Source organism: Providencia sp. wls1914, assembly GCF_009706645.1.
In the GTDB taxonomy this organism is placed as follows: Bacteria; Pseudomonadota; Gammaproteobacteria; order Enterobacterales; family Enterobacteriaceae; genus Providencia; species Providencia zhijiangensis.
Genome location: NZ_WLUN01000002.1, coordinates 1 through 57,671, shown reverse-complemented (window position 1 = coordinate 57,671; position 57,671 = coordinate 1). Strand labels below are relative to the sequence as shown.

At 43.0% G+C, this 57,671-nt stretch carries 34 protein-coding genes, 2 rRNA genes and 12 pseudogenes (1 of these 48 running past the window's edge); 20 read left to right on the top strand and 28 right to left on the bottom strand.

Annotated features, from left to right (window positions below):
• From GKR74_RS00245 to GKR74_RS00220, 6 genes and pseudogenes are all read left to right on the top strand, one after another.
• A protein-coding gene (locus GKR74_RS00245) for a BamA/TamA family outer membrane protein (protein ID WP_154602025.1) crosses the window boundary here: on the top strand, nucleotides 1-7 show its 3' end. Its footprint begins 1,139 nt before the window's first position; only the last 7 of its 1,146 coding nucleotides appear in the window; the start codon falls outside the window, past its left edge; it ends in the stop codon at nucleotides 5-7.
• On the top strand, nucleotides 7-1,158 hold the full coding sequence (locus GKR74_RS00240) for a DUF4056 domain-containing protein (RefSeq protein ID WP_154602024.1): 1,152 nt from the start codon (nucleotides 7-9) through the stop codon (nucleotides 1,156-1,158). Before GKR74_RS00245 ends, GKR74_RS00240 begins: the two co-directional genes overlap by 1 nt.
• Before the next feature lie 471 nt (nucleotides 1,159-1,629).
• Nucleotides 1,630-2,436: a protein bax gene (locus GKR74_RS00235; RefSeq protein WP_154602023.1), complete on the top strand. Its 807-nt coding sequence runs from the start codon at nucleotides 1,630-1,632 to the stop codon at nucleotides 2,434-2,436.
• Nucleotides 2,437-2,865: 429 nt separating this feature from the next.
• A pseudogene (locus GKR74_RS00230) lies at nucleotides 2,866-4,290 on the top strand (MBOAT family O-acyltransferase).
• Entirely contained in the window at nucleotides 4,271-5,455 is a 1,185-nt protein-coding gene (locus GKR74_RS00225; protein ID WP_154602021.1) for an SGNH/GDSL hydrolase family protein, read from the top strand. Before GKR74_RS00230 ends, GKR74_RS00225 begins: the two are co-directional and overlap by 20 nt.
• Nucleotides 5,406-6,632 (top strand): SGNH/GDSL hydrolase family protein, encoded by a 1,227-nt coding sequence (locus GKR74_RS00220; protein ID WP_154602020.1) that lies wholly within the window; start codon nucleotides 5,406-5,408, stop codon nucleotides 6,630-6,632. Before GKR74_RS00225 ends, GKR74_RS00220 begins: the two co-directional genes overlap by 50 nt.
• Nucleotides 6,633-6,724: 92 nt before the next feature.
• Here the strand turns inward: GKR74_RS00220 and gntU are convergent, their stop codons facing one another.
• The 3 genes and pseudogenes from gntU to gntR form a co-directional block, all read right to left on the bottom strand.
• Nucleotides 6,725-8,083, bottom strand: a complete 1,359-nt coding sequence (gene gntU / locus GKR74_RS00215) for a gluconate transporter (RefSeq protein ID WP_154602019.1) — start codon at nucleotides 8,081-8,083, stop codon at nucleotides 6,725-6,727.
• Nucleotides 8,068-8,622, bottom strand: a pseudogene (gene gntK / locus GKR74_RS00210) (gluconokinase). Before gntK ends, gntU begins: the two are co-directional and overlap by 16 nt.
• Nucleotides 8,623-8,837: 215 nt before the next feature.
• Nucleotides 8,838-9,833, bottom strand: a complete 996-nt coding sequence (gene gntR, locus GKR74_RS00205; protein ID WP_154602018.1) for a gluconate operon transcriptional repressor GntR — start codon at nucleotides 9,831-9,833, stop codon at nucleotides 8,838-8,840.
• Nucleotides 9,834-10,027: 194 nt separating this feature from the next.
• On the opposite strand from gntR, the pseudogene GKR74_RS00200 reads away from it, so the two are divergent.
• The 8 genes and pseudogenes from GKR74_RS00200 to GKR74_RS00165 form a co-directional block, all read left to right on the top strand.
• Nucleotides 10,028-11,056: pseudogene (locus tag GKR74_RS00200) on the top strand (ABC transporter substrate-binding protein); the annotation flags it as partial.
• Nucleotides 11,056-12,069, top strand: a pseudogene (locus GKR74_RS00195) (FecCD family ABC transporter permease). The pseudogenes GKR74_RS00200 and GKR74_RS00195, both read left to right, overlap by 1 nt.
• On the top strand, nucleotides 12,057-12,824 hold the full coding sequence (locus GKR74_RS00190; protein WP_154602015.1) for an ABC transporter ATP-binding protein: 768 nt from the start codon (nucleotides 12,057-12,059) through the stop codon (nucleotides 12,822-12,824). Before GKR74_RS00195 ends, GKR74_RS00190 begins: the two are co-directional and overlap by 13 nt.
• 11 nt (nucleotides 12,825-12,835) lie before the next feature.
• Nucleotides 12,836-13,651, top strand: a pseudogene (locus tag GKR74_RS00185) (class I SAM-dependent methyltransferase); the annotation flags it as partial.
• Nucleotides 13,651-14,496, top strand: a complete 846-nt coding sequence (gene modD, locus GKR74_RS00180; RefSeq protein ID WP_154602013.1) for a ModD protein — start codon at nucleotides 13,651-13,653, stop codon at nucleotides 14,494-14,496. The pseudogene GKR74_RS00185 and the gene modD, both read left to right, overlap by 1 nt.
• Nucleotides 14,497-14,637: 141 nt before the next feature.
• A complete protein-coding gene (locus GKR74_RS00175) occupies nucleotides 14,638-16,713 on the top strand; it encodes a TonB-dependent receptor plug domain-containing protein (RefSeq protein ID WP_154602012.1) in 2,076 nt (691 codons plus the stop codon).
• A gap of 452 nt (nucleotides 16,714-17,165) precedes the next feature.
• Nucleotides 17,166-18,125 (top strand): winged helix-turn-helix domain-containing protein, encoded by a 960-nt coding sequence (locus GKR74_RS00170; protein WP_154602011.1) that lies wholly within the window; start codon nucleotides 17,166-17,168, stop codon nucleotides 18,123-18,125.
• Nucleotides 18,126-18,602, top strand: coding sequence for a FidL-like protein (locus GKR74_RS00165; protein ID WP_154602010.1), 477 nt, complete (start codon nucleotides 18,126-18,128; stop codon nucleotides 18,600-18,602).
• Between the two features lie 39 nt (nucleotides 18,603-18,641).
• Here GKR74_RS00165 and GKR74_RS18285 read toward each other — a convergent pair.
• The 7 genes and pseudogenes from GKR74_RS18285 to GKR74_RS00130 all read right to left on the bottom strand — a co-directional run bounded on the left by GKR74_RS18285 (nucleotide 18,642) and on the right by GKR74_RS00130 (nucleotide 25,161).
• Nucleotides 18,642-19,604, bottom strand: a pseudogene (locus tag GKR74_RS18285) (MrpH family fimbial adhesin).
• 65 nt (nucleotides 19,605-19,669) lie between these two features.
• Nucleotides 19,670-20,221 carry a fimbrial protein gene (locus tag GKR74_RS00155; RefSeq protein WP_154602008.1) on the bottom strand — a complete coding sequence of 184 codons (552 nt, stop codon included), beginning with the start codon at nucleotides 20,219-20,221 and terminating at the stop codon, nucleotides 19,670-19,672.
• Complete coding sequence (locus GKR74_RS00150) at nucleotides 20,221-20,715, bottom strand: fimbrial protein (RefSeq protein ID WP_154602007.1); 495 nt, start codon at nucleotides 20,713-20,715, stop codon at nucleotides 20,221-20,223. Before GKR74_RS00150 ends, GKR74_RS00155 begins: the two co-directional genes overlap by 1 nt.
• An 11-nt stretch (nucleotides 20,716-20,726) precedes the next feature.
• Entirely contained in the window at nucleotides 20,727-21,218 is a 492-nt protein-coding gene (locus tag GKR74_RS00145; RefSeq protein ID WP_154602006.1) for a fimbrial protein, read from the bottom strand.
• Nucleotides 21,219-21,229: 11 nt separating this feature from the next.
• Entirely contained in the window at nucleotides 21,230-21,967 is a 738-nt protein-coding gene (locus GKR74_RS00140; protein ID WP_154602005.1) for a fimbria/pilus periplasmic chaperone, read from the bottom strand.
• 33 nt (nucleotides 21,968-22,000) lie between these two features.
• On the bottom strand, nucleotides 22,001-24,481 hold the full coding sequence (locus tag GKR74_RS00135; RefSeq protein ID WP_230086667.1) for a fimbria/pilus outer membrane usher protein: 2,481 nt from the start codon (nucleotides 24,479-24,481) through the stop codon (nucleotides 22,001-22,003).
• A gap of 101 nt (nucleotides 24,482-24,582) precedes the next feature.
• Complete coding sequence (locus GKR74_RS00130; protein WP_154602003.1) at nucleotides 24,583-25,161, bottom strand: fimbrial protein; 579 nt, start codon at nucleotides 25,159-25,161, stop codon at nucleotides 24,583-24,585.
• A 965-nt stretch (nucleotides 25,162-26,126) separates the two neighbouring features.
• On the opposite strand from GKR74_RS00130, the pseudogene zur reads away from it, so the two are divergent.
• Nucleotides 26,127-26,633: pseudogene (zur, locus tag GKR74_RS00125) on the top strand (zinc uptake transcriptional repressor Zur); the annotation flags it as partial.
• A gap of 157 nt (nucleotides 26,634-26,790) precedes the next feature.
• Here the strand turns inward: zur and lexA are convergent.
• Both lexA and GKR74_RS00115 read right to left on the bottom strand, forming a co-directional pair.
• Nucleotides 26,791-27,405, bottom strand: a pseudogene (gene lexA / locus GKR74_RS00120) (transcriptional repressor LexA); the annotation flags it as partial.
• Nucleotides 27,406-27,542: 137 nt separating this feature from the next.
• Nucleotides 27,543-27,917 carry a diacylglycerol kinase gene (locus GKR74_RS00115; RefSeq protein WP_154602001.1) on the bottom strand — a complete coding sequence of 125 codons (375 nt, stop codon included), beginning with the start codon at nucleotides 27,915-27,917 and terminating at the stop codon, nucleotides 27,543-27,545.
• Nucleotides 27,918-28,041: 124 nt separating this feature from the next.
• Here GKR74_RS00115 and plsB point away from each other — a divergent pair, with 124 nt between their 5' ends.
• Entirely contained in the window at nucleotides 28,042-30,546 is a 2,505-nt protein-coding gene (gene plsB / locus GKR74_RS00110; RefSeq protein WP_154602000.1) for a glycerol-3-phosphate 1-O-acyltransferase PlsB, read from the top strand.
• 78 nt (nucleotides 30,547-30,624) lie between these two features.
• Here the strand turns inward: plsB and ubiA are convergent, their stop codons facing one another.
• From ubiA to pgi, 3 genes are all read right to left on the bottom strand, one after another.
• Nucleotides 30,625-31,479, bottom strand: coding sequence for a 4-hydroxybenzoate octaprenyltransferase (gene ubiA / locus GKR74_RS00105; RefSeq protein ID WP_036955408.1), 855 nt, complete (start codon nucleotides 31,477-31,479; stop codon nucleotides 30,625-30,627).
• Nucleotides 31,480-31,553: 74 nt separating this feature from the next.
• Nucleotides 31,554-32,057 (bottom strand): chorismate lyase, encoded by a 504-nt coding sequence (gene ubiC / locus GKR74_RS00100; RefSeq protein ID WP_154601999.1) that lies wholly within the window; start codon nucleotides 32,055-32,057, stop codon nucleotides 31,554-31,556.
• A 305-nt stretch (nucleotides 32,058-32,362) separates the two neighbouring features.
• Nucleotides 32,363-34,009, bottom strand: coding sequence for a glucose-6-phosphate isomerase (gene pgi, locus GKR74_RS00095; protein ID WP_154601998.1), 1,647 nt, complete (start codon nucleotides 34,007-34,009; stop codon nucleotides 32,363-32,365).
• Between the two features lie 374 nt (nucleotides 34,010-34,383).
• Between pgi and lysC the strand changes: the two are divergent.
• Nucleotides 34,384-35,754 (top strand): annotated as a pseudogene (gene lysC / locus GKR74_RS00090) (lysine-sensitive aspartokinase 3).
• 88 nt (nucleotides 35,755-35,842) lie between these two features.
• Here lysC and GKR74_RS00085 read toward each other — a convergent pair.
• The 4 genes and pseudogenes from GKR74_RS00085 to metH form a co-directional block, all read right to left on the bottom strand.
• Nucleotides 35,843-36,088: a hypothetical protein gene (locus tag GKR74_RS00085; protein ID WP_154601996.1), complete on the bottom strand. Its 246-nt coding sequence runs from the start codon at nucleotides 36,086-36,088 to the stop codon at nucleotides 35,843-35,845.
• A gap of 308 nt (nucleotides 36,089-36,396) precedes the next feature.
• A pseudogene (locus GKR74_RS00080) lies at nucleotides 36,397-37,995 on the bottom strand (tetratricopeptide repeat protein).
• A gap of 195 nt (nucleotides 37,996-38,190) precedes the next feature.
• Complete coding sequence (locus GKR74_RS00075) at nucleotides 38,191-38,778, bottom strand: hypothetical protein (RefSeq protein ID WP_154601994.1); 588 nt, start codon at nucleotides 38,776-38,778, stop codon at nucleotides 38,191-38,193.
• Between the two features lie 21 nt (nucleotides 38,779-38,799).
• A pseudogene (gene metH / locus GKR74_RS00070) lies at nucleotides 38,800-42,534 on the bottom strand (methionine synthase).
• Nucleotides 42,535-42,795: 261 nt separating this feature from the next.
• Here metH and iclR point away from each other — a divergent pair.
• A complete protein-coding gene (gene iclR / locus GKR74_RS00065) occupies nucleotides 42,796-43,626 on the top strand; it encodes a glyoxylate bypass operon transcriptional repressor IclR (protein WP_036955435.1) in 831 nt (276 codons plus the stop codon).
• 56 nt (nucleotides 43,627-43,682) lie between these two features.
• On the opposite strand, the gene GKR74_RS00060 is transcribed toward iclR, so the two are convergent.
• The 3 genes from GKR74_RS00060 to GKR74_RS00050 form a co-directional block, all read right to left on the bottom strand.
• Nucleotides 43,683-44,570 carry an N-acetylmuramoyl-L-alanine amidase gene (locus GKR74_RS00060; RefSeq protein WP_154601992.1) on the bottom strand — a complete coding sequence of 296 codons (888 nt, stop codon included), beginning with the start codon at nucleotides 44,568-44,570 and terminating at the stop codon, nucleotides 43,683-43,685.
• A gap of 328 nt (nucleotides 44,571-44,898) precedes the next feature.
• On the bottom strand, nucleotides 44,899-45,177 hold the full coding sequence (locus tag GKR74_RS00055) for a helix-turn-helix domain-containing protein (RefSeq protein ID WP_154601991.1): 279 nt from the start codon (nucleotides 45,175-45,177) through the stop codon (nucleotides 44,899-44,901).
• A gap of 412 nt (nucleotides 45,178-45,589) precedes the next feature.
• Nucleotides 45,590-46,384 (bottom strand): N-acetylmuramoyl-L-alanine amidase-like domain-containing protein, encoded by a 795-nt coding sequence (locus GKR74_RS00050; protein WP_154601990.1) that lies wholly within the window; start codon nucleotides 46,382-46,384, stop codon nucleotides 45,590-45,592.
• Between the two features lie 235 nt (nucleotides 46,385-46,619).
• On the opposite strand from GKR74_RS00050, the pseudogene edd reads away from it, so the two are divergent.
• Together edd and GKR74_RS00040 are read left to right on the top strand one after the other, a co-directional pair.
• A pseudogene (gene edd / locus GKR74_RS00045) lies at nucleotides 46,620-48,461 on the top strand (phosphogluconate dehydratase); the annotation flags it as partial.
• A 50-nt stretch (nucleotides 48,462-48,511) separates the two neighbouring features.
• Nucleotides 48,512-49,150 (top strand): bifunctional 4-hydroxy-2-oxoglutarate aldolase/2-dehydro-3-deoxy-phosphogluconate aldolase, encoded by a 639-nt coding sequence (locus GKR74_RS00040; RefSeq protein ID WP_108479271.1) that lies wholly within the window; start codon nucleotides 48,512-48,514, stop codon nucleotides 49,148-49,150.
• A 62-nt stretch (nucleotides 49,151-49,212) separates the two neighbouring features.
• Here GKR74_RS00040 and aceK read toward each other — a convergent pair whose 3' ends face one another.
• From aceK to GKR74_RS00010, 6 genes are all read right to left on the bottom strand, one after another.
• Nucleotides 49,213-50,955, bottom strand: coding sequence for a bifunctional isocitrate dehydrogenase kinase/phosphatase (gene aceK, locus GKR74_RS00035; protein WP_154601988.1), 1,743 nt, complete (start codon nucleotides 50,953-50,955; stop codon nucleotides 49,213-49,215).
• Nucleotides 50,956-51,064: 109 nt separating this feature from the next.
• Nucleotides 51,065-52,372, bottom strand: a complete 1,308-nt coding sequence (gene aceA, locus GKR74_RS00030) for an isocitrate lyase (protein ID WP_154601987.1) — start codon at nucleotides 52,370-52,372, stop codon at nucleotides 51,065-51,067.
• A gap of 68 nt (nucleotides 52,373-52,440) precedes the next feature.
• Nucleotides 52,441-54,039 (bottom strand): malate synthase A, encoded by a 1,599-nt coding sequence (gene aceB, locus GKR74_RS00025; RefSeq protein ID WP_154601986.1) that lies wholly within the window; start codon nucleotides 54,037-54,039, stop codon nucleotides 52,441-52,443.
• 364 nt (nucleotides 54,040-54,403) lie between these two features.
• On the bottom strand, nucleotides 54,404-55,333 hold the full coding sequence (gene metA, locus GKR74_RS00020) for a homoserine O-acetyltransferase MetA (protein ID WP_154601985.1): 930 nt from the start codon (nucleotides 55,331-55,333) through the stop codon (nucleotides 54,404-54,406).
• A gap of 463 nt (nucleotides 55,334-55,796) precedes the next feature.
• Nucleotides 55,797-55,912 (bottom strand): 5S ribosomal RNA (gene rrf / locus GKR74_RS00015).
• Between the two features lie 141 nt (nucleotides 55,913-56,053).
• A 23S ribosomal RNA gene (locus GKR74_RS00010) occupies nucleotides 56,054-57,671 on the bottom strand; the annotation flags it as partial.

Sequence of the window (57,671 nt, the reverse complement as noted above, 5' to 3'; positions counted from 1 at the left end):
TTTCTAATGTTTAAGCTGCTAATAACTTCATGTTTTTTATTTATGCTCGTCGCCTGCCAAACTCGCGAAGAACTGAACCTACCTGCAGCGAATCTTAATCTAGATACGACTTCTAACGAGGAAGCATCCCAAGCGTGGCCTATTCTACAAGATCTCAAAGCCCCTCAAGGACTTCGAGCCTGCTGCGCTTTTGGCTATGACCTGCAAGCCGAAGTGGCAGGTATCCCCGTTCCTTTTTATACCATCGACAACATTGTGGAAGCCGATAATCTCGGTGAGCACCATTATAATGATAGTTACTTGGCCGCCACCGCAGGTCTAATGGGGATCAGTAACGAAAAAGTGGGGCTTATCTATACCATAGATGGTGGGTTTATTGATATTGCCCATGTTCGAGATACCGCCGACTATACGTTATATCTCTTTAGCCAGATTTACCCAAAGCTGGGTGAAGAGTGGACATTAACTCTCAGCGATGAACTCGCGAGCAGACAAATCCATTTTTCCGCCTTTACACCACCAGTCTCCCCCGCAGAGCGCTACACGTTAAGTACCTATCTAGCGGCCAAACTCGCGTTTCAGTTAGCCGCTTGGCATGAAATTGCACAATGGTATGGTTATCAATCGGTTCCCGGTTTTTCTGAGGGGATATCCGCCTTCTCTCCCGAAGACTTATATTCCAACTTAGTGGGTGCAAGGCTGGCGAGCTCGCTGATTTTACAAGGTCGTGCTGAGTCACTTGCGATATTCTCGCAATCGCTCGAAGCACTGCTTCCTATTGCATTACATCAACTTGGGGCTCAAGAAAAACCCTTAACTCGCCATGCATTTAACAAAATTGATGGGCTTTGGTGGAATAGTTCGAAGCGTGTTCCAGATAAATTTTTAGTGCTCACGCGCGATTATGATACCACCGATAACCGCTATCCATTTTTACCTACTCAGGCTGTAGCAACTTTAGGGCTAAAACTCAGTTTGCCGTCGGAATATGCAGGATTTACGTTATCCTCTCTCGCACAGTTTCGCTTAGTCCCCACCGATCATATGGCACAACTTCCTATTCCAGAAACATATTGGACAGTTGATGATTTCAAACGGCTCGCTGAGAATGCAAAAATTGAAGATCAGAAACAGCAAACTGTGCCATTCAACGACTAAAAAGGTCGTCGATCAATAGTAATATTTAGCTGAAACAAAAGGTCAAAAAACGGTCTTTTTTTTGACCTTTTCACGCATTGAAAGTCGATTTAGATTCTGTATTTTTAACAACCAATACCACTCATAAAATGCGAAACACCCCATTTTGTTTAAAATTTAGACTGCTGATTGGTTATTTTTTAAACATAATACCCCTACAATACACCTGTCAATTGTTTGAAAACCAATCAAATTTAGCTTAAATCAGATGATTACAGAATGAAATCAAAAACAAAAATTGATAAATACAGCATTGAAAATATAAATAATGCAATTATATATAATCTAAAATCATTAAGTTAAAATAAATCAACACTTAATGACATACTAATACAGAAATTTAGTTAATGTGAGTCGGATAAAGGTAGCTCGTGAAAAATTATTCTGCTACCATTCGCTCGATTTTTGTTCAGAGAAACATAGGAGAAGCAAATGCCCTCTCGAACGATGAGGACAAACGCCGTCTTCGCTTTCTTATTTTTACTTTTGTTTTCGGGCCTCAGTTTTGGCTCCACCAGTACCAGTACGATGCTTAAAAAAGACTTCACACTGAAGTCGGCACAAAACTCAAATCAAGCAGAAACACCACTGCCTGATATGCGTAAATACCCGTCTGGTACTCCACGTAAGAAAGCGTTTTTGAAAACGATTGTCCCGGTGATTGAAAAAGTCAATCAACAGATTATGGAAGAGCGTAACTGGCTGCTTTCCGTGCGCACGAACACCAAATGGAGCGCCCAAGAGCTACGTCGCCTAACCCAGATCTGCGATAGTTATGGCATCAGTTGCAGCAACCCAAAACGTATTAATTGGGATAAGCTGTTAAGTCGTGTAGACATCATGCCAACACATTTAGTTGCGACACAAGCGGCTACAGAGTCTGGTTGGGGTACTTCTCAGCTTGCTCTACAAAACGGAAATTTATTTGGTATGCGCTGTGGTAGCGGTTGCCAAGTTAGCAAAGGAAAGATCAAAGGCTACTCAGCTTACGCTTCTGTTGAAGCAACAGTGACTGCCTATATGAAGAACATGAATACCCATAACGCGTATGAGTCTTTACGTCACTCGCGTGCTAAACAGCGTCAATCACAAGATGAGTTAGACTCCGTCAAGCTGATTAACGATATGAAAGGGTACTCAGAGTTAGGTTCATCATATAACCGCTATTTGAAAGAGATGTACGCGAGCAACGAAGAATTGATTACACAAGCTCAAAAAAGAGCAGCGACTCGCAGCTAATTTTAGTATCTACACACCAGGTACACAGTATAAAAATCCACTTTTTCGAAAGTGGATTTTTTTTTGCATATTTTCCCATCCACTCGAAATATGACAACCCACCCCGCCCCAGCTATACTTCTTAGACTTTGAATCTTGAATCTTGAACTTTGAACTTTGAACTTTGAACTTTGAACTTTGAACTTTGAATCTTACATAACTTATTTTCCTTATCCCCTATTTACTCTAAATAATTCGGGTTTTAGGTAGGCGGCAAGAGAAGATATCCCTAGGAGCATACATAAGTATGTGACTAGGGTAGCTGAGCGCAGCCAACACCCCTAAAATTCGAAGTATGACGAGTAAATTGAAATATGACGAAATTCTGATTGCATAGGGAAAAAGAATAAATATTATAACGCTCCATAACAAATAACACCTGAGTCTAATATGAATTTCTTCTCATTTGAGTTTCTTGGCTCTTTTTTAGTTTTTTTTCTTATTTATTGGGGCTGCCAACCCAGCTCTAAATTGCAGAATGGGTTGCTCATCACAGCAAGTTATTTCTTTGTCTACTCATTTAGCCCTGACTTTGCCTATATTCTGTTTGGCTACACGTTATTTATCTATTTGCTCACCAACTGGGCAACGGTTTGGTTATCTAACCGATGGATATATTCATTATTAGCTGTCGGGATCATTGGCTGCTTTACCGCATTTAAATATTATTCTTTCTTCCAAGAAACTATTCAGCAAACCCTCGATAAGTTTGGATTTAGCGTTGGACTGCCTGTTCTGGAACTGCTGGCACCATTGGGGCTCTCTTTCTACGCCTTCCACTCCGTCAGCTATACCGTTTCGGTATGTCGCAAAGAAATTGAAAAAGCCGACTTTTTTGACGTCGTATTATATTTGGCTTTTTTCCCAAGTATCGTGGCGGGTCCAATTAACCGTGCGAAAAACTTTTTACCGCAAATTCAAGCGGAAAGCCGCGTTATTCTCGACTCTCGCCGCGCCATTTTGTTAATTAGCTTAGCACTGGTAAAACTGTTTCTATTCAGCTCTTACCTTGCTGAAAACTACGTTAATCCGGTATTTGATGCTCCCGCAGGCTTTAGTGCAGGGGAAATATTAATTGCCACCTACGCTTACGCGTGGAATATCTATTTTAACTTCTCCGGTTATACCAACTTAGTCACGGGGATTGCATTGCTATTAGGTTTTAGAGTGCCACTTAACTTTAATGCCCCATACTTAGCCACCAACTTGCAAGATTTCTGGAAACGTTGGCATATCAGTTTATCGACCTTCATCATGGACTATATCTATATTCCATTGGGCGGCAGCCGCAAAGGCTTTGTGCGCAAAAATATCAACGTATTAACTGCAATGTTAATTTCAGGTTTGTGGCATGGCGCAGCAATGACGTTTGTTATTTGGGGTGCGATCCATGGCTTAGGAACGGTAATTTTTAATATTAAAACTGAGCTAATGAAAAAACTGGGGAGAACCCACTTAATTCCCAACGCCCACGTTTCAAAATTACTTGCACGAATTCTGACTTTCCATTTTGTCTGCTTTGCATGGATTTTCTTCCGTAGCCCATCGTTTGATGATGCGCTGGTGATGCTCAATCAATTTGTTGAACCTGGATTTATCGCCTCAATTAGCGCGAACCTCGGATTGCTGATTGCATTCTGGTTACTGTTCCTCGCCTACCCTTATTTTGTTCAAGGCTATCAGTATGTAGCCAAGAAATATCAAGATATCGCTTGGTACTATTACCCAATCCCATTAGCCATCGTATTGACGATTATGTTTATGCTTTCACCTTCGGGAATGCCAGGATTTATCTATGCTAACTTCTGAGTTTAAAAATAACCTGAAAAAAACCGGACAAGTGGTGCTGATTGTCATCATCACGGGCTTGCTACTGATTTGGTTAAACCAAAGCTCCTTAGAGCGATTCTGGCAGCAAAAGTATCACCAAGATACCCCATGGGCGAAAATCAGCGGAAACCCTGTCTGGGATTACGGGAGCGCGTTACATGATGGTGTCCAAGAAGCGGGGGCAACTTTTGCCTATCACGCGTCTGGGCAAAAGGCTGCCGAAGATAAACTTGCCGCCCAAATGGCCGCTAACCACAAAACGTTAGTTTTCCCGCAAGATTTCCGTGTCGGGCTACACTTTGTTAATGGTTATATTCATCCTGCAGAGAGCTTATCGGTCACGTTCCCTGAGTTATTAAAACGCCCTCAAGCCCGCGCTAAAATTCCGGGACGAACTTTTGCTGGCGTGACTATTGCGCAACCTGAAGGACCTGTTGTTCAAAAACAGATAGCCAATATTGCTGCGGGGGATCAGGTATTGTTTGCAGGGGACTCCATGATGCAGGGTGTCGCTCCCCATGTTAAAAACATGCTGTTGAAAAAGTATAATATTGAGAGTATTAACTTAAGTAAGCAGAGTACGGGTCTTGCGTACCCTAAATTCTTTAACTGGCCAGATACCATTGCCAAAGCATTAAACGATAACCCGAACATTAAAGTCTTAGTGGTATTTTTAGGGCCTAATGACCCGTGGGATATGCCACCACAATCGGGCTATAAGTATGTGAAATTCAAGAGTGAAGAGTGGGAACAAACCTATCGCTCGCGTATCAGTGAAATTCTCTCCACCGCACGCCAACATCATGTCGATGTGATTTGGGTGGGTCCACCGAATATGCGTAAAAACACCCTTTCCGATGGAATGAAGTTCCTACGCGGTCTCTACCAAACCGAAGTTGCAAAATATGGCGAAATGTACATTTCTGCCAATGACGTCTTTAAATATAAAAATGACGACTATTCCGACTATATTGGGGATGGTAGCAATGCTATAAAATTGCGCAGTGGTGATGGGATCCATTTCAGTGGTAAAGGGCAGCAAATGATTGCCGAAAGCGTATTTTCACTGATCCATTTCGAAGAGGAAAACAAGGAACCTCATGAAACTGAACAACCAGAATCAGGTCAAGAGCAAGCTACTCACAGCTAGTGTTATTACCCTGCTGTCATTAGGCTTAGTCTCTTGTCAAACCCCTGATACTAAACGCGGCAAAACGTCGCAAACTCAGTGGCAAGCGCCTACAGAGCAAGGGCAGTTAGTCAATAACGGTGAACCCAATTTAAGCCAATTGGCATCTAAGCTGCGCCAAGGTGGCCAACAAGTCCATATCGTCCAGATAGGGGATTCACACACGGCTGCCGATTTTTTCACGGGTGAATTAAGAGCATTGTTCCAACAACGCTATGGAGATGCAGGCCCTGGTTTTGTACCGCCAATTTCGGTACCGGGTCAACGCACCGCCACCATTAATCGCGTCAGTGATAAGTCGGATTGGTCACTTTCCAGTAGCCGTAAAGACGAGCGTTTTGACTACCCGTTAGGTGGTTTGATAGCGGAGCCACAAGGCAGCAAGAGCAATGTGTTATTAAAACCGCTGCAGCCTGTCCAAAATAGTTATCGCTTACAAGCACTGTACCAAAGCTCAAATGGTGCCCAGATGCAGGTTTCGCCATCCTCGTCTTCGACGGTTGCCTTACCTGCCACAGGAAATAGCTGGCAATTTTCTGCACCAGTGAGTACTCAATTGCCATCAACCGTGTCAGTTGGTGCGGCAAGTAACCTCAAAGTGGGTGGATGGTTAGTCCGTTCGAATAAACCCGGCGTGATGTTATCCGCCATCGGTTTGAACGGCGCGACCATCAACATGCTGGATAAGTGGCAACCGCAGTGGAGCGCCACGCTGGCACAAATGTCGCCAGATATGGTGATTTTAGCCTTCGGTACCAACGAAGCGTTTAATGACACCCTGAATTTGGCGGCTTACGAGCAAAACCTACGGGATAAAATTCGCCAGATCCGCCAGCAGTCGCCTAATGCGGTGATTATGTTAGTGGGTCCGAGCGACTCAATTAAATTCAGTAATGCTGCGGGTTGTAGCGCACAGATGCCGGTGAATTTGATGGATGTGATCCGCATTCAGAAAAACATTGCAGCTCAGGAACATACGCTGTTTTGGGATTGGCAAGCTAACATGGGCGGGCCTTGTTCTATCCGCGCATGGGCATCACAAGGTTTAGCCCGTCCTGATAATGTGCATTTCTCTGCGGATGGTTATAAGAAAAGCGCACAGGCACTGTATAGCCAGTTTAATCAGATGTTGAAATAAACCTATTTCGTTATCTTCACATACAAAAAAGTCAGCCTACCTAAGTAAGCTGACTTTTGTTTTTTTACAGAAGAGATAGAGAGAAATCAGTTTTACAGGAACGTAAAGAAAATCATCCCAACAATCGCACCCGTGGTGCCTAAAATCGTTTCCATGATAGTCCACGTTTTTAAGGTTTGAGCTTCAGTTGCGCCAGTAAATTTACCGAATAACCAGAAACCAGAGTCATTCACATGGCTCAGAATTAATGAACCACCAGAGATACAAATCGCTAATGCCGCCAATTGAGCACCAGAGTAACCTAGCTCACCGATAACAGGCAGGACTAAACCAACAGTCGTTAAACAAGCAACAGTTGCAGAGCCTTGGATAACACGTACCGCACCCGCTAAAACGAAACACGCAACAGCAATCGGTAAACCTGCACCAATCAGTGAGTCACCTAATGCAGGACCCACACCAGAATCCACCAGCACTTGTTTGAACACGCCACCCGCACCGGTCACTAATAGGATGATACCCGCAGGTTGAATTGCTGCAGAACAGACCGCCATCACGCGCTCTTTGTCCATACCGTAACGGAAGCCTAAGCCGTAGATTGCCAGCAAACATGCCAGTAATAATGCAGTAAATGGATGGCCAATAAATTCTAACCAATTTTCTAAATTTGAGCCTTTTTCCACAAAGTGAGTTCCGATGGTTTTTAAACCGACCAGTAATAGTGGGAACAACACAAGGCTTAAACTGAAACCAAAGCTTGGCATTTTGCCATTTGATGTTTGTGGTGCTTGGTAGTCGGCAGGAATTTCAATGCTAACAAACTTGCTGATAAAGCTACCAAACAGTGGGCCCGCTAAAATCATGCTAGGGATAGCCGCACACAGACCAATTAAGATCATCCAGCCATAATCTGCACCCATTTGTGACGCCACCAGCATGGGTGTTGGCCCCGGTAACAGGAAGGCTGCCGCTGCTGCCACACCCGCAAACAGAGGGATAGCTAAGCGAACCACGTTGTGGCCTGTACGGTTAGCGACGGCAAATACCACGCCGATTAATAGCACGATAGCCACGTCAAAGAACAATGGCAGTGCGCAGATTAAACCGGCGATCCCCACCGCATAGTGCGCGCGTTTTTCACCAAAAAGGTCTAATAACTTATGAGCGACCTGATCCAATGCACCTGTTTCATGCAGGATTTTACCGAACATCGCACCTAAGGCGACGACGATAGCAAGGAATCCAAGGGTTCCCGCCATCCCTTTTTGCATGGTTGCAGTGATATCTTGGATTGGCATACCGGAAAATAGACCCGCACCAATCGATACAATCATTAACGCCACAAAAGCGTGTAAACGCGCGTACATCACTAAAAATAGCAATAATACCACCGAGCCAACGGCGGTCAGTACCAATGTTAAGGTACTTAATGTTTCTACTGGTGCGTTCATGCTTTATCTCCCGTCATGATTTGACGAATGGTTGCACAGGTATTGTCGATAACCTCATTGAGCGCAGGACGGATATCAACCGCATAAGCGTCAGCTTCTTGGGTATCTGGTTCTTGCAGTGTATCGAACTGTGATTTCAACATTTCTGGTTTAAAGAAATGACCACGACGCGCTCTTAAGCGCTCTTCAATGACTGCTGCATCGCCTTTCAGATAGATAAAATAGAGATTTTTATTATCTTCACGAAGAATATCGCGATAACTCTTTTTCAATGCAGAGCACACAACCAGAGAAACTTGATTGGTTCTTTGCATTGCAAAAATGGCACCATTCAGCGCTTCTAACCACGGACGACGATCGTCATCATTCAGTGCATGTCCGGATGCCATTTTCATAATATTGGATTTCGGGTGCAAAAAGTCCCCGTCTAAAAAGGCAGCTTGTAACTGCTGAGCAACGCCACTCGCCACTGCGGATTTGCCGCTACCCGATACCCCCATTAAGACAAATGTGTAGTTTTGATTTTGGGTATCACTCATAGGAAACTCCTCGGGTGTTGAAAAGAGGTTATTTAATTCTAGATTTGAAATTTAATTTAGGTTGTTATTCCGGTGCCCTGGCGGGATGTTACCGGTAACAGGTTACGGGTAACATTATTGCTAGTGGATATTTATTTAGCAATTAGATAGGTGAAGAAAACAGCGGAATTGTGATGGTAATCGCAATAATCTTTTGCTGACTCGATGCAACCTTACTAGATACTTTCACCAGTTAGTAACTTAAAACCAACATCGAATTTTTTCTGCGATAATTTCTCCCCGCGCATCCTTGCCAGCAGCACTTCTGCCGCCTTGCGCCCCATAAGGTCACGGGGGGTTAAGATACTGGCGAGTTTTGGCGTCATCACCTGCCCCACATCATGGCCGTGGAAGCCCGAAATAGCCAAATCGTTGGGGACATTAATCCCTAAACGCTGGCATTCAAAAATCGCGCCGATGGCTAAGTCATCGTTGGTACAAAATAGCCCGTCGGTATCGGGGTATTTTACGCGACATTCTTGAAGTAATTGTGCACCAAGAGAATAAGAGGAGCTCTCTTGAGTCATTAAATTACGTGGAGTCAGTTTGGCATCGAGCATGGCTTTTTCATAACCTTCCAAGCGGATGATTGTCCGCTCATCCTGCCTCGCCCCTAAATAGACGACTTTCTGGCAGCCACGGTCGATCATCGCCTGCGTCATTTGGCGAGATGCTTCAAAGTTATCAATGCCGACTGCGGCATCAAAACAAGGCGAAATACTGTCCATAATTTCGACGACAGGGATCCCCGCCGTTTTTAACATGCGTAGGGTGCGCTCGGTATGGGTACGTTCCGCTAAAATCACGCCGTCGATATTGTAAGAAAGCAGCGAAGTTAGGCGCTCTTCTTCCTTTTCTGCACGATAACCATAGTGCGCCAACATGGTTTGATAACCATGTTTGTCGGTCACGGCTTCAATACCGCGGATCACTTCCGCAAAAACTTGGTTGGTTAATGATGGCAATAGAACGCCGATGGCGTGGCTTGTGGCATTCGACAAAATATCAGGTGCTTTATTTGGGATATAGCCTAGTTCCTCCACTGCACTGGCAATCTTCCCGCGCAAGGATTCTGAAACTTGCTCAGGATTACGCAGAAAACGGCTCACCGTCATTTTTGTGATACCGACTCGGTCGGCTACATCTTGCAAAGAAGGTCTTTTATTCTTCATATATCCCAGATTATCTATAATACGCCGTTATATTTCGCTATGTTCTGCGATCTGCCAGTGGATATCAATCCTTGATATTGCTTTAAATCACAGAAACATCGACTTTTCAGTGCTATCTCGTTTTTACTGTTGACTCTATTGCCTGACTTCGCTAATTTTCGCGCTATATAAATATAAGCATAACGATATTAATTATGGCAATGAACAGAAGACATTTTATCCAATCCTGTGCTGTCCTTGCGGCATTCTACAGTTTACCTGCATTTAGTCGCAGCCCTGTCGCAGAGGCATTATTCGGTACTTTACCTGCAAACGGTAACATTCAAAAAGTGATCACGGCGGGCCCGCCCGCAGACTTGCTGATGCTTGCTCTCGCCCCAGAAAAAATGGTGGGTTTTGCCTCGATTAACTTGAAAAAAGGAAATAGTGAACTGTTTGCGCCACAATGGATGAATTTGCCTGTTTATGGTCGTCTTGCGGGACGAGGTAGCACGTTATCCCTTGAACAATTATTGGCTTACCATCCTGATTTGATCCTCGATACTGGCAATATCGATGAAACCTACCGTTCCCAAGCGGAAAAAGTTGCTAAACAAACCGGTATCCCGTATTTGCTGATGGACGGCAAGCTGATTGATGCTCCGCAACAGCTGCGTCAACTTGGTCGTCTATTGAATGTTAATCAGCAAGCTGAAAAACTGAGTATGATCGCAGAACGCTATCTTAGCAATGCTCAACAATTTGCACTGACTCAACAACAAAACCCCCTCAGTTTTTACCTCGCCAGAGGTGCAAAAGGACTACAAACCGGTACAAAAGGCTCTATTCATACTGAAGCTATCGAAATGCTCGGTTTTCGCAATGTGGTGGACATCGATGGCTTCCACGGTTTGACCGATGTTTCTATGGAGCAGCTGTACCAGTGGGAACCCGACATTATCATCACCCAATATGATGAATCAGTTGAATTAATCACTCGCTCGCCATTATGGGCAGGACTCAAAGCTGTCTCATCGAATAATCTTTTCATCTTCAGTGGTATGCCATTTGGTTGGTTAGATGGCCCACCGGGGATCAACCGTTTATTGGGCATGAGACGCCTACAAAGCCACTTTGATAAAGCGGTTGAAGAGACTATCACGCACGATCTCAGACAATTTTTTGAGCTATTCTATCACTCGTCGCTCACTCAAGAGCAGGTCGACTTGCTAATGGAAAGGTCATGACGGCGAGCTGGCTCAACACCAAAACTAAGCCATTATTATTGATGGCTATTTTGCTACTCTGTTTTCTGATGGCATTAATCAGTGGTAAATACTCACTAACCTTGGAAGAGCTCTATCGCTTGTTTATCCAAGCGCCTGTGGACGACCCTCGCAGCAACACGGTATTTTGGCAAATTCGCTTTCCGCGCGTCTTAGCCGCCATTTTAATCGGTGGCGGGCTGGCGATTGCCGGCGCGGCTTACCAAGGCATGTTCCGTAACCCGCTAGTATCCCCCGATATTTTAGGGGTTTCCGCAGGGGCGGGCGTCGGGGCTGTTTTAGGGATATTTCTCGGGCAATCTCTGGTTTCCATCCAACTGTTTGCTTTTGTGGGTGGGTTAATCACCGTTGCCGTAGTCTATTTTATCGCCCGTTTGGCACGCCAGCACGACCCGATTCTGTCCCTTGTGCTGGTTGGGGTTGCCGTCAGTGCGATTTGCGGCTCTGCCATCTCATTAATGAAAATATTAGCCGACCCCTACACGCAGCTTCCCTCTATCACGTTCTGGCTACTCGGTGGTCTGTCTTCCATTACTCAGCAAGATTTATGGTCAGTCCTGCCCATCATGATAATGGGTTTTATCCCCTTATTAATGCTGCGTTGGCGCATGAATTTGCTAAGTTTATCCGATGAAGAAGCCAAAAGCTTAGGGGTGAATGTGACGCTCAATCGCACCATTTTGATTGTTAGCGCAACACTGATCACCGCCAGCACTGTGTCGATAGCCGGCATTATTGGCTGGGTAGGGCTAATTGTTCCCCATATTACGCGAATGATAGTGGGTGCTAACTTCCGCTATCAACTTCCTGCGGCAATGGCTATCGGCGCTATTTTACTGCTAATCACCGATACGCTAGCTCGCACCATTGCTGCCATTGAATTACCGCTCGGGATCTTAACCTCCGCTGTAGGCGCGCCCTTTTTCTTAGCCATTTTGCTACAAACAAGGCGGGTTAAATGAGTATTTTAACCCTAGAAAATGTGGCGATCGGCTACCACCGCCAAGCCATTATTGAAGGCATTAACCTGCATTTACCTGAAGGTGAGATGACCTGCTTGCTGGGTGCGAATGGGTGCGGAAAAACCACCTTAATGAAAACCTTATTAGGGTTACTTCCCGCCATTGATGGGGATATATGCTTACAAGGGCAACCCATCAATCAGCTGAAACAGCGAGATATCGCGAAAGTGATTGCTTACGTACCTCAAGCTCACGATACGCCCTTTACGTTTTCGGTGGTCGATATGGTGATGATGGGACTGACCCCTTATCTCTCTGCGTTCAGCGTACCGGGGGAAAAAGAAAAAGCCAGTGCCATGGAGCAATTGGCCCAATTTGGCATTGAACACCTTGCAGAGCGCTTGTATAGCACCCTCAGTGGGGGAGAAAAGCAGCTGGTTTTAATTGCCAGAGCCTTAGTCCAAAAGCCCAAATTATTGATTATGGATGAACCGGCGGCAAGCCTCGATTTTGGCAACCAAATTCGGCTGTTACAGCATATCGAAACGCTGAAGCAGCATGGGATCACGGTGTTGATGTCCACCCATCATCCCCAACATGCCGCCGCCATTGCCGACCATGTAATTTTACTCAACAAACAACAGCAGGCACGGCAAGGCTCGACTCAAAGTATGTTAACGCTCACTAACTTGGCAGAACTCTATAATATCGATGCACCGAGTATTACGGCGCATTTTCAGCTTCCACTCAATTTTACTTGTTAAGGTCAGGGATCATGCTTATTCACCAACTCGATTTTGCCGCAATGTATCAGCAGCATATGCAACAAGCCCAACGCACACGCAAAGAGCCAGAGCATTGGGATAAAAAAGCCCACCAAATGGCGCAAAACTGTGCTAATCCGAACGATCCATACTTAATTCGCTTTCGCCAATTAATGGATTTTACGGGTGCAAAAACTTTGCTGGATGTGGGATGTGGGCCCGGCTCTATTAGCCTTTATCTCGCTAACCAATTTCAATCTGTCACCGGCATTGACTACAGCGCTGGTATGCTCGAAATGGCCAATATTCGTGCCAAAGAAATGAATGTCACCAATGCGCAATTTAAAACCCTTGCGTGGGAAGATAGCTGGGATGATTTACCAAAAGCCGATATTTCGGTGGCCTCTCGCTCTACTCTCGTGGATGACTTAAAAGCCGCAATGTTAAAGCTCAACCGCCAAACTAACCTGCGCGTATATACCACCCACACCGTTAACCCGACATTTATTGATGAAAGAATTATCCGCGAAATTGGGCGTGAAGTGGTTAGCTTGCCAACCTATATCTATGCCGTGAATGTCCTGCATCAAATGGGGATCCACGCCCGTGTCGACTTTATTAAAAGCCCAAACCGAGGTGGATTCGATAACGTGGATGCGTTTATCGATAGCGTAAATTGGTCTCTCAAAGATCTCACCGAAGAAGAAATTGAAAAACTGCGTGCTTACTACCAAAAACAAACCGCAGATGGCAAAACCCTACCGTTCCCATCCCGCGATTGGGCGATGGTCTCATGGGATGTGGTGGATGAAGCGGAACTGACATTATGATCTACGTGCCTGACGCCTTGATTGACCAGTTGCTGCTCGACGATATCCAGTATGGGGATCTCACCAGCCGCTCCCTTGGCTTACACACCCAGCAAGGCACTATGACCTTTACCTCTAAGCTTGGCGGCTGTGTCAGCGGGTTGGATATCGCCCAACGTATGCTCACAAAGCTGGGCATACGCAGCGAATGCCTATTTCGTGACGGAGATATTGTGGAGCCACAAAGCCGCTTGATTAGCGCGTTTGGCTCGGTTGAAGCACTGCATCAAGGATGGAAGGCAGTCCAGAATGTCTTGGAATGGTGCGGTGGCGTCAGTCACTACACCCATCAAATGGTCATGATATTAAAAAAATATCACCCTAATGGGCAGCTCGCTTGCACGCGAAAAACCATTCCCGCAACCAAGCCTCTTGCGTTAACCGCGATCCTCGCCGGTGGCGGCATTATCCATCGCACGGGTAGCGCAGAAACTATCTTGCTATTCACTAACCATCGCAACTGCCTCGCCAACCCCGATGATTGGCAGCTACATGTCGATACGTTACGAGCGGCCGCTCCAGAGAAGCAGATCATTGTTGAAGCCGATGACTATCAGCAAGCCCTGCTTGCCATTGCTGCTAACGCCGATATTGTGCAGCTGGATAAACTTCCCGTAGAGCAGATTCAGCAATTACAACGCTTGGTGAATGATAAAAAATCTCGCTGCCGATTATCCATTGCCGGTGGCGTTAACCTGCAAACCATCGAAAGCTTTGCGCAAACAGGGATTCCTCTGTTGGTGACTTCAGCGCCCTATTACGCAAACCCGAGAGACATCAAAGTACAGATATTTAAATCTTAACGACCCAAATATAGAGATTTAAAACCTTATCCTGCGGCTAACCGCGGGATGGTGTTTTATGGCAAAAGCGACGCCTATCGTTATATAAAAATAAATATATCGATATAAATCGCAGGAAAAACTAACTGGAAATTATTAATAATGAAAATAAAACAAATTACCTATTTGATAGGAATGGCGTTATTCGCAGCACAGGGGCAAGCAGCAACGACCTCTCCAGAGAATAATCAGGCACAAGCTGATGCTAGCCGCGATGTGATGTCCGTCTGGAGCACCCCACTCGCCGCTGATGCCAACGTGATCACTGAGTCGCAAATGAAGCAACTCAATAAAACCAACGTGGCTCAAGCCCTAAGCACCCTACCCGGCGTGGCGATTCAAAAATCCGGTAACCGTAACGAAACTCAAGTGAACGTGCGTGGCTTTGACAGCCGCCAAGTCCCCGTTTTCTTCGACGGTATCCCGACTTATGTTCCTTATGACGGTACCCTTGATCTTGGGCGCTTTATGACCAGCGAACTGGCGAGTGTCGAGCTTTCGACTGGGTATACTTCCCTGTTACAAGGCCCAAACTTAATGGGCGGTGCCATCAACTTAACCACCGCCACCCCGAAAAAACCATTTGAAGCGAATATCAGCCTGAACCAAGGCTTTGCGCGTGGTGCAGATAATGCCCATAACGTTAGCGCCCGCCTTGGTGGTCGCAATGATTTAGGTTTTATTCAAGTCAGTGGTAGCCAATATAAACAGCGCTTTATGGGCCTACCTAGCTCTGACGATAATAACCCTTATGCAGGGACTCACGGGCGCCGTACTAACTCCGCTACCGATGATAAGCGTTTAATGCTGAAAATGGGCTGGACGCCACGCGAAGCCGATGAGTATGTGGTGACTTATATTAAGCAAGATGGTTCTAAAGATAGTGCCACAAAGATTGATCCAGATTTAAAAAAGGGTCTACAACGTTGGCAATGGCCTGCCTATGATAAAGAAAGTATCTACTTTAATGGTACAACACAAATCACTGAAGATATCGCCGTACAGAGCCGCCTATACCACGACAGTTTTAAAAATACGCTTCATCAGTACACCGATAACGATAAGAAGAAAAAGAAAAAAAGCACAAGCTACGATGAATATAAAAGCTGGAATATGAATTACAGCCGCTATGACGACTACAGCAACGGTGCAGACTTACGTGCAGACTTTACGGTACGCGAACTAGATATGCTCTCTTTTGCTGCCCACTGGAAAGAAGATGTTCATCGCTCTCGTAGTAGCAAGCTGGTTCCATTTGACCGTTATAAAGATCAGACATGGTCTGTTTCCACCGAATATCAATGGGTGGCAACTGACAAGCTCGATATCATCGGCGGTATTGGCTATGACTGGCGCGATGGCAATGAAGGTAAACGCTATAAGTATAATAAAGATACCTATGCCATCACGGGTGTAGAGCATTATGATACTAACAGCCAGCATGCCTTTAACTGGGAGATGATGGCGCGTTACCATTTAGAAAATGAAGATACCGTTCAATTTTCTGTATCGGATAGAACACGTTTCCCTACCCAAAAGGAACGCTATACGACTAATAAGCCTATCAGACCAAATGATACTTTTGTTGTGAATCCACACTTAGACCCAGAGCGTGCACTCACCTTTGATTTAACCTATAAAGGGCATTTCACCCCCGTATGGAGTTACACAGCAAGCACTTACTATAACCACGTTTCTGATGCCATTATGGCTCACCACATTGGAACCTTAAGTGATGGTACAGATCAATATCAAAACCGTAACAGCGGCAAAGTGGATTATGTCGGCGCGGATTTAGGCACCACAGGGCAGATCACCGATTGGATGGAAGCGGGTGTGAACTACAGCTATATTCACGCTGATCCGAAACATTATAGCGTACGCCATGTTTCAGAGCTGCCAACCCACAAAGCGTTTGCTTGGGTGAAATTCACGCCATATGAGCCAATGAGCATTACGATTACAGAAGAAGCCAGAAGCTGGGCATTTAACTATGTGGACAGTGAAGATAAGGTACGCGGCTTCGCCAAAACCGATCTCCGCGTGGATTATGACTTAGGGCATGGGCTATCCGTGAACAGCTCAGTCAACAACTTGTTCGACAAGTCCTATGAATATACCGATGGCTATATAGAAGAAGGTCGCAACTATTGGCTAGGAATTGAATATAAATACTAATACGTAATTATATAAGGCAAGATATTACTTTCTTGCCTTATAAATTGAGAAATAAATTGTCTTATCAGTTAATTTGACCTATAAATAGAATTAAGCGAAATCCCTTAGGATAATTCTTATAAATAACTCTACTTAGCGTCCTCAAAATTTAGTTTTATCTACCGATATAACAACGAAAACGAATATATTTATAATAATAAACTATCAATAATATTTTATTTAGTTTATTGCTCCGATATGATATTCAAATCAATATTTTTGCTAATTTATAGCAAAAAAGCTCATCCCCGAATACTTGAAGTTATTCCAATCCCTATTTAGACTATACTCATAATTAAATTAATAAAAATATATAAATCCCCAGAATAAATTTAACTTAAATTACATTAAGCCACTAATTAATGGTGGCTTAGCTATTGAATTATTTGAATTTCAGAGAGCAGACGATAACTATGATTGAAAAACATGATTATACAATCGATAACAAGTTTATTTTTGAGCACAGGACAAGTCGTATTTTTCTAAAAGATGATCCAGATCAACATATTGAATTATCTAAACCTGCGGCTCGATTATTTGGTGAAATCCTTTTATTGAATTTAAAGAAAGGCATTGCTACCCGAGATGAACTTCTTACAAATGTTTGGGAAGAATATGGTCTGGTTGGCTCAAATAATAATTTAAACACCTATATCAGCGAAATAAGGAAAAAACTTGAGCTGGTTGGTATTGATCCAAAAACAATTGTTACGGTTCCTAAAAAAGGATTTAGAATTGATAGTCATCTATCCAGTATTGCAATGGATAATGACAACAAAAAAACTGTATCTAGTGAAATTATCACCTCAGATAATTATGGGATAACAGAAACACTTGTCACCCCATCTAAGAGTTTGCTAATACCCCAAAATACTGAACTTACAAAAGTCTCTATTTCAGGGGGTGAAAATGAAATTGTAGAATTTAATGCTTCAATAAGTAATAGTACCGATGATTCAACAAAAAAAACCATTTCAACTTCAGAAATTATTGCCACTAAAAATAGTAATCTAAAAGGTAGAATGCTTTTATTTTCTATCATTTCATTCATCTTGATAGGCTCATTTTACTTATTTATCAACACATTAAAACAAAATGATGATGAGCGGAATAGCTATACAACGTTTGGAAACCGAGATAATTGCGTATTTCAATCACCCATCAAAATGAATGAACAGGCAAAAAAAACCAATCTCGATTTTATTAATAAAAAGTTAAATAAATATAATATTTCCTGCGAAGAGCCAAAACGAATTATTGTTCTTTCTGATGTCAATGCCTCTTACTCATTTGATAAAAATGCTGCAATTAGCGTTTGTAAAGAAAAAAATAATAAGTTTGACTGTGTTTCTATTAACGATCAGAGAATTTAAATGAAAAAGTATCTTATTACTGCAACTCTAGCTGCGGTTATTATCCCCATTACTTATGTTACCTTTGCAAAAGGTAAAGATGATATAAAACTTTGTCATTCTGAAATTGTTTGGATAAAAGAAAATGGTACACCGGATGGTATTATTCTTAAATCTAAGATGTCATTACAGGTTTCAGACAATCATAATGGAAGAATGAATTTTTATGGTTATATAAAAAACCAAGAAACCATTTATCGATTAGATCGTGCTATTTATTTTTCCTATACACCAGTAGATAAAAAGGGTAATTATTCAATCGTGATGAATTCTTCATCAGTCACAAACTCTGATAGCACTCCTAATGAAGTATTCTCCAATTTCATTCAATTGGAAAAAGACAAAATAAAATATTATGTGAATGTTACTAGAATGGAAGATAATGTTTATATTTTGAAGGATGAGGCCTATTCTGCCTTCACTTGCTATGTTGAATAAGTATAAAGCTTAATAATTTCTATATTAAAAATGCGCACTTTAGAATAAATAAAAAAGATTAAAAAAAAGCCTACCAACATTTACGTTTAAGTAGGCAAAACCGTCAACATGGGAAAATGACGAATACAAAATTTTTAACGCTTTACATCATGGAATGGTCATTACCAGTGTAATCACACCACTAAAGTTACCCGGCGCAACCGTACCATTCGTTTTCAATACAGATTCTACTGTCACAAGCTCATTCGTATTTGCTCTTGCATTAATAATCGTACCATACCAAGCAGGTTGGCCGTTCAATGTCACTCGTGACATCAATTCACCATTCGGACGTAAATTCACATACTCTTGCACCATGTTTGAAGAAACTTTTACTCGCATGTTTTGGTTACAAACAATCGAGAAGAATCCACGCTGCATATTTCCATTCAGATCCCCAGTGTTCAATGTACCGTGATCTAATTCCATTCGGTTATTTGGAACATAATTGAAATAGCACTTACCAGCAGGTGGTGGCGCAATACCACAGATTCCACCAGGTAACATTTTTGCGGAACTACTAGTGCGGTTTGTGTCTAAAAAGATACCGACACACTCATCTGCTGTAATAGCTCCGGAGTGACGACTATCCCCTCTTTTAGGAAAACTCAAACCACATTGGTTTTGCGCTGCATCAATAATTGATTGCATCGTCGGATAAGTCGCGAAATTTATGGAACACTCCCAGTCTTTACGAGACCCTGCGCCCCCAATATTTGGCGCTGTATGTAAATGGTTAATCGTAAAATAACAGTTCCTAGCACCTCCAGAGCCTAAAACAGAAACACATGGGTTTGGTTCCGTAGAAGAGCTAGCTCTCCAATAATCAAATTGGTAATAATAGGTATGGCTACTACCTGAAGAAACAATATCTTCAACATACGAGAAATATGTCGACCCATAACCAAGAGAGCTTATAAAAAGCAACGGTATTAAAAATAACCTTTGAATTCGTTTTCCCATTTCAGTTCTCTTTATTTACTTAATAAAGCTTAGTTAAATCAAAGCAATACACTTTGATAATAAAATTACTCGTACTCAAATATAAATGTTGCAGTGGCTGATATTTTACCGACTTTCACTTGTTTATTATTCACAACATCCGATGTCGCTTTGATAAATGAATTAAACTGTAATTCATTCTTACCCGCTTTACTGATTGGCATTAGCGATGAAAATTGGTTAATTTTCATCGGGGTTCCATCGGTTAACTCAATAAAAATACCTAATCCAGGGTTTAAATCACTGCCCGTCAACGCAAGGGAACCTGGCAGCAGTAAGTTTTCAGTTCCTGAGAATTTTACTTTCAACTTTTGTGCAATAGTCAAATCGCAATCTGATAACACTAACGTGAAGGGTTCATTAGGAAATTGAAATCCCGGTTCATAGATATCCAGCAATCGAATATCACCAAAATCAACTTCAACCTTTGAGTTTTCAGGTAATACCACACAAGGTGCATTCACCAACGTCCCTTTGATTTTCATATTATTCTGCGCCGCTTGCGCAGGCATTGTTGCTACCGCAGCGAGGTTTCCCAGTAATGCAAATAAAATTCCAAAACGTATTTTCTTATTCATTATTGGTACTCCACAAGCATGGTTCCGTTCGCAAGAAAGTCGCCCGTTTTCAGCTCTTTATTACCATCACGAACCAATACAGCCCAAAGCACCCCAGGGTTACTTGGGTTAATTAAATATTTTTTACCTAAATCTAAAGTTTGATCGCCTAGTTGAAATTTAACCGCTAGGTTAGTAATACCAGTATTCAATCCGTTGGTATCAAACGTGCTTTTTGCGCCATTTAACGTTAAATACATGGCCCAGTTGTTCTTGTTTTCTTCACACTGGATTTGGTAATTCACTTGTCTCTTCTGGGCATTACCTTGAATGGATTTAATGGGAACGTTACCAAACTCCACTTCAATATCTTTACCATTATCAATATGGCACGGCGGCGGTGTGATTAAATTACCTTTAATCAGAATGTCTGTTTCGTTATCTCTCGCCGTTGCAGAGAAAGGGAATAAGATAAACAGTAAAAACACCCCAATAAGCTTATAAATGTTCCGCATGTTTATCACCTTTATTGATACTCAACTTTGAGTGTCGCATTAGCCGTAAAGGCTTTCGCTGGTAAATCAGCACCACTTTTCTTCACCAACACCGCAAATAATTTAGTCGGTGATGCAAAGTTAAAGGCACGTCTACTTTTTAATGGAAAATCATTGGTATCCGCCTTAAAAAGGACACCGAGATTATCGACACTCGTTTTAAGCACCCGCTGGTCAAACACAGCGGGTGTGCCGTCAATATACATATTCAATTTTGGTTGAACGCCGTCTTTACAGGTAATGGTGTAGTCCATTGGCTGTTTATACACTTCACCTTCAATACGCGTGGTCATGACATTGCCAAAATCAACTTCTATGGCTTGTCCATTATTAATCTGGCAGGGCTTGGATAAGACGACACCTTTAATTTCTACATACAGGTAGCCTGAAAATCCAAAGGCACCTGACGTAAAAAGAGTCGATGATATCAATAATACCTTGGCTAAATTTTTAATAGACATCATAGCGGTAGACCTTATTTTCTAGGTACGACAGAACACTCAACCGCGCTGCAGTTAAATTTCAAGTCAATCGTACCGCCAAAATCGTTGAGATATACTAAGGTTGGTGATGTCCCGATATCCCCTGTATTTTTTCCTAAGCTAGTTTCACCACGTGGTGGAACCATAATAGGTTCAAAATCGGCAACTTCTGTCTTACCTTTGCTGAATTTAGTGACTGATAAGAAGTAAGGGGTTGGGTTTTTAACGACATATCCACCACCCTGTTTTACCAGTTTTATATCGTTTTCTTGAGGAATAGTTTCCATTCTTTCTTTCGTCGCAATCGCAGCTGGACGATAGAACAATTTAATTTTTGTTTGTAACGCAATTTGTAATACGTTGGCTTTCTCACTGCGTGGTGGTATTTCTCGCACGTTTAGGTAATAAACGCTTTCCTGATCTTTCGGTAATTTAGCGATAGCAGGCACAGACTGAATTTTAATTTGGCTTTTTGAATCCGCTTCAAGTCGGTGGACTGGTGGCGTCACAATAAAGGGAGAATTTACTTTTTCATCTTTATCGTTTTCTATCCATGCTTGCGCCAAATAAGGGCTGGTTTTGTGTTCATTACTTAAACCTACGCTCACTGATTTATCGCCCTCGTTGTAAATCACACGAGTTCTATCAATAGCAATGGCTGCATAAGCTGATTGAGCCAGTAATGAGGCGCTTAAAATAGCGACCGCATTGCGTTTAGTTAATAAATTCATATTTTCACCGTTGACGTTAAAATTTTTTTTTAATTATTTACATGGCAATAAAACATCATGCTCCATGTTGCTATCTAATTTTTCAGGCAGTTGAATATGACATGACGTATCATCACCCCACACCACATCCAGCGACTCTGATGGGTTAACACCCGCTAAGTAAACAAAACCTTTATCTGAAATAATTCCAACTTCTACTTTCTTCGCATTTTTCACTGAAGCCCCAAATGGTGGATAGCTTCCATCAGCCAAGCTGATAATTCCCATTAATTTTTCACCCGTGATGACATTGAATTTACGGTAACCAATGGCACCTTCTGTCAGGGTTGCATACTGTGTGGATTGCAGCGCTTCTGCATTATCCGGCACATTTTTCAGATCAATATTTAAGTTGTTACGGTTGTAGTCCATCACACTGGTGACCACCGCTTTACCGTAACGGTTAGTTTTTATTGGTGTTACTCCATTTAAGATGGGTACATCTGCGACACCATTAGTATCGACTAATATTCTGGATCCGCCACGAACTGAGTTATTACGGTGTATCGCGCCACCTTCAGGTGTCATCGTCATACCGCCTTTTAACTGCATAGAAACGGCGGTTTGGTTATCCTGAATATAGGTACCACTCAAATTCAGCTGGCTTCTATCGCCATCGTAACTATATGTACCCGCGGTCGTGACTTTATCTTTATCCCAGTTACCTGCAGACACAGAGTAAGAAGAGCGATTATCAATTCGGCTATAATAGTTAACGTTATTGGAGTTATTCCCCCCAGAAAAGGAACTGGAATAACTTATGCTCGACTCATTTTTATTTAATGGGATCATGAGGTTTAAATAAACGCCATCATCATCACGGTCACGTGATTTCGTTTTATACGCCGTTAAACTCAGGCTGATATTTTTTACTTTGCCAATATCAAAATAGTTTGAAAGCGTAAAGTTATACTGGTTGGTTGATGCTCTATTCCAATAGGTTTGGTGCGAATAGTTCAAATACATATTGGCGTTATAATCCGGGAACGCCGTACCAAAGATAATGGTATAAAGTTCTTTACCACTATCGACCTTATCGCCTTTATAGCGACGGTCAATAAACTGGCTCATTGACATATAATTTCGTTCGGAGAATCGATAACCCGCAAACGTAATCTGACTGTTAATTTCATCAAACTGCTTAGAATACGTTAGGTTATAAGAGTTACCGGTTAACGTTTCATTGTCATCCAGTCGCCCCATTTGCGCGCGAGAAATGTTGATGTTTCCTGATAACACACCAAATGGTGCAAAGTCACGACCTAAACCAAATGCAACGTTTTGATATTCAGATGATGCCTGTAAACCACCATAAACCGTGATATTGTTTGTTGCCCCCCAAGAGAGCGATCCCATGCTAAATGCAGGGCCTTGAGTATCATGGTCATCTTTAGTCGGTTTACCCATCACAAATTGATAAATCAGCTGACCAGGGCGTGTCAACGTACCCAATCGAGAGGTTTCCACTCGATAGCTACTTGTTGTGCCATCCTGTTCCTGGATCACCACATCCAGCGTACCACCACCGAATGAGTTCACATCCTGAATACGGAATGGACCAGGGCTAACTTCTGTTTGATAAATAATACGGCCATCTTGTTTTACCATGACTGTCGCATTCGTTTTTGCAACACCCGCAATTTCAGGCGCATAGCCTTGTAAGCGAGGTGGCAACATGGATTCGTTAGTTTCTAAACTCGCACCAAGATAACGAATACTGTCAAACAGGTTTGACGCTAAATATTGCTCCCCGATCGTCAAACGCGCACTCAGTGAACGAATGGCTCTATAGGCGTATAATTGGTTCCAAGACCATGATTTACTGCCTTTATTCAGCTCACCGTTTTGAGTTTGCCAATCGGCACGCAAACGCCATGCACCGAAGTTTGCCCCCATTGTCCCTGTGGCCGTCAGACCTGATTTCGTTCCTTTATCGCCGGTTTGTTTATTAACAACGCGTCCTGTCGCGTTATAGTCAATAAATGCACCCATGATCCCGTCATCCCAACGAGATGGTGGGTCCCAATCAGGGTCTGAGTACTCCATGTAGGCCTGAGGAATATTGAACTGTACAACGTTCTTTGCCAAATCTCCTTGAATGGTCATATCCGGAACTGAGCGAATATCCAAACATTTTCCATCATCTAGCCATTTGACTTGGCTATTCCACTCCTTTTTTAATCCCAATAATGCATAAATTTCAGGCGTGATACATGCCAACGAAACTTTGTCGTCGTAATTAGGATTAAAAAAGGTAATAGGTTGTTCCATAGAAACTTTAGCGCGGTTAACTTCAATCGCTAAAGAGTAATCCCCAGGAGGGACATAATTGGCGTGAGAGAACTTACTGAAGTCGACGTTTTCTTTACCTTCAGAATCAATGAAGTCGGTGTTAAAATCAACGGCCTCTTCAGAGAATGCAACCATTGGCGTTAACATTAAAAGCATTAATTTTGTAATTAGATTTAGCTTCATGCTTTTCATTAACTATGCGCCTATACAAACAAATACAGTGAAGACGATATAAGAAATATGGCGTATGACTACGCCATATTGTTCTCTATAGAAACTGACTATTATTGGTAAACAATTTTGAAGTTAGCTACAGTGTCAAAACGACCTGTAGTAGCTTTTTGAGTTGGATCTTCGTTACCTTTAACGTACGCTGCGAAGTGCAGAGTAGTTTGTGAGCCGTCACCATTGCTTAACGCGTAGCCGTCACCAGTACCTGGGAATGCTTTACCGAATTCAACGATTTTGTCAGCGCCGTTAGTGATTACGATACCTGCGTTTTTAACTTTACCGCCTAAGCCCAGTAAGTCACCAGTGAAGCCTTGGAAACCGTTTACTGTAGAACCAGTAAATGTGATTTTTGCGTTTTTGTAAGTTTCAGTAGAGCAGTTTTTCAGAACGATATCGAACGCTTTGCTGTCTGAACGGAATTGATTAGAAGTCAGTTCGTGTAACGCGATTTCGCCGAATTCAACTAATTGCTTCAGGTTGTCAGCATCGATTGAACATGGAACGTCGTTAATGAAACCAGTAAAACGGATTTCACCTTGTGAGCTTTCTACTGGATCAGCAGCTAAAGCAGCACCAGAAACGCCAACACCTAAACCTAAAGCTAGAGTTAATGCTAATTTATTCAGTTTCATAAAAGTTTTCCTTTAAATGAGTAGGAACTGCTATTTCTCTTTTTCTCTTTCCTGTTTTCACTGATGCAAAATCAAGTCTATTTACTTAAGCAGTGCATCCTTGAAAATTCCTCTAGCTTTCCTACTTGATGAATTTCATTCAGGTTAGAGATTTTTTTATATAAACGAGATCCATCTCATTTATGTGATTTAAAAAACAGAACTCATTAAGCCAACATTCTCACTTCTAAATTAATTATTGAGTCATTCATTAATTAATTAAAATTGATATAGAACACTAAATGAATCCTGATAACTACCTTGTGATATTTTCTGATGTCAATTCTACATACGTGACATATGTTGTCAAAAACCACCCAAATAAAGCGTTGACTTGGTTTTTTATATCGACAAAATGCAGATAAACAAGTTTTATTCACTGAATGATTACTTAAACCTGAAGAAATGATGAATTACTTAGAAAGATTTATATGAAGGCTTCATTTTGCATTTATAAAAATGTCTAAATATTGCAAAAAATCTATAAATATAAAAACCTATATTTATATTTATATACAACTTAATAAACCGTAAAGATGCAAATTTATTAGATTTAACATCTATTGAGTGTCTTTTTCCCACCAGTAATCGCTACATAAAAAACAAGGGGTAAGATAAGTCTTAATTAAAATCAACGTCAAATAGTAACAATGAATTTCAATAATTGTTTTTATTTGGTTAAAATTAACACTCAATGATTAACTAAAATGCAGCAATTAATGATTTATTTAAAATAAAAAAAGCCACATTTTAAATAAGATATTCATTCTTTATTAACGTTGACTTTATTAAAGTTAAAATTGCGTATTCAATTTAGTAAAAAACTGTTTATTTCATCACCATCATTTCAAACACAACAGAAATGGAAGTTATGGTAAACTAAACAGTAATAAAAACTTGAAGCTATCCAGGTGGGGCCAAACAAGATGAAAACAATCAGTGAAGACATGCTGCTTACGACGGCCGAACGTATTTGTCAGTCTCGAGGCGTGCGTTTGACCCCACAAAGAGAGACTGTTCTGCGGTTAATTGCGCAACAACACGGTGCGATCAGTGCTTATGATTTGCTAGATTTACTGCGTGAAATAGAGCCTCAGGCTAAACCTCCTACCGTTTATCGTGGTTTAGAGTTCCTCATGGAACAAGGGTTTATTCATAAAATTGAATCCACAAACAGCTATGTGGTTTGTCACCATGTCGATAATCCAAGCCATATTTCAGTGATGTTAATTTGTGATAATTGTGGCAATGTGACTGAAAGTGACTGCACAACCATCGAAAAAGCGATTAGTACGCTAGCCGAAGAAAATCATTTTCATCTCAGGCATACAGTGGTAGAAAACCATGGTTTATGCCAAAAATGTTTTGAGGTTTCCAATTGCCAAGATCATGAACACTGTGAACATGACCATCACAATACAGTCAGTTCAAAAAACACAGTCAGTTCAAAAAAGAAGTGATATAGAAGAAGAGATATACAGGAAGTAAAAGAAAGGGATCTATATAGCAACATGAAAAATGGCTATATAAAGAAAGACTATTCGGAAAAGAGATATTGAGTCTGCTGCCAGACTCAATCACTCATCATCAATGCCAATCACTGTTACGGATAACCCCAACAGCCAGACCTTCAATGGTAAAATTCTGTTCGCGCAAATCAACCACGATTGGTGCAAAATCAGCGTTTTCAGCAATAAGTTCAACGCGATTACCTTGTTGCTTAAAGCGTTTAACCGTGACTTCATCTTCGATACGCGCCACAACAATTTGCCCATTATGGACATTCTGCGTTTTATGTACCGCAAGTAGATCACCATCCATAATACCGATATCTTTCATCGACATACCATTTACGCGTAATAAAAAGTCCGCGTGTGGTTTAAATAACTCTGGGTCGACTTGATAATGGCTTTCAATATGCTCTTGTGCAAGCAATGGTTCGCCGGCAGCAACACGTCCAATCAGAGGAAGCCCTAAATCTTCGGATTCTTCTTCTAACAACAGACGAATGCCTCTGGAAGCTCCAGAAACAATTTCAATTACCCCTTTACGAGCTAAGGCTTTTAAATGTTCTTCTGCCGCATTAGGCGAACGAAAACCCAAACTTGCTGCTATCTCAGCGCGTGTTGGTGGCATGCCCGTTTGCGAAATGTGGTCACGCACCAGATCGTAAACTTGCTGTTGTCGAGCTGTCAGTGCTTTCATCCCGTTCCCCTGTTTGTTTATACAGTCAGACTGTGAGTATATACAGGTAAATGGGTATTGGGAACTGTTAAATTAGCCAAAATCTGCATTTGTTGATGAATTTCTGGCTTTTTATCGCTTTTACTGTTTTTAGCCAACTAAACCGCAAAATAACGCGCCCATAAAACGGTTCCCCAGATAAACAGAGCCAATCCTATCGTGACGAACACAGCTGCGGAGCCGATATCTTTCGCTCGTCCAGATAATTCATGGTATTCACTGCCAATACGGTCAACAACCGCCTCAATCGCACTGTTAATTAACTCAACAATAGCGACTAAAACCACTGATCCAATCAACAAAATTCTGTCAATTTGGCTAATATCCAAGTAAAAAGCTATAATTATCGCAATGATAGCAGCAACCGCTTCTTGACGAAATGCAGCTTCATTTACCCATGCTGCTTTTAAACCTTTAAGGGAGTATCCAGCCGCTTTGATGACCCGAGTGAGTCCCTTAGTTTGACTTGCCATATTTTTTCCTTAATTTCTAAACAATAATCAACTTTTGCAGTCAAAGTGAATTATCGATAACAGATCTAAACATTGCTTTCTGATATGATTGCGCAGCATTACTAACAAGAGGCTATAATCATTTATGTCACTATGGCGTAAAATATATTACAACACGTTGAATTTACCACTGAAATTATTGGTAAAAAGTAAACTAATCCCAACGGACCCGATAACAGAGTTGCAGCTTGACCCAAACAAGCCAACGCTGTATGTCTTGCCATATCACTCAAAGTCCGACCTGCTCACGCTTCGCCAACAATGCTTAGCGATTGGTTTACCTGATCCACTCGTGGATAACGACATCAATGGCACCAAGCTCCCAGCCTATGTGTTTATTGATGATGGCCCGCGCGTGTTCCGTTACTACTCCCCAGATCCACGTAAAGAGTCAGTAAAAATATTCCATGCGTATCTGGATTTGCATAAAAACAACCCAAATCTTGATATTCAAATGCTACCTGCATCCGTCATGTTTGGACGTGCGCCGGGTCGCGAAGGGCATAAGCCTGCCCCGCTGAAACTCTTAAATGGTGTGCAAAAATTCTTTGCAGTCCTGTGGTTAGGGCGCGATAGCTTTGTGCGTTTTTCTCCGAGCATTTCTCTTGGCCAGATGGCACAAGAGCATGGCACTGATACCATCATTGCCAATAAACTCGCTCGCGTAGCACGAATTCATTACTCTCGTCAGCGTTTGGCGGCTGTAGGGCCTAGATTACCAGCACGCTATGAGCTGTTTAATAAGCTGCTATCCTCTAAAGCCATTGAAAAAGCCGTTGAAGACGAAGCTCGCAGTAAAAAAATCCCATTACAAAAAGCCCAACAAAATGCCGTGGCGATGATGGAAGAGATTGCCGCCAACTTCTCTTATGAAGCAGTGCGACTGACTGACCGCGTACTAGGCTGGACATGGAACCGCTTATACCAAGGGATCAACGTTCAACATGCTGAGCGCGTTCGCCAGCTGGCGCAAGATGGCCACGAAATTGTGTATGTGCCCTCTCACCGTAGCCATATGGACTACCTGCTGCTTTCTTATGTGCTTTATCACCAAGGTCTGGTGCCACCACACATTGCAGCGGGTATTAACCTGAACTTTTGGCCAGCCGGTCCGATTTTCCGCCGTTTGGGCGCATTCTTTATTCGCCGTACGTTCAAAGGTAATAAGCTCTATTCCACTGTATTCCGCGAATACCTCAGTGAGCTATTTGCTCGCGGCTATTCCATTGAATACTTTGTGGAAGGCGGTCGTTCGCGTACAGGTCGCTTACTGGAACCGAAAACCGGTACCTTGTCGATGACCTTACAAGCGATGCTACGCGGAGACTCCCGCCCTATCACCATCGTCCCTATCTATATTGGTTACGAGCATGTGATGGAAGTGGGAACTTACGCAAAAGAGCTGCGTGGTGCTGAGAAAGAGAAAGAAGGCTTCTTCTCCATGGTGCGTGGTCTGCGCAAACTGCGTAATTTAGGCCAAGGCTATGTGAACTTTGGGCAACCAATTTCACTGACCCAATACTTAAATAACCGCGTACCAAATTGGCGTGAATCTATCGACCCGATTGAGCCACAACGACCAAGCTGGTTGAACCCAACCGTCAGCAGCTTAGCCGATAACATTATGGTGAATATCAATAATGCAGCAGCTGCCAACGCGATTAACTTATGTTCAACGGCATTGTTGGCTTCACGCCAGCGCTCACTCACCCGTGAACAGCTGCTTGAGCAAATCGAGTGCTATCTGCAGCTACTGCGCAATGTTCCTTACACTGCCGATGCAACCACGCCGAACAAAACGGCTGAAGAGCTGCTTGAACACGCTTTGCAGATGAATAAGTTTGAAGTCGAAAAAGACAGCATGGGGGATATTATTATTCTGCCACGCGAAAATGCCGTCTTAATGACCTATTACCGTAACAATATTCATCACTTACTGGTTCTGCCTTCGCTTATCGCCAGCATTGTGCTGCACCATGAGCGAATTAGCCGTGACGCAATCCACCAGCAAGTTGCGCTGATTTATCCATTCCTGAAAGCTGAGCTGTTTATGCGTTATGACGCAAACGCGCTCACGGAAACGGTGGATACATTGATTAATGAGCTGAACAGCCAACAACTGATCTGTGTGAAAGATGAGAATATGGTGGTGTTAAATCCTCGCCGTATCCGTCCTTTGCAGCTACTGGCCGCAGGTGTTCGTGAGACACTGCAACGCTACGCCATCACGCTGTCATTACTCAATGCAAGCCCAGAAGTCAGCCGCAATACGTTGGAAAAAGAGAGCCGCATGCTCGCACAGCGTCTGTCCGTTCTTCACGGTATTAACGCCCCTGAATTCTTTGATAAAGCCGTGTTCTCAACACTGGTCGACACACTCAAAGAAGAAGGCTACATCGATAATAACGAGAACGATATTTTCTCGACGAATGCGAAGAACTTGTACGCTGTGCTTGCACGCTTGATGTCACCGGAAATCCGTCTGACCATTGAGAGCGTTAGCCAAACTGAAGAACTTTCTGCACCAAAACCGGCACCGAAAAATACGCCGGAAAGTGCTGATGCAGACTCAGAAGCTCCGCAAGAGTAATCTCGCAAGTCAATGATATGCACCAACAAAAAAGGGTAATGCAGATGCATTACCCTTTTTCTTATCCCGTTTTAATGGTTAAAAATAGCTAATCACCATACCGATAAACAGAATAAAACCGACATAGTTATTATTCATAAACGCTTTAAAGCACGGCGCTCGTTCCCGGTTCACCATCAATTGCTGCTGATAAACAAACAGCGCAGCGGCTAGCACTAACGAACCATAATAAACCATGCCTAAGTTAGCCAATGAGCCAATCACCACCAGCAAGCCAACCATGACAATTTGTAGCAAACCAATAATCAGCTTGTCATATTGACCGAACAAAATCGCCGTCGATTTCACGCCAATTTTTAAATCATCGTTGCGGTCAACCATCGCATACTGGGTGTCATAAATCACTGACCAGATGATATTCACTAAAAACAGTAACCAACAAACTAATGGTAAGGACTCACTAACGGCTGAGAATCCCATCGGGATTGACCAGCCAAATGCAGCCCCCAATACGACTTGAGGTAAATGGCTCACGCGTTTTACAAACGGGTAGATCCACGCTAGCGCTAAGCCTGCGACCGATAACCAAATAGTCATGGTATTCAAACTCAATACCAATAAGAAAGAGAGCCCCACCAGCGCAGCAAATAGGATTTTTGCTTCTTTTTCCGTGACATCACCGCTAGGCAGTGGTCGATGTTTGGTTCTTTCTACGTGCCCATCGAAATTACGATCAGCAAAATCATTGATAACACAGCCTGCGGCACGCATTAAAAATACACCTGCCGTAAAGACAATCAGAATATGCAAACTTGGCGTGCCTTGGGCGGCAATCCACAGCGCCCAATAGGTTGGCCACAGTAATAACAGTGAGCCAATAGGTCTATCAATACGCATTAAACGGCTGTATGCATGCCATTTACTTAGCGCCATACTTCCCTCCACGTTGTCGTGCTCCTTTATGCTTCTATTTTACCCATAAACGTTATTTGAATTATGTTAGATAGTTATCTATATGCAGGTGATTCAGGTAAAAATATTTCGGTTAATAATAATGGTTTTTCGGACAATCTTAATAAGGAGCGGCGTACCCAGCGGTCAGCGCTGGATCCCATTTCAATATAATCTCGGGTTAGGTTTTCATGACTAAAAAGGTAGCGCCCTAATGGGACTCGCCCAATATCCACTAATTGTTTGTCATTATCGGTGAGCGTCTCTTCTGGGATCAGCGTTCTGCCAATCAACCAAGGGATATTATCCCCATACATAATCACTTCCCGTAGCCAATAACGCTCACTAATTGGTAAGCATTTTTGTTCGTCGGCGGTGAGCATATCCAGTGAGATATAGCGTTCTAAATAAGGTATTACTGTCACTTTCTGACTATGCTGCTCAAACCGCTTGGTCATCGACCCCTGCTCTTGCAACCAATCCAATACACTTTCAGGAACACTCTCGTCGCCCTCTTCTAACCAGTTTATCGGGTGAGAGGTAAAAATCGTTTCAGGCATTCAATCAAATTCCACCATAGTAATTATGGTTATCCCCTGATTGCTACTCAAGCGTGTTAACGTCTAGCGCGTTAAAGCCACAACCAGCATCGTTCATCTAAATTATTGGGCGATAGAATAGCACGTTGTTGTTGTGCAAGGTTAAAGATAGATAACAATTTATATAAAAAGTCGCTAATTCAACACAAATTGTAAAAATTTTGTGAAAAATATTTGATTTATAATGAGTTAGCTTAAAAATCGTATTTTATTAGGATACTAATAGCCTGCCAATCACAGGCTATTAGTCGCTTAAAAAAACGCCATTAACGCCAGTTTTTATAGCAATTAATCAGCCCGTTGGTGGAACTATCATGGCTCGCCACCGCTTGGCTATTTTCCAATTCAGGCAGAATACGGCTCGCTAATTGCTTACCTAACTCTACACCCCATTGGTCAAAGGTGAAAATATTCAAAATTGCACCTTGGGTGAAGATTTTATGCTCATACATAGCGATCAGCGCCCCTAATGAATACGGCGTGATCTCTTTAAGCAGAATAGAGTTAGTTGGGCGGTTACCTTCAAACACTTTGTAAGGTGCTACATATTCCATCTCTTCAACGGTTTTACCTTGCGCGGCAAATTCTGCATCCACCACTTCGCGGGTTTTACCGAAGGCTAGCGCTTCAGTCTGTGCGAAGAAGTTAGACAGCAATTTAGCGTGGTGATCCCCCAGCGGGTTGTGTGTCACTGCCGGCGCAATAAAGTCACATGGGATCATTTTTGTCCCTTGGTGAATCAACTGGTAAAACGCATGTTGCCCGTTAGTTCCTGGTTCACCCCAAATAATTGGACCTGTTTGGTAAGTGACTGCATTGCCATTACGGTCGATATATTTTCCGTTTGATTCCATATTGCCTTGTTGGAAATAGGCAGCAAAGCGATGCATGTATTGGTCGTATGGAAGAATCGCTTCAGTTTCTGAGCCAAAAAAGTTGTTGTACCAGATGCCGATCAGCGCTAATAAAACGGGGATATTGCTTTCTAGAGGCGTTTGCGTGAAGTGCTTATCCATTGCATGAGCACCGCTCAGTAATTGAACGAAATTCTCATAACCGATGGATAAAATGATAGACAAACCAATCGCTGACCACAGAGAGTAACGACCGCCAACCCAATCCCAGAATTCGAACATGTTATTGGTATCAATACCAAATTTTGCGACTTGCTCACTGTTCGTTGAGAGCGCCACAAAATGCTTCGCGATATGTTTTTCATCTTTGGCAAACGTCAATAACCACTCACGCGCTGAATGCGCATTAGTCATGGTTTCTTGCGTTGTGAAGGTTTTCGAAGCTATCAGGAATAACGTAGTTTCAGGATTGAGATCCTTCAATGTTTCTGCAATTTGAGTGCCATCAACGTTGGAAACAAAGTGCATATTTAAATGGTTTTTATAAGGACGTAGCGCCTCAGTTACCATAAATGGTCCCAGATCTGAGCCACCAATCCCAATGTTCACCACATCAGTAATGGCTTTACCTGTGTACCCTTTCCACTCGCCACTAATAATACGCGCGCTGAACTGCTGCATTTTTTCCAGCACTGCGTTCACTTCTGGCATCACATCTTTGCCATCCACCAGCACTGGGGTATTGTCGCGGTTACGTAATGCGGTATGCAGCACAGCACGGTCTTCAGTGCGGTTGATTTTCTCACCACTGAACAGACTTTTGATTGCATCTTCCAGTTGCGTTTCTTTGGCTAATGCCAAAAGTTTGTCCAATGTCTCTTGTGTAATACGGTTTTTGGAGAAATCCACTAAGATTTGGTCATCAAAAGTGGCTGAAAACTTGGTAAAGCGCTGTTCATCTTGTGCAAATAAGTCACGCATATGCACATTTTTCATGTCTGCAAAATGCTGCTCTAGCGCTCGCCATGCCGCCGTCTGGCTTGGATTGATACTTTTCATGGATAACACCTCCAAAACAATTTCAAATAATAATAGATTGTAACTCGCCGAGGACACGAAGCTTATCGGTTTTCTGCGTTCTCATAATCTGCTGTTGTTAGGTCTATTCTCCCAAACCTAACGCCAACTGTCATCTCATCCCCAAAAGGATTAAAAAAGAAAAGGTATTGGGAAAACCGATAATCATTTGCCCATCATTAGAATTACTGATTTACCTCGATTCATTATTGACGATACGTGCCAAAGTCGATAAATCTATTACTCCAACGTATTTCAAGCTGTTGATGTAGTGCCTCATTCGGCCAGCGCCGCAGGAATTATTTTGGGTTAATGCATTATTTAAAGATAGGCGGTTTAATTAAAGGGATTGGAAAATGAATACAGTAGCTGGCAGTAATCAGTTTGTTATCGCAAAATTCGGTGGCACAAGCGTCGCTAACTTCGACGCCATGAATAAAAGTGCAGACATCGTACTGGCAAATGATCAAGTTCGTGTGGTTGTGCTTTCCGCAAGTGCGGGGATCACCAACTTACTCATTGAACTCGCTGAAGGCTGTGACACTGATAAACGCAACGAGCTACTGCAAAGAGTCAAACAAACTCAATATGACATTATCGAACACCTGCAAACTGCGAACGTGATCCGCGAAGAAATCGACCGTCTACTTGAGAATATTGCCCATTTAGCCGATTCAGCCTCTCTGGCCACTTCCGATGCCTTAACGGACGAAATGGTCAGTCACGGCGAGATTATGTCCACATTACTGTTTGTGGAAGTGTTGCGTCAACGTGGAGCATCCTCACAGTGGTTTGATGTCCGTAAAGTGATGAGAACCAATGAAAGCTTTGGGCGCGCTGAGCCGGATCTTGAACAGCTACAAGTGCTCGCACAGCAGCAGTTACTTCCACGCTTAGCCGAGTCAATTGTTATCACTCAAGGGTTTATTGGTCGTGATGCCAAAGGGCGCACCACCACACTAGGACGCGGAGGAAGTGACTATACCGCGGCCTTACTGGCTGAAGTATTGAACCTATCCCGCGTGGATATTTGGACGGATGTACCTGGTATTTACACTACCGACCCTCGCGTGGTGCCGAATGCCCAAAAAATCGATGAAATCGCCTTTGATGAAGCGGCTGAAATGGCGACGTTCGGCGCCAAAATTCTGCATCCAGCCACGTTATTACCCGCAGTGCGTGCGGGGATCCCAGTATTCGTCGGTTCTAGTAAAGCGCCAGAAGCAGGCGGAACAATTGTCAGTGACCAAACGGAAAACCCACCGCAATTTAGAGCGCTCGCACTACGCCGCAAACAAACGTTACTGACGCTGCACAGTTTGAAAATGCTGCATGCGCGTGGTTTCCTAGCAGAGATTTTTACTATCTTGCTGCGCCATAATATTTCCGTGGATTTGATCACCACATCGGAAGTGAGTGTCGCACTGACATTAGATACAACGGGCTCAACAGGCACTAATGGTAGCTTACTAACTAATGCCTTAATGACCGAATTATCCGCGCTGTGCCGCGTAGAAGTGGAAGAAAACCTTGCTCTAGTGGCGATTATTGGCAACCAACTATCACAAGTGAACGGGCTCGGAAAACAGATTTTCGGCGCACTGGAATCCTTTAATATTCGCATGATCAGTTACGGTGCTAGCAGCCATAATATTTGTCTGCTTGTGCCGGGTAACGACGCGGAAGAGATTATTCGCACGCTGCACAATAATCTTTTTGAGTGATAGCGAATAGCTATTCATAATATGATAGCGAGCCAGAAACGATAACGGGCAATCTTTTGATTGCCCGTTTGACTTGCTAATAAAAATAAATTTAACGACTTAGGAAAGAAGTAATCAGCCCACTAAACGTCGACTCACCCGCAAAAGCATAGGTGCTTTTTAGCTCTTCTCCGCGAATATCCGCAAAGCGCGCTAACGCTAATTCTTTGCTATTCGCCTCTATCTCTTCAAACTGCTTCTGATAACCCGCACTCAGCAACTCTGACGCTTTTTGGGTTTCCTTCATCTCTAACGCAACAACTTCGTCGGATTTAATAAAAAAACAATAAGTGCTCATTTGACACCTCATTTTTTCATACTCAAAAAACAACTAAACTCGTTCTAATCTAATGGAGAGATTTACAACAAAGACTCAACAAAGAACCAGTTAATAAAACTATACTTCATTATTTAGCTAAATAAAAATAGCTTCCTAATTCACAAAGATTGATAAATTTTATGGTGTAGATATACGTAGTTTCTATTCAAAAGTAGATAAGAAAAAGTGCAATTAAAGTAATTCCTAAGAATATCAAAATGATATTTGTAAATATGATAAAAATCGAAATAGACATTGATGATTAAAAGCCAATAATATTAATAAGGTTATTGGCTTTCAAATAAAATGGAATGGATCTTTTTATTAACTCATTTTCTAGAAGGTAATGAATCTTTTACACTTTCTGTATATTGCAGCATATTCGCTTTTGCATTATGGTCTTTTTGCAATAATGCTAAGTTATTTTTTGCGGTCACATTACCCAATTTATCTGCACGCTCAAACCACATAATAGCGCGGAAAATATTTTTACTACCGCCTTCTCCTCGGGCATACATCACGCCGAGGTTATTTTGCGCATCACTGTTTTCTTTGAATGCCGCAGACTCCAAAAGCTCTCGTGCTTTTTGGCTATCTTGCTGAACTCCGGTTCCAGTCAGGTAGAAAATTGCTAACTGGTTTTTTGCGTCCATATTGTCTTCTTTCGTGACTTCCAGCCACTTCACAATCTGCTGGATCTCAACATCCTTCAACTGACCCGCCAGGTATAAATTCGCTAACTTTAATTGTGCATCGACAATATCTGAATCGGCTAATTCGATATACCACTGGGTCGCTTTGGCCATATCAGGCTTAACACCGCCAAGACCTTTTTCATAATACTCAGCCACTTTCATGGCGGCTTCAGCAGATTCATTATCCGCAGCCATTTGATACCACTTGAAGGCTTCGCTCAGGTCTTGCCCAACGCCATCGCCTGTCTCATACGCTTGCGCTAATGCATATTGAGCCGAAAATTCACCTTGGTTTGCCGCGCGTTTATACCAGTAAACGGCTTGGTAGTTATTTTGCTCAACGAGCGGGTGACCCTTGCTGTAAAAGTCCCCCATGTTTTTTTGTGCAACTGGGGAGCCCATATTCGCGGCTTGGCGATACAGGTAAATCGCCGTATCCTCATCTTTTTCCATACCTTCGCCATTTTCATACATCACGGCTAAGTTGTTCACGGCAGAGGCTACGCCATTACGTGCACTGCGCTCATACCATGTAAAAGCTTTATTGTAGTCAATATCACCACCAAGCCCATCATGGTAAAACAGCCCAATGGCAAACTGTGCATATTCTTGCTCTTGCTCTGCCGCTTCATAATACCAAGCGCGTGCTTGTTTATAGTCTTTTTCGACACCTAAACCGCGCTCAAATAAATAGCCCATCGCATATTGGCAATATGCATCGCCTTTTTCGGCGCATTTACGGTACCAGTTACCCGCTTGCTCATAATCCTTTTTGCGCTGTGCCAGCATACCGATGTAGTAATCACCATCATTACTATTTAAATCAGAAGCTTTCTTAAACCAGTAATAGGCTTTATTTTCATCAGCATCGAGAAAGTCTGTGCCATCCAAATACGCGACACCCACATCAATCATGGCATCAACTTTGCCCGCGTTAGCCTCTTTAATGCTACTTTGGAAATCGGTTGGAAGGTTGCTTGGCTCAGTTACTTCAAGGGCTTTAGGTAAAGGTTCAACTAAAGCAGAATCCGCCTGAGGCGTTAAAACTACAGGGGTGATATTTGGGGTAGAAGATTGATTAGCAGCCGCTTTGGTTGGCTGGTTATGAAACGAACCCGACTCTATTGGCTCTGCTTGCACATAAGGGGCACAGATAATGCAGAAACTAAATAAGAGAGAGGGTAATTTCATGACATTTACTCACAGCTTGGCATTGACCACTGCTATATAAGATATCATTCCCATACAAAAATCATAAGGACTATAAGCAGAAAATAACCAAATGAAGTGAATTTTTAAGAAAATAATTTGGGTGATTATCGTAATTGGTTACAAAACGAGCTAATCACCCTCTAATTAATAATTAAATTGTCTTAATGCGGAAAATTAATTAACGCGATATCCACCATGCTTACTGGCAAATAAATTAAACTTACCCCACTCAATTAAAATCAATTCCAATTTTTGATGACTAATTTTGCATAGCGTCGATATTTGGGAAACCACAAAATGGTTTTCACCCACTAATTCTTCTGAAAATACCTCAGCAATTAATTCACTCTCTTTCGCTGTAATTAACCAGCCATCATTGGTCGCAAATTTATGAACCGGAACCATACCTTCTTTGGTACTTTCTTTAGAGAGTAACTTATCTTCCGCTTGTTGGGCTTGATAAAACGCGTCGATTTCTTCTTGTGAAGGGATCGGCTCAACCCGCTCTTGGTTTTCCAAGAACAGATAAATTTCTTCTGCTCTTGCTGGCGTTAACTCGCTTCTTAACCAAATTTGGTTAAAGCAATGTTCCGTCAATGAATCTTCAGTATCCAATTTGTCCATGATTTGCAAAATACTCATCATGGCACTCACCGCATCTTCGCTCATCATAAACGTGTCTGGTGCGGCGCTATTTTGGATCTGATAAGGATAAACTACCGAGGACGGCAGTTTTCCTTCAATTATAAATTCATAGCTCATCATTTGCTCCCAATAGATTTCCTACCTATAAGATGGAGGCGAATAACTGAAAAATCAATCTTCTGGATCAAATCAATCTTCTGGGTCATAGCCTAAGTTTGGCGCTAACCAGCGTTCTAATTCTGCGACAGTCATTCCTTTGCGTTTAGCATAATCTTCAATTTGATCTTTTTGCACTTGTGCCACCGCAAAGTATTTACTATCAGGGTGGCTAAAGTACCAACCCGACACCGAGGCTCCCGGCCACATAGCGTAAGAGCTGGTCAGTTTCATACCAATTTTGTCTTCCACATTCAGGAGTTGCCAGATTTTTTCCTTTTCGGTGTGTTCAGGACAAGCGGCATAACCCGGCGCAGGACGAATGCCTTGATAATTTTCACGGATCAACTCTTCGTTGCTCAGCGCTTCATCCTGTGCGTAGCCCCAATACTGGGTTCTGACTTGTTGATGCAAATATTCTGCAAAGGCTTCTGCTAAGCGATCAGCCAAGGCTTTCACCATGATTTTATTATAATCATCGTGGGCATTTTCATACTGCTCAGCCAAATCATCCTCTTCTAACCCGCCAGTAACCGCAAATGCACCGATATAGTCCGCTTTACCACTCTCTTTCGGCGCCACAAAATCGGATAAACAGTAGTTAGGAAAATCGGTTTTCAACGTTTGCTGGCGTAAATTCAGAGCAACCGCTTGGACTTCATCCCGAGCAGAGGAGCGATAGATTTCCACATCATCCACTACGCTGTTTGCAGGGAAAATGCCAAAAATCCCTTTTGGCGTCAGTAATTTTTGGCTATCCAGCGTATCGAGCATCGTATTGGCATCCGCCAACAATTTACGCGCCTCTTCCCCGACGACTTCATCTTCCAGAATTCGCGGATATTTGCCTGCCAATGACCATGTCATAAAGAATGGCGTCCAGTCGATATAGTCACGCAATGTTTTAATCGATGCCGTCACTTCTTGAACGCCTAGGAATTTAGGAACTGGCGGTTGGTACTGTTGCCAATCAATATTCACCCCATTAGCGCGAGCAGCTTCTAATGTGACGGGTGGGGTTCTTGGCTTTTTGCGCCCATGTTGCAGGCGAACCGTGTCATATTCACGACGCGTTCGGGCTACAAACTCGGCTTTTTGGGTTGCTGAAAGTAATGCGGCGACGACACCCACCGTACGGGATGCATTCTGCACATAGACCGTGGGCCCTGAATAGTTTTGCTCGATTTTTACGGCTGTATGAGCTTTCGAAGTGGTTGCGCCACCGATCAATAACGGTAAGGCAAACCCTTGTCGCTCCATCTCTTTTGCCACATGCACCATCTCATCCAATGACGGCGTAATCAGACCCGATAAACCGATAATATCGACGTTTTGTTCACGAGCGGTTTTCAGGATCGTTTCACATGGCACCATGACGCCTAAATCAATGATTTCATAGTTATTACACTGCAAAACGACGCCCACGATATTTTTGCCAATGTCGTGCACATCCCCTTTCACCGTCGCTAATAATACTTTACCTGCGCTGCTTCCTGATTGTTTGAGTTCTTGAATGTACGGCTCCAAGTACGCCACGGCTTGCTTCATCACGCGAGCGGATTTCACCACTTGGGGCAGGAACATTTTTCCTTCACCAAATAGGTCGCCCACCACATTCATGCCGTTCATTAACGGGCCTTCGATCACTTCGATAGGGCTTGATGCGCGTTGGCGGGTCTCTTCCGTATCTTGGATAATAAATTCCGTGATCCCTTTCACTAGCGAGTATTCCAGCCGTTTTTCCACTTCCCAACTACGCCATTCCGCTTGTTGAACTTGCTGCTCTTGTCCCCCTGTTCCACGGTATTTTTCAGCCAATTCCAGTAGCTTTTCAGTACCGTCTTCTCGGCGATTGAGGATCACATCTTCTACCGCGTTTTTGAGTTCAGCAGGAAGATCGTCATAAATGGCCAATTGTCCCGCATTGACGATCCCCATATCCATGCCATTGCGGATCGCGTGGTACAGGAAAACCGCGTGAATGGCTTCACGTACCGGATCATTGCCTCGGAATGAGAAAGAGACGTTTGATACCCCGCCGGAGATCAATGCATGGGGCAGTTGATCTTTAATATTCTTACAGACTTCAATAAAATCAACGGCATAGTTATTGTGTTCTTCAATCCCCGTAGCAACCGCAAAAATGTTCGGGTCAAAAATAATATCTTCAGGCGGGAAACCGACCGTTTCCGTCAATATTTGGTATGCACGGCGGCAAATTTCGATTTTACGCTCGCGGGTATCTGCTTGCCCCACTTCATCGAACGCCATGACCACCATTGCCGCACCATATTTACGGACTAATTTTGCGTGTTCAATAAAGGCATCAACTCCCTCTTTCATTGAGATGGAGTTGACGATCCCTTTGCCTTGGATGCATTTCAGGCCTTTTTCGATCACATCCCATTTTGAGGAATCGATCATAATAGGTACCCGTGCAATATCCGGCTCCCCCGCGATCAAATTCAGAAAACGCACCATCGCCGCGTGAGAATCTAGCATTCCCTCATCCATATTGATGTCGATGATCTGCGCGCCGTTTTCCACTTGTTGGCGAGCGATATCAAGGGCTTCTTGGTAATTTTCTTCTTTAATTAAACGCTTGAATTTTGCTGAGCCTGTGACGTTAGTACGCTCTCCCACGTTCACAAACAGAGACTGCGCACCAATATTCAGCGGCTCTAAACCGGATAAACGACATTCCACTGGCAATTTTGGCAACTGGCGAGGTTTAAGCCCCTCAACGGCTTGCGCCATTTTTTGGATATGAAGTGGTGTGGTACCACAGCATCCACCGACGATATTTAAAAAGCCAGCTTCCGCCCATTCGCGGATCTGCTGCGCCATATTTTGGGCATCAAGATCGTATTCACCGAATGCATTCGGTAATCCTGCATTGGGGTGGGCGCTAACATAGCACTCTGAAATACGAGATAATTCAGCGATATATTGACGAAGTTCGTCAGGCCCCAGTGCGCAGTTAAGCCCGAATGATAGCGGCTGAGAGTGACGCAATGAGTTATAAAATGCTTCCGTGGTTTGCCCCGATAAGGTGCGTCCCGAGGCATCAGTGATAGTCCCTGAGATCATCACTGGTAAATGGATCCCAAGGGCTTCAAATTCAGTTTCTACAGCAAAAATTGCCGCTTTTGCATTTAATGTGTCAAAGATAGTTTCGATCATGATCAGATCGACACCACCTTTAATCAGCGATCGTGTGGATTCGCGATACGCGTCCACCAGCAGATCAAACGTGACGTTGCGATAGGCCGGATCATTCACATCAGGGGAGATCGATGCCGTACGGTTTGTTGGTCCCAAGACCCCAGCCACATAACGCGGTTTTTCTGGGGTTTTACGTGTCCACTCATCGGCACATTCACGAGCAAGGCGAGCTGCGGTTTCATTGATTTGTGCAGAAAGGGCTTCCATTTTATAATCCGCCATCGCAATGGTGGTGGAGTTAAATGTATTGGTTTCAACAATATCCGCCCCTGCCGCAAAATATTGGCTATGGATATCGCGAATAATCTCAGGCTGGGTGAGCACAAGTAAGTCATTGTTGCCTTTCAAATCACTTGGCCAATCTGCAAAACGCGCGCCGCGAAACTGCTCTTCAGAGAGTTTATGGCGTTGGATCATCGTTCCCATCGCACCATCTAGGACGAGAATTCTATTTTTTAATTGTTGTTCTAATTGGTTTTTCTTGCTGGACACTGCACTGTCCTCCTGAAAATAATAATCCCTCGGCTTAATCGGCCCCATGCTGTGACTTCACACAGCTAAAACGTCAATGAATTGAAACTAAACTAAATTTGTATGAATCACATCCTACCATAACTTCAGAAGAGAAAATTCGTCGTTATGATGAGAGTTTTTCAGGTTGCCAAAGATCGACTTTTTGCTGATCCGATGAGTATTTTTGAATGAAATCATTCATAATAGAAACGAATATTCATTCCTGTCAGGAGACACTTGATGGCGGCTACACCCATTACTAAAAAAATAAAGAAGGCAAAAGGACCTGCGAGTGGCGCTACGGCTGCCGGACAAGTTCAATCCTTAAGCCGTGGACTGACGCTTTTGGAATACATTTCTGAATCAACCGGGGGGATCGCCCTCACCGATTTAGCCCTTCAAGCTGGTTTACCTAATTCCACAACTCACCGCTTATTAATGACCCTAGAGCAGCACGGTTTTGTGCGCCAGACAGGGGATCTTGGGCTGTGGGTCATCGCTTCTCATGCCTTTATCATCGGCAGTAGCTTCCTTGAAAGTCGTAATTTATTAGCCCTTGTCCATCCGATATTACGCCGTTTGATGGAAGAATCTGGCGAAACCGTTAATTTAGCGATTTTAGATCACACGGAATATGACGCTGTGATTGTTGACCAAGTACAATGTAATGCACTAATGCGCATGTCTGCTCCGATTGGCGGGAAACTGCCATTACATGCATCGGGTGCAGGAAAGGCGTTTATTGCCAATTTGCCTGAAGAACAGCTAATTCCATTACTTGGCAAAAAAGGCTTACATGCCTATACACCGCATACATTAACTAACCCATCCGCATTGAAAGAAAATCTGCAACAAGCTAAAAAACAAGGGTTTTCTTATGATGATGAAGAACATGCGCTGGGGTTAAGATGTATTGGCGCCTGTATTTATGATGAGCATAAAGAGGCATTTGCTGCGATCTCAATTTCTGGGCCACTTTCACGGATCACCGATGATCGGGTAACTGAGTTGGGAGCGATGGTGATCAAAGCCGCTAAAGAAATCAGCCATGAATATGGCGCTAATCGCTAGCAAGTAAAAGTGCGGGATCTCCCCGCACTTCTTCAATTAATCATGTTACTGACGGGTTAATCACCCTGTTGACCGGATACGCTTTCCGATTTATTCGATTTCAAAGATTGTTTGAATTTCGGCATATTGCGATATTTTTCAATCAAGGCTAAAGCGATAGCTTCCGTTTCCGCATCTGCCCGCCCATCAATATCCCGTGGACGATAATGCATTTGGAATGCACGCAGCGTCTGCTTCGTTTCTTTATCTAATTTTCCTGTCAGTGGGATCCCCACATAGCCATAAAACTTCAATGCTTTTTGTAGATTTAATACACTGACAGGTGCATTAATTTGTCGCCCAGCTAAATACTTATTGACGGTTTGAGGGTCAGGCCAAGCACCAATCCCGTGCAGCGCTAATGATTGCCACGGAAATGCACGTCCCGGATCTTGCTTACGCAGTGGTGCGATATCACTATGACCAATGACATTTTCAGGCGGAATGTCATAACGTTGCATGATGTCTTTCAATAGCGGGATCAACGCATCTATCTGTGAGTCATTAAAAGGCGGCCAGATATCTTGACCATTTTTTCTCACCAAACCTTCATTAACGATTTCAATACCAATCGAGCTATCATTAAGTCCATGATGATATTGCCAGCGGCTATCCCCTGCGTGCCACGCTTTCAAACGCTCAGGAACGAGTTGTAAAATAACAGGCTGACCATTTTTTTGTGCAGGTTGACTAGGAATGAGGTAGTGGGAACTCACCTTTCCTTTCGTTAATATTTTAATTGAGTGGGCATCATCAGAAACAGTGTAATGCAGAACAATAAATTGAATACGCTCACTGGTATTCTGTGACGGGTAACTCTGATCGAGATAGTAACCCGTTTTTGAAGGTGTCGTTGAACAACCGACAAGTAGGAATATGACAAATATCCATATTGCCCTAGCCATTTAAAACTGCCCTTTTTCCATGTTGAATTGTCGCACATTTAAGCACACCGCCCTCGATAAAACCATGAGAACTTTTCGTAAAGAATCGTCTTAAATATGAGCAAATATAAAAAAAAGAGTAAATTAAATGAATCAAAAAAAGCAGAATATGAATAATTTTATAAAAAAAGCTAATCGAATTTAATCGTTATCTGCTTTTATCATTTAAAAGCAGAATCATCAGATTCATGAAATTTAATTATTACATTGAAGATAGCATTAATAATTAAAATCATTTAATCATTATAATTTTTTTAACCTATAAAACTTTAAGGGAAGTGAAAATAAATTAAAAACTCGCTAGTGCCACCTCACTAGAATTATCTTTCTCTTTCTCAAATTGACGTGCAATCATAGTGGTAATTTCATGAATATCAATTTCAAGTAAAATAGCAATCTCGATTAATTTATCTAAACTCAGCTTATTCACACCCAGTTCATATCGAGATACCTGCTGCTGGCTAAGTTGAATAATAGCTGCTAACTCCTGACCTGATAACCCTTTACGTACTCTAGCTTTACGAAGATGATTGCCAAGTAAAGCATAAATATTTTGTTTTTCTGACATGTACATGCTCACCTCAATATAAAGAATCTAATCAAACACTAACGGGCATTATAAAAACAATCTATTTTTTTTAAAATAGATAAAAACAATCGAATTAACTATTATTGATAGGAATTTAAGGTGTCATTATGATTTTAATTTTTAACCTTTACTATTCTTAGTTGTAATCCATTGCTTTATAAAAATATTTTTTAATGTCACTCGTTGTTTTAACCTTGTGAAACTATTATTAAAACACCTCTAATTTAATAATGTTTTACAATTTAAATAGTTATGGAAATAATTGGTAACTAAAAATCACTTGTACTTACGTTTTAATTTTATTTTAAAAATTGAAATTTATTTAAAATAATGTCATACGTAATCAGCATTAAAAAATAAGTAATTAGCGGGCTTAACTTTCAAGCCAACTTTATCTAAATACCATAATTCCACTTTTTCCTTGAAGATAAGAAAATAGTTCGACATCCATTACCCGTAAATTTTTTCGTTGCGAAGAAGCATGGCGAAATATCACTTTTTCGCCATCTCTAATAACAATACCCACATGGGTGACATCCAATCCTGATGCAGGGGAATAAATACCAATGTAATCCCCTGTTTTTAACTGCTTCAGTAATTTTCTATCAATAAATCGAGTTGGGATATAACCAATCACTCTTGGTGTTATTTTAACCGTAGCAATAATAGGATCACCGTTACTTTTTTTATTAAGTTGTTTATTAACAAAAATAGTGTGGGGGCTCAATTGAGCTGTTATATCAGAGACCACTTTATGATCCCCTTCTGCCCAATCCGAAAAGAAATGACGACGTTGATTAAATGCGACTTTTGCATCGACATAGCGTACTTTCTCTAAATATGAGGCAAATTGTTCAGCATCATCCGCATATTTAAAGGCTTCGCTATACTCAATGAATGTCATGCAATCAACGGCTTTTAAGTCAATGATTAACCGTTCCGTTGAGAATGCATCCATATTTAAAGTACGATTATTGTAGGGAGTACCCAACAAAGTGGCGGTTGCATTCGCCATTTTTTGCTCAGCATAACTACCTTGACTAGCTGAAATCGCCTTCTCTAATACGGCGTAAGATCCTGTGGTTAAAACCACTTCAGGCACTTCTGTCGCTTGAACGCTGCTTGAGCACAACCAAAAAACACCTAACAGCCACCCAAGCGAATTCCGTTTTTTCAACCCAGCCATATTTCCCTACTTGATTTTTATCTCAATGCCATTGACCAACTCATTATAGTTATTATTTATCATTCTGTTAGGCTGAAATGGTCACGATTACTCCCAAATTACTCCCCGATCCTCTTCTTGATTCAGATCACAGATATGTCGAAATCTTCATTTTGATCATTGCAACAATTGTTTTTTCATTGAACAATGTTACCGGTAACATAAAGAGTACTGTTTGTATAATGGAGCCATTATCATGAGCAAAAATATTTCTGACGTCACACCTTCAACGAAGGTCAATGACCATATTTTACAGATCACCCAACGTATCATCGCGCGCTCGAAAGAGAGTCGAAAAGCGTATCTCGAAAAAATTGAACAGGCTCGTAGCAGTACTGTACATCGCGCTGAATTAGCGTGTGGGAATCTGGCTCATGGTTTTGCTGCCTGCCAAAGTGAAGAAAAAAGTATTCTCAAAAGCATGACTCGTTCCGATATCGCTATCATTAACTCCTATAACGACATGCTTTCCGCTCATCGCCCCTATGACCGCTACCCTGACCAATTGAAACAAGCTCTACTGGAAAATGGTGCGATTGGGCAAGTAGCTGCGGGTGTTCCTGCCATGTGCGATGGTGTTACCCAAGGGCAAGATGGTATGGAACTCTCATTACTGAGCCGCGATGTTATCGCGATGTCCACTGCCATCGGACTTTCCCACAATATGTTCGATGGCGCGCTCTATTTAGGGATCTGCGATAAAATTGTTCCGGGGCTGATGATGGGCGCGCTCTCTTTTGGGCACCTACCCGCAGTTTTTGTCCCTGCAGGCCCCATGAGCACTGGCTTACCCAACAAAGAAAAAGTGAGAATTCGTCAGCTATACGTTGAAGGGAAAGTTGACCGTAATGCATTACTTGATGCTGAAGCCGCGTCCTATCACAGCATTGGTACCTGCACATTTTACGGTACCGCAAACTCTAACCAAATGGTGATGGAAGTGATGGGGTTACACTTACCTGGCTCTTCCTTTGTTCCACCAGATTCCCCATTACGTGATGAACTCACTCGTGCTGCGGCTCGCCAAATTACACGCCTTACTGAGCAATCAGGAAATTATTTACCGATTGGTAAACTGGTTGATGAAAAAGTGATTGTAAATGGTATTGTGGCGCTTCTGGCAACAGGGGGATCCACCAATCTCACCATGCATCTGGTGGCGATTGCACGCGCCGCCGGCATTATTATCAATTGGGATGATTTCTCTGATCTTTCTGCTGTCGTTCCTCTGATTTGCCGAATTTATCCAAATGGCCAAGCTGATATTAACCAATTCCAAGCGGCCGGTGGCGTTCAGTTGTTGATCCGCCAGCTCCTTGCTAAAGGTTTACTCCATGATGACGTTCACACCGTCGCCGGGTTTGGGTTATCACGTTATACCCTCGAACCTTGGTTGGACAACGGTCAGTTATCTTGGCGCGAAGGGGCAAAAAATTCTTATGATCTTGAAGTGATTGCTGATATTGATCATCCTTTCTCCCATCACGGTGGGACTAAACTACTGTCTGGGAACCTTGGTCGCGCTGTGATGAAAACGTCAGCCGTTCCCGTTGAAAACCAAGTGATTGAAGCCCCAGCCATCGTGTTCAATAATCAAAATGATATTGCACCGCGTTTTGAAGCAGGCGAATTAGACAGAGACTGCGTCATTGTGGTTCGTTTCCAAGGACCATCTGCGAATGGCATGCCTGAATTACATAAATTAATGCCGCCACTCGGGGTATTATTGGACAAAGGCTATAAAGTGGCATTAGTCACTGACGGGCGATTGTCGGGAGCATCGGGCAAAGTACCTTCTGCTATTCATGTCACCCCAGAAGCTTACAATGGCGGCTTACTCGCCAAAGTCCAAGACGGTGATTTAATTCGCGTTAATGCATTGACGGGAGAAATTGAGCTTCTCGTCGACGAACAAATTTTATCCGCTCGTCAACCTTATCAAGCCGACCTGAGTGCAGAACGAGTGGGTTGTGGTCGAGAGCTGTTTGGTGCATTAAGACAACATTTATCCGGCGCCGAAGAAGGTGCTTGTAGTATTAATGACTGACTGTATTAATTTTTAATTTATACCGCTTAATAGGATTTATTATGAATAATTGGAAAATGACTGCTGAAGATGTTCTAAAACAAGGTCCTGTTGTTCCTGTCATTGTGATCAAAAAACTCGAGCAAGCCGTTCCTTTAGCAAAAGCCTTACTCAAAGGCGGTATCAAAGTATTGGAAGTCACGTTAAGAACGGAATGCGCCATCGAAGCCATCCGACTTATTGCTGAAGAAGTCCCTGAAGCGATTGTAGGTGCCGGTACCGTTATCAATGCAAAACAGCTGGCTGAAGTGACCCAAGCGGGTGCGCAATTTGCTATCAGCCCAGGTTTAACGGACGAATTATTAGCGGCGGCAAATCAAGGCAGCATTCCATTAATTCCCGGAATTTCCACCGTATCTGAATTAATGGCGGGCATGAACTACGGACTTAAAGAATTCAAATTCTTCCCAGCCGAAGCCAATGGTGGCGTGAAAGCGCTCAAAGCGATTGCAGGGCCTTTCTCCCAAGTTCGCTTCTGCCCAACAGGCGGGATCTCCCTCGCAAATTACCGTGATTATCTCGCTCTAGACAGCGTGCTGTGTATTGGTGGCTCATGGTTAGTACCAGAAGATGCTCTGGAAAATGGCAACTACGATAAAATCACCGAATTAGCACAGCAAGCGGTGCAAGGCGCGCTGTAATTGCTAAGTTATGATGTGAGTGGTTGAGTTATAAAGTGGGTCATTGACCCACTTTCAATCAACTAAGCCGCAGAGATAGCGTGAAGAAATCGACGGCAAAAGCGCTGATCTTCCGAGTAAGCAAACACATCTTCTACATACCCATCCAAAATACGTTTTTGCAGTTTTTGCCAATAATCTGCGTTAAATAAATCTTGATGATGCAGCTGTAAATAATCTCTAACTTTCGGATCTTGGCATAAGAATTGAGCAAATTCTTCGGGGAAAACATCTTGCTCCCGTACGCTGTACCAAGGTTCACCAGAGAGCTCTTGCTCAGGGTAAAGTGGCTCAGGAATATGACGGAAATTCACCTCGGTCATATAGCAAATTTCATCATAATCATAAAATACCACCCGACCATGGCGCGTTACTCCAAAGTTTTTAAATAGCATATCCCCTGGGAAAATATTGGCGGCAGCCAGCTGTTTGATGGCGCAGCCATATTCTTCTATTGCGTGATAAAGCTGCTCATCCGACGCTTCATCCATAAAAATATTCAGCGGGATCATCTTACGTTCCATATAGAGATGACGAATTAATATTTTATCCCCCAAATCTTCAACCTGAGACGGCGCCTCCGTTAGTAACTCGCTCATTAGCCCATCACTGACAAAACGCTTTTCAATAATAAAGTTTTCAAACTCTTGAGTATCTGCCATGCGTCCCACTCGGTCGTGCTCTTTGACCATTTGATAGCACTCAAGCACTCGAGCTTTAGTCACTTCTTTTTGTGGCGCAAATTTATCTTTAATAATCTTAAATACCCGATCAAATGATGGTGCCGTAAACACCAACATCACCATCCCTTTCACGCCGGGGGCGAGGGTAAATTGTTCTCGTGAAAAATTTAAATACGCCAAATATTCTCGGTAATATTCTGTTTTACCGTGCTTTTGGCAACCAATCGCCATATACAACTCAGCGATTGATTTACTGGGTAAAATTTCACGTAACCAGAAAACTAGCCCAGCCGGAAACGGTGCATACACCATAAAATAGGAACGAGCGAAGCCAAACACTATACTCGCGTCATCAAACCCAGTTAAACACGCGTCTACATACATTTTACCGTCTTCATCATGGTGAATAGGCAATAGGAATGGGTAAACTTGGTGATTGATATATAGCTTCCCAACTAACCATGCGGCTTTATTCCGATAAAACAGCTCATTCGCCACATGCAATTGAGCACCCTGTTCAACAATCTCTGGGAAGCGCTGCCTTAGCGTTTCTACAATGCAATCAATATCAAAGGCTAAATTTCGCCACGTTAAGCGAATGGGCAACCCGCTTAAGATCCCATTAAATACCATTTCCATGTTCCCATTGAGCTTATATTCGCGAGCTAATGGTCTTGGTAAGGTGCAAAAGCGTCGTGCAGGTTGTGAAGTAAAGATAAACAGATTTTCTTGGGTCAGCTCTCGATGTTGAAACAGCCGGCAATATACTGAATTAAAAAAACTTTCAGCAATTTCAAAACGCGGGTAATCCGGTAGCAATGTCGCATAGACCTGTTTGATCCTTGCCAAATTATAAGGACTGAGCGATTGCACTAGCCCCATACACTGCAGCTGAGCAACGACAAGCCCCACGTGGTGATCATACAGTTTGATCCTTTGCTTCATCGCGTGTTGAACCGCATGCCAATCCCCGCGTTCAAAGCGTTCTTGAGCGCCCGAGGTGATTTCAAGAAATCGCCCATATTGCGCATCAAAGCCCTGCAAAATGGTTTGAGCGATGATCTGTTCAGTTTCGAGGGTCATCTTCACTCTCCCAATAAAAAAACAGGCACTTACGTGCCTGAAAAGTCAAAAGATACACTTATGTCAACACACATACACCGAGCAATAGGAACCGTAAATTTCTCCCCGATTAGAATTGCTCTTCTTCGGTCGAACCCGTTAATGCCGTAACTGAAGAACTCCCCCCTTGAATCACCGTCGTCACCTTATCAAAATAGCCAGTTCCCACTTCTTGCTGATGAGAAGAGAAGGTATAGCCTTTATTGATAGCGGCAAATTCACATTCCTGAACTTTATCAACATAGTGTTTCATTCCTTCGCCTTGTGCGTAAGCGTGAGCAAGGTCGAACATGTTGAACCACATGCTGTGAATTCCTGCCAAGGTAATAAACTGGAAGCGATAGCCCATGTCTGACAACTCTTGTTGGAAACGAGCAATGGTGCTGTCGTCCAAATTTTTCTTCCAGTTAAATGAAGGTGAACAGTTATAAGCTAATAATTTACCTGGGAATTTAGCGTGAATTGCCTCAGCAAATTGACGCGCAGCTTCCAGATCTGGCTTGGAGGTTTCACACCAGACTAAATCAGCATAAGGGGCATAGGCTAAGCCTCGGCTAATCGCTTGCTCTATCCCTGCCGTGGTACGGAAGAAACCTTCGGCCGTACGCTCACCCGTGATAAATGGCTCATCATAAGGGTCACAATCTGATGTTAATAAATCAGCAGCGTCCGCATCCGTTCTAGCAATTAAGATAGTAGGAACACCTGAAACATCCGCCGCTAAGCGTGCTGCAACTAATTTTTGGACTGCTTCTTGGGTTGGAACTAAAACTTTCCCACCCATATGGCCACATTTTTTCACCGCCGCCAATTGATCCTCAAAGTGTACCGCCGCTGCACCCGCTTCAATCATGTGCTTCATCAGCTCAAACGCATTCAGTACCCCACCAAAGCCAGCTTCCGCATCCGCAACGATAGGTAAAAAGAAATCGATGTATTCTTTATTATCGGGGCCAATGCCATTCGCCCACTGAATTTGATCCGCGCGACGGAATGTATTGTTGATCCGCTGAACCACGTTCGGCACTGAGTCCACAGGGTAGAGTGATTGGTCTGGATACATGCTGGATGCTGAGTTCGCATCTGCCGCTACCTGCCAACCAGAAAGATAAACAGCTTCAATTCCCGCTTTTGCTTGTTGCAATGCTTGCCCGCCCGTTAATGCACCTAATGCATTTACATAGCCTTTCTTCGCGCCGCCATTCAGCTGTGCCCAAAAGCGTTCAGCTCCTTTACGAGCTAATGTATGCTCAGGATTGACCGAGCCGCGTAATTTGATCACTTCTTCGGCTGCATAAGGGCGAGTAATGCCTTTCCAGCGTGGTTTTTTCCACTCATTTTCCAATTGAGCAATCTGTTCTAAGCGCGATGTTGTCATGATTTACGTCCTTTCTTGTTATCTATCTTTGTAGGGTAATTGGGTGCTATCTGCATTCGTTAACTTGGCTAATCAAGTAATTGGTAGCCCGGTATCGTTAAGAACTCGATCAATTCATCTTGGGTTGTGATTCGGCGCATCAGCTCACTCGCTTCTTTGAATCGCCCACTTTGAAAACGATGATCACCAAGCTCTTTTTGGATGACTTGCAACTCTTCATCCAGCATCTCTTCAAATAACGCTTTCGTGACTTTCATACCGTTCGATAATGATTTTCCATGACGGATCCACTGCCAGATTGATGTCCGCGAAATTTCAGCGGTCGCCGCATCCTCCATCAAACCATAGATAGGCACGCAGCCATTTCCTGAAATCCATGCTTCAATGTATTGCACCGCCACGCGAATATTGGCGCGCATACCCGCTTCGGTTCTTTCGCCCTCACAAGGTTTTAGTAACTGTTGCGCGGTGATTTCAGCATCATTTTCACGTCGGATATTCAGCTGGTTTTTTCGCTCGCCTAATGCTTCGTTGAAAACCGCCATGACGGTATCAGCCAAACCTGGGTGTGCAATCCATGAACCATCATGGCCATTACGCGCTTCCAGTTCTTTATCCGCTTTAACTTTGGCAAGAATCGCTTGGTTTTCCTGTGCATCTTTACTTGGAATAAAGGCGGACATTCCCCCCATCGCGAATGCTCCGCGACGATGACAGGTTTTGATCAGCAGACGTGAATAGGCGCTTAAAAATTCCTGTGTCATAGTGACCGATTGTCTATCCGGTAAAACGCGGTCCGCATGCTCTTTCAATGTTTTGATGTAGCTGAAAATGTAGTCCCAACGCCCACAGTTAAGCCCAACAATGTGGTGGCGCATGTGGTACAAAATTTCATCCATCTGGAAAACCGCAGGGAGTGTTTCAATTAACACTGTGGCTTTGATAGTCCCGCGTGGTAAGCCTACATAATCTTCTGCGGCGCTAAACACATCGCTCCACCATTGAGCCTCCTGCCAAGATTCCAGCTTCGGAATATAGAAATAAGGGCCACTTCCCTTCGCCAGTAATGCCTGATAGTTATTGAAAAAGTAGAGTGCGAAATCAAACAGCCCACCGGGTATCGGTTGGTTATCAACAAGCACATGTTTTTCATCTAAATGCAGTCCACGCACTCGGGCGATCAACACAGCGGGATTAGATTTCAGCTGATAAACTTTGCCATTTTCATTGGTGTAAGATATTTCGCCGGTGATCGCATCGCGTAAGTTGATTTGCCCATCAATCAACCTTTCCCATGATGGCGATAAAGAGTCCTCAAAATCAGCCATAAATACTTTTACGTTAGCATTCAATGCGTTGATCACCATTTTCCGATCAACTGGCCCAGTAATTTCTATACGACGATCTTGTAAATCGTCAGGAATATTTTGAATCTTCCAATCTGCATTTTTAATGGAATTAGATTCCATAATAAAATCAGGTAAACTTCCTGCATCAATCCCTTTTTGGCGATGCACTCTATCTTTGAGTAGCTGCTCTCTTCTTGGCAAGAAACCTTCAACGAGATAAGAGAGAAAGCCAATAGAATCAGCATTTAATATCTGTTTTGCTTGCTGAGAAAATGCTTTCTTGAAGGTTAAATCTGAAATAGATAACTGCTGATCCATTGTTTTTTCCTCACTCATGGCTGGCTATGAATTAAGAGTAAACTCAAAAAATAAATAAATCAAAAACGGTTTCCATTTTAATTTAAATTAATTTTATCTATTTGATCTAAAAAGAGATATTTACTATTTTTATTTTGCTTTTAATTTCTATTACAAAAAACAAAGTGTTAAATATTAGTTAAATCATAGGGTTGTGTATTGGTGGGATTTTTTTTGTTAAAAATAAAAAATGAACAAATAGGCAAAAAATGGTTATTTATTCATCTAAATAAAGAAGGAAATCTTGATTTAAAGGCCAAATAATTTTGATTATTCAGCCTTATATTCTGAGATATGACCAGTTAACTGGCATTAAGTGAGTTTTTTAATCTAAAGTCGGTTCCATGTGAGTAAGATCAAATGGTGTGATCTGATACACATAATAATTGAGCCAATTGGAGAATAACAAGTGGCCATGACTACGCCAACGAACTTCCGGTGAATTATTCGGATCATCATTTTTGAAATAATTACACGGCAGTTCAGGTGTAATCCCCGCATCCACATCACGCCAATATTCTTGGGATAATGTCTCTGCATCGTACTCAGGATGTCCCGTGACAAATGCCAAACGCTTATCTTTTGATGCAAATAAGTACGCTCCTGCTTCCGGTGAACTGGCTAAAATATCAAGGTCTGTGTTCTCACGAATATAGTCTTCAGGGAAATCGGCATAACGGGAGTGCGGCGCATAAAAAGAAGCATCAAATCCTCGAGTTAATAACGCGTAAGGCTCTAATGTTTCGTGTGAATATACCCCAGAAAGTTTCTCTTTACGGGTTAATTTAGGTAAATCATACAATACGTTAAGCGCAGCTTGAACAGCCCAGCAAACAAACAATGTTGAAGTTACATGCTCTTTTGCCCATGCAATCACGCGCTCTATTTGTTCCCAATAACACACGTCAGCAAATTCAACTAAGCCGAGCGGAGCACCTGTGACAATTAATCCATCAAAATTTTGGTGTTTAATATCTTCAAAGTCACAGTAAAAATTGTTCAAATGTTCCGTTGGTGTATTCTTAGATTCTCGCTGATCAATGCGTAGAAGCTGGATGTCGACTTGCAATGGCGTGTTTGATAGCAACCGTAAAAATTGGTTTTCAGTCTCAATTTTTTTAGGCATTAAGTTCAGTATCAGTACTTTCAAGGGACGGATCTCCTGAAGGCTTGCTCTCGTCGTGGTCATGACAAAAACATTTTCTTCACGCAAGAAATTAACTGCTGGTAGCTCATCAGGCAGGCGAATTGGCATGGTTCATCCCCTTAAATATACTTTATACGTTTAGACTTCTAGAATGCTAAACAATCTAACCAATGTAACTCTACTTGTCGAGCGTTTCAAAGCAAGTTGAATTAATTTCAAGCGATGGTCAGTGTTATAGGAATATTGAGAGTCTAGCAAACTGATAACTCAATGATATCCAGACTTTTTATTACAGCTTAATAGCTAAAATGGCTTAGACTTTTTTGATCTGAAATAGAGAGGATTTTAAGACTTATTGTTTCTTGAATAATGATTTTCGGGTGGTAGGTTTTGCATAGTCGCCTTTAAATGCAGGTAGTCAGAGAGTAAGCATAACGGAATTTGTAAGATCTGAAGGTGTCTGTTTCGATAATAGCGCCTCAGAGGGTGACAATCTGACCTTTTATCGCCTATTTTTCATGCCCTAAACGCAAAAAAGCCACCCAATGGGTGGCTTCTCGGCTAATTTAATGTCTGGCAGTTCCCTACTCTCACATGGGGAGACCCCACACTACCATCGGCGCTACGGCGTTTCACTACTGAGTTCGGCATGGGGTCAGGTGGGACCACCGCGCTATTGCCGCCAGACAAATTCTGTTTATTCCCGTTTAGCCTTTAATCCACTAAACCAGAATATCAATCCTGAACAAGCTGTTGTGTCCACCTCTCGGCTTCCCACTTCATTGAATCAACTTCATCTCTCAATCTCGAAAACACCTTCGGTGTTGTCAGGTTAAGCCTCACGGTTCATTAGTATTGGTTAGCTCAACGTATCGCTACGCTTACACACCCAACCTATCAACGTCTTAGTCTTAAACGTTCCTTTAGGACCCTTAAAGAGTCAGGGAAGACTCATCTCAAGGCAAGTTTCCCGCTTAGATGCTTTCAGCGGTTATCTCTTCCGCACTTAGCTACCGGGCAATGCCATTGGCATGACAACCCGAACACCAGTGGTGCGTCCACTCCGGTCCTCTCGTACTAGGAGCAGCCCCTTTCAATCTTCCAACGCCCACGGCAGATAGGGACCGAACTGTCTCACGACGTTCTAAACCCAGCTCGCGTACCACTTTAAACGGCGAACAGCCGTACCCTTGGGACCTACTTCAGCCCCAGGATGTGATGAGCCGACATCGAGGTGCCAAACACCGCCGTCGATATGAACTCTTGGGCGGTATCAGCCTGTTATCCCCGGAGTACCTTTTATCCGTTGAGCGATGGCCCTTCCATACAGAACCACCGGATCACTAAGACCTACTTTCGTACCTGCTCGAGCCGTCACTCTCGCAGTCAAGCTGGCTTATGCCTTTGCACTAACCGCATGATGTCCGACCATGCTTAGCCAACCTTCGTGCTCCTCCGTTACTCTTTGGGAGGAGACCGCCCCAGTCAAACTACCCACCAGACACTGTCCGCACCCCAGATAATGGGGCTACGTTAGAACATCAAACATTAAAGGGTGGTATTTCAAGGTTGGCTCCACGCAGACTGGCGTCCACGCTTCAAAGCCTCCCACCTATCCTACACATCAAGGCTCAATGTTCAGTGTCAAGCTATAGTAAAGGTTCACGGGGTCTTTCCGTCTTGCCGCGGGTACACTGCATCTTCACAGCGAGTTCAATTTCACTGAGTCTCGGGTGGAGACAGCCTGGCCATCATTACGCCATTCGTGCAGGTCGGAACTTACCCGACAAGGAATTTCGCTACCTTAGGACCGTTATAGTTACGGCCGCCGTTTACTGGGGCTTCGATCAAGAGCTTCTCCTTACGGATAACCCCATCAATTAACCTTCCAGCACCGGGCAGGCGTCACACCGTATACGTCCACTTTCGTGTTTGCACAGTGCTGTGTTTTTAATAAACAGTTGCAGCCAGCTGGTATCTGCGACTGGCTTCAGCTCCATGGGTAAACCACTTCACCTAATGCCAGCGTGCCTTCTCCCGAAGTTACGGCACCATTTTGCCTAGTTCCTTCACCCGAGTTCTCTCAAGCGCCTGAGTATTCTCTACCTGACCACCTGTGTCGGTTTGGGGTACGATTAATGATAATCTAGAGCTTAGAGGCTTTTCCTGGAAGCGGGGTATAAGCTACTTCGCCACCGTAGTGACTCGTCATCAGACCTCAGCATATAGTGAACCGGATTTGCCTAATTCACCTGCCTACATCCTTAAACCGGGACAACCGTCGCCCGGCCAGCCTAACCTTCTCCGTCCCCCCATCGCAATTATCACCAGTACGGGAATATTAACCCGTTTCCCATCGACTACGCATTTCTGCCTCGCCTTAGGGGTCGACTCACCCTGCCCCGATTAACGTTGGACAGGAACCCTTGGTCTTCCGGCGTGCGGG

Bases quoted from the DNA above. Each gene is read 5' to 3' on its own strand.
- GKR74_RS00240 (WP_154602024.1), top strand. From the start codon at position 7: ATGTTTAAGCTGCTAATAACTTCATGTTTTTTATTTATGCTCGTCGCC.
- GKR74_RS00235 (WP_154602023.1), top strand. From the start codon at position 1,630: ATGCCCTCTCGAACGATGAGGACAAACGCCGTCTTCGCTTTCTTATTT.
- GKR74_RS00225 (WP_154602021.1), top strand. From the start codon at position 4,271: ATGCTAACTTCTGAGTTTAAAAATAACCTGAAAAAAACCGGACAAGTG.
- GKR74_RS00220 (WP_154602020.1), top strand. From the start codon at position 5,406: ATGAAACTGAACAACCAGAATCAGGTCAAGAGCAAGCTACTCACAGCT.
- gntU (WP_154602019.1), bottom strand. From the start codon at position 8,083: ATGAACGCACCAGTAGAAACATTAAGTACCTTAACATTGGTACTGACC.
- gntR (WP_154602018.1), bottom strand. From the start codon at position 9,833: ATGAAGAATAAAAGACCTTCTTTGCAAGATGTAGCCGACCGAGTCGGT.
- GKR74_RS00190 (WP_154602015.1), top strand. From the start codon at position 12,057: ATGAGTATTTTAACCCTAGAAAATGTGGCGATCGGCTACCACCGCCAA.
- modD (WP_154602013.1), top strand. From the start codon at position 13,651: ATGATCTACGTGCCTGACGCCTTGATTGACCAGTTGCTGCTCGACGAT.
- GKR74_RS00175 (WP_154602012.1), top strand. From the start codon at position 14,638: ATGAAAATAAAACAAATTACCTATTTGATAGGAATGGCGTTATTCGCA.
- GKR74_RS00170 (WP_154602011.1), top strand. From the start codon at position 17,166: ATGATTGAAAAACATGATTATACAATCGATAACAAGTTTATTTTTGAG.
- GKR74_RS00165 (WP_154602010.1), top strand. From the start codon at position 18,126: ATGAAAAAGTATCTTATTACTGCAACTCTAGCTGCGGTTATTATCCCC.
- GKR74_RS00155 (WP_154602008.1), bottom strand. From the start codon at position 20,221: ATGAATAAGAAAATACGTTTTGGAATTTTATTTGCATTACTGGGAAAC.
- GKR74_RS00150 (WP_154602007.1), bottom strand. From the start codon at position 20,715: ATGCGGAACATTTATAAGCTTATTGGGGTGTTTTTACTGTTTATCTTA.
- GKR74_RS00145 (WP_154602006.1), bottom strand. From the start codon at position 21,218: ATGATGTCTATTAAAAATTTAGCCAAGGTATTATTGATATCATCGACT.
- GKR74_RS00140 (WP_154602005.1), bottom strand. From the start codon at position 21,967: ATGAATTTATTAACTAAACGCAATGCGGTCGCTATTTTAAGCGCCTCA.
- GKR74_RS00135 (WP_230086667.1), bottom strand. From the start codon at position 24,481: ATGAAGCTAAATCTAATTACAAAATTAATGCTTTTAATGTTAACGCCA.
- GKR74_RS00130 (WP_154602003.1), bottom strand. From the start codon at position 25,161: ATGAAACTGAATAAATTAGCATTAACTCTAGCTTTAGGTTTAGGTGTT.
- GKR74_RS00115 (WP_154602001.1), bottom strand. From the start codon at position 27,917: ATGGCAAGTCAAACTAAGGGACTCACTCGGGTCATCAAAGCGGCTGGA.
- plsB (WP_154602000.1), top strand. From the start codon at position 28,042: ATGTCACTATGGCGTAAAATATATTACAACACGTTGAATTTACCACTG.
- ubiA (WP_036955408.1), bottom strand. From the start codon at position 31,479: ATGGCGCTAAGTAAATGGCATGCATACAGCCGTTTAATGCGTATTGAT.
- ubiC (WP_154601999.1), bottom strand. From the start codon at position 32,057: ATGCCTGAAACGATTTTTACCTCTCACCCGATAAACTGGTTAGAAGAG.
- pgi (WP_154601998.1), bottom strand. From the start codon at position 34,009: ATGAAAAGTATCAATCCAAGCCAGACGGCGGCATGGCGAGCGCTAGAG.
- GKR74_RS00085 (WP_154601996.1), bottom strand. From the start codon at position 36,088: ATGAGCACTTATTGTTTTTTTATTAAATCCGACGAAGTTGTTGCGTTA.
- GKR74_RS00075 (WP_154601994.1), bottom strand. From the start codon at position 38,778: ATGAGCTATGAATTTATAATTGAAGGAAAACTGCCGTCCTCGGTAGTT.
- iclR (WP_036955435.1), top strand. From the start codon at position 42,796: ATGGCGGCTACACCCATTACTAAAAAAATAAAGAAGGCAAAAGGACCT.
- GKR74_RS00060 (WP_154601992.1), bottom strand. From the start codon at position 44,570: ATGGCTAGGGCAATATGGATATTTGTCATATTCCTACTTGTCGGTTGT.
- GKR74_RS00055 (WP_154601991.1), bottom strand. From the start codon at position 45,177: ATGTCAGAAAAACAAAATATTTATGCTTTACTTGGCAATCATCTTCGT.
- GKR74_RS00050 (WP_154601990.1), bottom strand. From the start codon at position 46,384: ATGGCTGGGTTGAAAAAACGGAATTCGCTTGGGTGGCTGTTAGGTGTT.
- GKR74_RS00040 (WP_108479271.1), top strand. From the start codon at position 48,512: ATGAATAATTGGAAAATGACTGCTGAAGATGTTCTAAAACAAGGTCCT.
- aceK (WP_154601988.1), bottom strand. From the start codon at position 50,955: ATGACCCTCGAAACTGAACAGATCATCGCTCAAACCATTTTGCAGGGC.
- aceA (WP_154601987.1), bottom strand. From the start codon at position 52,372: ATGACAACATCGCGCTTAGAACAGATTGCTCAATTGGAAAATGAGTGG.
- aceB (WP_154601986.1), bottom strand. From the start codon at position 54,039: ATGGATCAGCAGTTATCTATTTCAGATTTAACCTTCAAGAAAGCATTT.
- metA (WP_154601985.1), bottom strand. From the start codon at position 55,333: ATGCCAATTCGCCTGCCTGATGAGCTACCAGCAGTTAATTTCTTGCGT.